Source organism: Lewinella sp. W8 (assembly GCF_004375085.3).
GTDB lineage: Bacteria > Bacteroidota > Bacteroidia > Chitinophagales > Saprospiraceae > Neolewinella.
The window spans coordinates 1-56,261 of sequence record NZ_SNAQ03000019.1; the positions used below are offsets into that span (position 1 = coordinate 1).

Genomic DNA, 56,261 nt, shown 5'->3' on the forward strand with positions numbered 1-56,261 from the left:
GACAATTTCAAGCCGCTCTTCTTTGGTAAATTGTTTCCTCATTTTCGACATCTCATCGAGTTGATTGGTTAAAAATAGTAACCAAGTCAATCAGAAGTAGCTGTCTACTATTGTGGGGAGCTCCAGGCGGAAGGGTGCTTTCCATTCCGTCCTTCAATTATTCCATCCTTCAATCCTTTAAAAACCTGGCACCTGCCCTCCGGGCCCAATTTGCGGCCTATTTACTGGTCGCTCCGAGCTGACTCATCAATTCCGTGGCCCGCTTTTTGGGCAGAAAGTTTTTGTCCGCCGTGGCCCAAACCTCCAGGGCAACTTCTAAACTTTCTCGGGCGGCGGCCGGGTCTTTCTTGGCCAGGACGCGGGCCAACTCCAGGTGAAAGTCGGGATTCCGCTGGTACAATTCCAGCTGTTCCCGCAACAATTTTTCGGCCCGGTCGAGCCGTCCACCCAACCGCAAAACTCGCGCCTGAGCCAATTCTCCACCCGCAATGTCGAGCCCTTCGTCCATCTGTTCGGCGACCAACTGCGCCGCGGCGGGATACTCTTCGTTGGCGACGGTTTCGTAAAGCTCAGCCATGAGTTGCATGGTCCCGCCCAGGGCCGCAAAAGTAGGTCGGCACTGGATCAGCTCCTCCATTTCCGGCGGGTTCGTGGCGTCGTAAACGGATCGGTAAATGGCCGTAAAGCACTCGTACATCCGGCCGCGCTCGGCGTCGTATTGCTTGAGTTCAGCGATCAACTCCTGAAGGCCCGTCTGATCGCTTTTCAGAATCTTCATTTTGGCCCGGTTGGCGTACTGATCCTGCAACTGGACGTTCACCGGGATCAGGGCCGAAGCAATCTCTATCCGATCCTCCATCAGTTGCTCCGCTGCCCGAATGCGGCCATCGTTGATGGCGATGTTGATCAACCAGTCCATCGCAGTGATGGAATCTCGAGTGACGCCGGTTTCGGAGAGAATGTTCTTCACCACTTCTTCGGCTCCGCCAAAGTTTCCGGCACCGTATTCCAGGGAAGCCAGCTTAAACTGAAGCTGATAATCGAAGGGGTCGAGGGTCATCAGTTCCTTGAGGAGCGCTCTGGCCTCGTCGGGCTTGTTCCATTTTTGGTATAAATCGATGTATTTGCTCTTATTCCCTTCCCGGGTGGGAAAGTCCTCCGAGAGCTCATCCAGGGTAGCCTTGGCCGCCTCAAAGTCTCCCTTCTCTACGTACAGAGCGTACAATCGGTTCAGGGCATTTTCGCGATCAGAAATCGCCGCGGCCTCCTGCATCAATACGATGGCGCTATCCACGCCGTATTCTCGCTGGTAGTAGGCACTTAGGGCCGCGTAAGGACGGTATTCGTAGGGAAAAAGCTTACGCTGCACCTCCATCAAATCGTACAGGGCCTCAAACTTCCCCTCCAGGTTGTAGAGTACCGACTTATAGTAAAACTGATCGCGGTCCGGTAAAACTTCAGCGAGCTTGATGGCGCGACGGACCAGGACTAACGCGCTGTCCCGTTGCCCCATCCCGTAGGTTTTATCTCCCGCCTGAAAGTGGCAGTCGGCGCAGGTGGGGTCGATGGTCAGGGCACGCACGAAGGCCGCCCGGGAGGGTGGCAACGCCCCCGGGTTTTCGATGAATTTCTTGCGACCTTCCACGTAGGCTTTTAGCGCTTCTGGAACGTCGGTCAACAGGCTGGAGGCCGGCAGATCCGTCGTGAATTCATCTACGGCGATGGGATCGGGCAGTTGTTGGATGATGCTCTCCTTGAGCAGGTCGACCGTCGCGTAGGGTGAAGCAGCCTCGGCGGACAGGTCATAGACCTTCTTGCCATCGCGGGTGCGGTAGATGCTGCCGGATACGGAAAACAGCCCCTCCTTTTCCTTAAAGGCTCCGCTGATGAAGTAGTCCGAACGGACCCGTTGGGCGATCCCACGTTGGGTGCTTTGATTCAGGCGGGTGAAGTACGCCAACTCGAACAATCCGTAGTATCCCTGCAGGGTCAGGCCGTCGTACACGTAATATTCCGGACGTTGTTCCAGGTCCCGCATCAACAGGTTGGAAAGGCCCAGTTCCCAGAAGTCCTGCTCCGCGTTTCCGGTGTTGTTCTCGAAGGGGAAGATGGCCAGCTTCTTGATGGCACTGGCCTGGGGGACGCTGCGGACATTCCCCTCCAGGTCGCGGGCCGTGGCGGCAATGTCAACCACGACCTCGACTTCTTGCTGACCACCGTTGAACAGGAAAACGGCGAGCCCGAGGGCCACCAACAGGTTCGCCCCCACGAATAACTGACTTCCCTTACTGATTTTTCCCTCGCCACCCCGCACGTACAACAAGACGGCCACCGCCGGCACCGCCACCAGCCAGAGCACCAGGTATTTATCCACCAGGCTACCCGATAGCTCGTAACGGTTGACCACGAACTCCAAAAATTGCAGTAATCCGAACCCGACCGCCAGGTAGGTACCCAGGAGCTGGGGGACTTTCCGCTCCCACAAACGGGACAGTAAATTTGAAGATGGTGTGGTTGACATAGGGATTCATTAGTGGTTGAGATGGAGGGAACCGATGGCTTATTCAATAACAACGCGGAATCCCATCGCCTTCATGCCTCCTTTGGCGTCGGCACTGGGATCCACAAAATCGTAGGCGCCGTAGCCGTAGCTTCCTCCCTCCTGCGCGTACTCCGCAACGTTACCGCCTAGGTCGTATACGTTCGCCTTGCCCACCTTCGTGGGGGCAAAACTACCGGCCGCTTTGAACAGGGTCGTTTTGACCTCTTCCATTTTCGTGCGGAATTCCGGAACCTCATCCACCGTAATGGCGTAACCCGCCCAGTAGTTCAGGGTATTTTCCTTGGGTCCGGTCGTACGGGCCTTTTTGTGCAGGGCCGCTGCCTCTTTGGCGTTGGGCAGTCGGGCGGTTTTTCCCAGTTGCTTGCTCAGCCAGTCGAGGTACATTTTTGCCTGAGGACGGGTCACCCGCGCGGGGTGGTTGCCCGCGTTGGTTCCGTAGCGGTGTTCACGGTCGTAGGCGGCATACTGGGCGTTGGTGACCTCGAACCGACCGAGGGCAATGGTGTCCTTGCCCAGGCTTACCACCTCCGGCACCAGTTTACCTTTCGCCTGCACGCCAAATAAATCTCCCACCCGGGCCAGCGTATCCTTCGCCAGCACCATGGCCAGCGGGCTATCCTTCTTGAAGGCCCGGTTCTTGGTGTCGGGCTTTCCGAACAGGTAGGTGTCAATCCACCGCAGCTCTTCGTTCATCTTTCGCTGCTGGTGGGTGATCTTGCCCAGACCGTGGGGCTGGCCGGGAAACCAGAGGAAGCGTACCGGCGCTTTTTCGATTTGCTGCAGCGCCCGGTAGTACTCCCATCCCTGGTCCCGGGGAACCGCCCGGTCTTCACTGCCGTGGAAAATGATGGTGGGCGTCGTCACCCGTTCCAGCTCAAAGAGCGGTGATTTGAGGATGTAATTTTCGTTGTAGGTCTTGCCGCCAATGTTGTCCCAGGGAGCCCCGCCAAAGTAACTTTGGTCGAAAGAAACCCCGAAGCGACAGGTGCCGTAATCACTCGTCCAGTTGACGTCACCGGCCCCCGGACAGGCAACCTTGAACACCTCCGGATACCGGACGGTGAGCATCGTGGTCAGGATGGCGCCGTTGGACCACCCCATCGTACCGATGGAATCCCGGTGCACCATCCCCCGCTCGATGAGCCAGTTTACCCCGTTCATGATGTCTTCCATCTCGGGGTCGTAGTAGTTCTTTTTGATGCTTTCCACGAAGGCTTGTCCGTGGTTGGAGCTACCGTGGTAATTGGGTTTCAACACGAAGGAGCCGCGCTGCGCCAGCATCTGGGGGTAGGTACTCCACCGCTCGCTCCAGCGATCTAGGTCCACCCCGGAAGGCCCGCCGTGGATGCTCAGCATCAGCGGGTAGGCCCGTCCTTCCTCGTAGTCTTCGGGGTAGTAGAGGATGCCGGTGACCATCTCGTCGTTCCAGCCTTTCCATTCCACGACTTCACTCTTTGTGATGCGCTTCTTTTTCAGCTTGGTGTTGAGCTGTACCACTTCTTCTCCTTCAGAGAAGGTAGCTCCGTCGAACTTCGCCACGTAAAACCTGGGTAACTGGCTGGAAACGGAGTGTTCAAAGATCACCCGCTGGTGGTCGTCGCTGACGGCCAGCAGGCTGACGTGATCCTTTTTATCGCCAAGGGCCAGTTCGGTTTTGGTCCAGCCGGAGGCCGTTTTCCGGTAGTAGGCTTCCCGGCGGGTCGCCCGGTTGGCGAGGCTGGCGTAGAACCCGTCGCCCATGACCGTCATGCCGCCCCCGACGCCCAGCGCCCAGTCCAGGTCCACTTTGTCGATGGAGTAATCGTTGAGGTCCAGATAGTAGACCTCGCTCATGCCCGCACCGTCCCACTCGGGGTCGCTGGAGCTGACGGCCATGAAGTACAGTCCGGCGTTATCGTCGGTGAACTGCAGCCCCCGGGGCGTCTGGTAACCCACCAGGATTTGCCGGGTGTCGCCCGACTTCATGTCCCGCACGAAGTAGGTCGTCTTGGGCTGGGCGTCGGCGGCCTGGTGGGGGCTACCCGCCAGCCAGTAGGCCATCATACTGCCATCCTTCGACAGCGTGTAACCGCTAACGGGCTTTTCGTCTTTGGTGATTCGACTCACCTTTTTGGTCTTGAGGTCCAACTGATACAGGCGGTTGATGCGCCAGCTGGCGGTATCCTCAACGACCACTACGTTGTCCTTTTTCTTTTCCAGCTCCTGCTGCACCAGGTCCTTACCCTCGTAGCTGACGAAGGCCAGGGTCGTACTGTCAATCCAGCGGGGACTGCTGATCCCGTTTTTGAATTCGTGCACCTGTTCGGGCTCGCCGCCGTACAGACTCATGCGCCAGAGCTTGTTGCCCTTTTCCCGGGAGCTGAGAAAGTAGACGTATTCCCCGTCCTTGCTGAAAAAAGCGGAGTAGGTGCTTTCATCACCCTGCGTCAGTCGGTGGGTGCGAAACTTGCCGTCCTTCTTTTCCGTAAGCCTGGTCAGGTAAAGGTCCGAGACAAAGCGATCCTTCTTCGTAACCGCACGCCGCTTGCTCCACAGCACCATCTCACCGTCGGGGGAAAACTGTACGGAACGCATGTATTCCGTATTGAGGATATCGTCGACCGTCCAGTCGGTAGCTTTTTCGCTCTGGGCGAGGACGCAGGTGCAAAGCAGGCTCAGCAGGGAGCAAAGCAAGAATTGACGCATGGTATTTTGGGTATTTCAGCCCGCAAAATAACAAGGATTGTCGGTATGAAATCCCAATTGGGCCACTAAGCCACTTCACCTGAAGGGTGAGCAAAAAAACAGGTCACCAATTGTGAACCTGCGGGCAGCTTACTTTTTTCCCATCGGTCAATAGGATAAAACACAGTACTTTTAAAATCCCCGCTAAACTCCAAAAGAAGCGATGATCACTTTCTTTCAATCGGCAAAGCGCTACTTACTCGCCACGCTGTTCTTGTTGTCCCCATTTTTTGCGCCCCTCTTTGCTCAGGACGTGGAGGCGGCCGCCCTGGCCGTGGAGCGCCTGCTGGATCAAAACGGCACCACCGATATCTACCAGTTCGTGGACAAGTTTATGACCACCGGGGCGGATTCCGCAACGGTCAGGAAAATTCGCGCGCTGCAGGCTGACTTAAAGGGACTGCGGGACGGCATCGGCCTTGATCTGGATGATGATGGGGCAATTCTGTCCCTATTTGCCAACGGAGTAGAAAAAAGATTGAGGATTCTATACGATTTCTCCCAGGATGTAGTCACGGATCTATTCATCATGGCACCGGAAGAAAAACTGGTATTTGATCCGGATCATCCGGAGGAAATCCTGGGGTTTCTGAAGGAACAGGACATGGCGGGAGTAATCTTCATCCGCCAAAACGGAAAGATTATTCTGGAAGCTCCCTTTGGGATGGCTAATCGGGCGTTGAATCAGCCCAACGGACTTGAGACAATTTTTGCCATTGGATCGCGCCCCATCGACTTTACCACCGCCGCGATATTGCTCCTGGATCAGCGCAGCCAGTTGTCCCTGGACGATCCCATTGACCAGCACCTCGATCAGGTTCCCGCGGATAAAAAAACAATGACGCTGCGTCACCTGATGTCCGGCACCTCCGGCCTACCGGATTTCTTTGATCTGGAACAGGATTGGGATCCAGACCTTCAGTGGGTTGACCGGGAGGAAGCCGTTCGCCGAATGATGGCCCAAAAATTACGCTTCCCTCCCGGTGAGGGTCGGGCCCATTCTCACGGCGCTTTCGGCCTGCTGGCCGCCATCATTGAGCTGACCACCGGAAAAACCTACCTCGAATTTCTCCAGGAGAATTTTTTCACACCAGCGGAAATGCAGCGGACGGGAGAATACGGAGACCAACAAACCTTTACGATTACGGATTTTGCCGAGGGTGGAGGACCTCAACTGGTGGGCTTACCCAATATTCCACCCAACTGGGGGCCAACTTCCTGGCTCATCAAGGGTAGCGGAGGGATGTATTCAACCCTGGGTGACCTGCGTAAATTTTATGCACTGATCCGAAATGGCGACATCTTTGACGAAGAACACCAACGCTACTTTCAAGGAACATCGGTCAATGTTGATGGTTCCATGCGGGGGTTTGAGCTATTCAGCACCTATTATCCTCCCCACGGAGAAGTATTCCTCTTTCTCAATGCTCCCGGAGATCGAAACGTTCGCCGGAAAATTTTCCGGGCATTAGAGCAATTGATGAACTAGTTTATTTACTCACTCAACACCTGCTTATCGGAAAAGCTGGATGAATTGAGTGATATAAACTCAATTTTCGGGCTGTTTCATGTGTTTGTTTTCCGCCTTTCTCTTTCCAAAAGTGGCCTTTTGGGAACTCGCCCGGCATTTACTCTTCCTCCCAGTTCCTTAGTACCTCCCGAAGCGTACGGTGTTTTTGTCGGGCCGCACGGGCGTAGTGCTTCGCACAAAACCATTCTTTTCCGCGGGGGTGACCAACAACACCTCGTTCCCGGAAGCGTTCGTTGTAGGCCCGGTCCTCGTCGGTGAGCGCGAAGGTGAGTAAGCCAGATTCCTTTCCGGGAGCAAATCGTTCGCGGCAAACGGCGCAGATGGGTGGTCGCATATTCAGTACGGTTTTGGCTTGGTGAGATCCGGCCTTCCAGCCCAATACACTACACCAAAAATAAAGGTAGGCCACAATTCCCAAAGGCATTTACGGGAGTTAACACCCTACCCAAAGCCTTCCGGATTTCTGGTAAATTGACTTACAACCCACCAATCATGATCAAAAAAAATCCCGCCCCGACAACAGTCAGGACAGGATCGATCGGTAGTCTGATTCAATGTGCGTCTTTGGGCAGCGCAAGAATTACGCTCCCTTTTTTTTCTTTTGGGCCTGGGTCAGCTGTTCAATCTTTTCCTTCCGGATACGATTGTTTCGGGCATCCTCCCGGGTGCCTTCCCGGGTTTCCGCTGGTTGACGCTTCAGGCGTACCGCTTTACGGATGCCGCGTCGGGGGGACTGACGGCTGATGATGGCTTTGGCGTCTTCCCGATTTATGGTTGCCGGAGTACCGGTCTGCCGGGGGGCCTTACGGGTTGAGTCGTCCACCATGACATTACGTTTTTCAACGCGGGCGGGCGCTTCCATTTTCCCCTGCGCAAAGCTGTTCTGGGGGAAAAGGATCAGTAGACAAAGGGTAAATAAACCGGGGATTAAAGCTCGCATATCGGTGATGTTATTCACCCTTTAAACGTACGCCTCCCTCAGAAGTAACGGATTTTCCTAAACCTTATGCCCACCTTAGGAAAAGTGTTAAGGACCTCGAAAAACAGTTATACCGTAAGCGCCAGCTTTCCGCTGTCCCGGCTTTCCAGGGACGAGTCACCCTCCGAAAGGAAAGCATCCACGGCGCGGGCGCATTCCCGACCTTCGGCGATGGCCCAGACGACGAGGCTTTGACCACGGCGCATGTCCCCGGCCGCAAACACTTTGGGCACGGAAGTCTGGTAGTTGTGTTCCGGGCTGGCGGCCACGTTCTTGCGGGCATCCAGGCCCACACCCAGTTTCTCCAGTAATCCCTGGTGCTGGGGGTGCAGGAATCCGGCCGCGATCAACAATAGCTGACAGGGGATTTCCCGACGGGTCTCCTCCTGCTTTACGAAAGTATTGCGGCCCACGGCGTCCTTCTGCCAGCGGATTTCCACCACCTGAATGGCCCGGAGGTTGCCTTCATCATCGCCCAGGAAAGCTTCGGTCAGCATGGCGAATTTCCGGTCACAGCCCTCTTCGTGGCTGGTGGAGGTGCGCAGGATCATGGGCCAGTTGGGCCAGCTGTGCTCGTCCCGCATGGCGGGGGGCATGGGCATGATCTCAATCTGGGTGACCGAGTTGGCCCCGTGGCGGTTGCTGGTGCCCACGCAGTCGGCACCCGTATCTCCACCACCAATCACCACCACGTCCTTACCCCGGGCGTGGATTTCTTCCAGATGGCTGAGGTCATCACCCGCCACCCGTTTGTTGTTCTGGTCGAGGAAGGACATGGCGAAGTGGATGCCCTTCAGCTCCCGGCCGGGGGCCGGGATGTCACGCGGGATGGTACTCCCGCCGGCCAGTACTACCGCATCACATTGCCTTACCAACTGCTTGGCATCTACGTTCTCGCCCACATTGGCGTTCACCTCAAAGGTGATGCCCTCCGCTTCCATGAGTTCAATCCGCCGGTCAATGACGTGCTTTTCCAGCTTGAAGTCCGGGATGCCGTAGCGGAGCAGTCCGCCAATCCGGGTGTTGCGTTCGTAGACCGTGACGGTGTGTCCGGCCTTGTTCAGTTGGGCCGCGGCCGCCAATCCGGCCGGTCCGGAGCCCACGACGGCCACCGTCTTTCCCGTTCGGCTCTGGGGAGGTTGCGGGCGGGCATATCCCCGCTTAAAGGCCTCCTCGGCGATGCTTTTTTCGATGTGCTCAATGGCCACCGGTGGCTGATTGATGCCCAGCACGCAGGCCGCCTCGCAGGGAGCCGGACAAATCCGGCCCGTAAACTCCGGGAAGTTGTTGGTCTCACTGAGGATTTCGTAGGCCAGTTGCCAGTCCTCCTGGTACACCGCATCGTTGAATTCCGGAATGATGTTGCCCAGGGGGCAGCCGCTGTGGCAAAAGGGAACGCCGCAGTCCATGCACCGACTGGCCTGCTGCCGGGTCCGGGCCTCGGCCATGGGCTCATAGAGCTCTTTCCAGTCTTGTTTACGCTCCGCTACCGCTCTTTTCTCGGGAAGCTCGCGGGTATGTTTCAGAAAACCTTGGGGATCTGCCATGGTATTATGTCTTTGTCCCTGACGGGAAGATTGAGGTAATAATTGGGGGAGGTCAAACGACCTCGGCGACCTTGACGGACACGTTGGGAAGCTCCGCCTTCTGCTCCAGCACCCGCTTGTAATCGCGGGGCATCACCTTGACGAAGTTTTTCAATTCCTCGTCCCAGTTGTTCAGCAGGTCCAACGCCGTTTTGGAGCTGGTGTAGGAGAAGTGGTTACGGACCATCTGCTGCAGCAGCTGCTGGTCGAATTCGTTCAGGGCCTCCAGATCGGCCATGTCATCGTTCAGCTTTGAGGGGAAGGTGTTGTCCGGGTCGTAGAGGTAGGCCATGCCACCCGACATCCCGGCGCCGAAGTTTTTCCCGGTTTCCCCGAGGACCACCACCAGGCCGCCCGTCATGTATTCACAGCCGTGATCACCGACGCCCTCGACCACGGTTTTCACCCCGGAATTACGCACCGCGAAGCGCTCGCCGGCCGTACCCTTGATGTAAGCCTCCCCGGACGTAGCCCCATAAAAGGCCACGTTACCGATGATGATGTTTTCGTGGGGATCGAAGGTAGAGTTACGGTCCGGCACCACGATGAGGCGGCCGCCGCTCAGTCCCTTGCCGAAGTAGTCGTTGGACTCTCCTTCCAGCAGGAACTCGATGCCCTTGGCGCCAAAGGCGCCGAAGCTCTGCCCGGCGGACCCCCGGAAACGGATTTTTATGGCGCCGTCCGGCAGTCCCTCTCCGTGGAAGCGGCGGCTGATCTCGTTAGAGAGCATGGTGCCCACCGCCCGGTCCGTATTCTTGATGGGGAAGGTCGTGGAGACAGACTCCATTTCTTCCAGCGTCTGCCGGGCCACGGCCAACAGTTTGCGGTCGAGTACGTCGGACAGGCCGTGATCCTGAATGGTCTTGTTGTAGAGGCCCACCGTTTCGTCGGCAATTTCCTTGTGCAGGATGGGGCTCAGGTTCAGGCTCTTATACTTCCAGTGCTCGGCTTCGTTGTTGGGCTTCAGGTGTTCCACCTTACCCACCATTTCGTTTACCGTCCGGAAACCGAGGTCGGCCATAATCTGGCGCATATCCTCGGCCAGGAAGCGGAAGAAGTTGATGACGTGGTCCGGATCTCCGGTAAAGCGCTTCCGCAGTTCGGGGTTCTGGGTGGCGATACCCACCGGACAGGTGTTCACGTGGCACTTGCGCATCATGATGCAGCCCTCCACCACCAGGGCCGCCGTGGCCACCCCGTACTCTTCGGCCCCCAGTAAGGTCGCAATCACCAGGTCCCGGCCGGTCCGGATTTGCCCGTCGGTCTGAACGACTACGCGATCCCGGAGCTTGTTGCGCACTAGGGTCTGATGGGTTTCGGCCAGGCCGAGTTCCCAGGGCAGTCCGGCGTGGCGGATACTGCTCAGCGGACTGGCGCCCGTACCCCCGTCGTGACCGGATATGAGGATCGCGTCCGCCTTGGCTTTCGCTACCCCACTGGCGATGATGCCAACTCCAGCCTTGGATACCAACTTGACGTTGATCCGGGCTTTCCGGTTAGCGTTCTTCAGGTCAAAGATCAGCTGCGCCAGATCCTCGATGGAATAGATGTCGTGGTGGGGCGGCGGGGAAATGAGCCCCACGCCCGGGGTGGAGTGCCGTACCCGGCCGATCCAGTCGTCCACTTTGTGGCCGGGGAGCTGTCCACCCTCACCGGGCTTGGCCCCCTGGGCCATTTTAATCTGAATCTCGTCGGCGTTGGTCAGGTAGTGGCTCGTCACGCCAAACCGTCCGGAGGCCACCTGCTTGATGGAGGAACGGAGGTTGTTACCGTGCTCATCAAGCTGGTAACGTACTTCGTCTTCCCCACCTTCACCGGAGTTGGATTTGGCGCCGATCTTGTTCATCGCAATAGCCAGGGTGGTATGGGCCTCCCAGCTGATGGAGCCGAAAGACATGGCCCCGGTGGCGAACCGCTTCATGATGTTCTCGGCGGGCTCCACCTCCTCAATGGGGATGGGATCTCCCTTGCGGAAGGCCAACAGTCCACGGAGGGTAAGCGCCCGCTCGGTTTGCTCGTTGATTTCCCGCTTGTATTTCTCGTAGGCCTCGGGATCATTCTTCCGGGCCGCCAATTGGAGATAGTGGATGCTTTTGGGGTTGAAAGTATGGGCTTCACCCCGGCGTTTCCATTGATAGACGCCACCGACCTCCAGTCTCCGCTTGGCTACCGGCTTAGCGGGGAAGGCCAGACCGTGACGCACCAGTACTTCCCGGGCAATACCGTCGTAACCGATGCCCTCGATGCGACTGATGGAGCCACGGAAACATTCATCGACCACCTTACGGTTCAGACCCAGCACCTCAAAAATCTGCGCGCCCTGGTAAGACTGCAGGGTGGAGATGCCAATTTTAGACATGATTTTGAGCAGGCCTTTCCCAACCGCCTTACGGTAGATTTTCAGCACCTGTTTGAGATCATGCTCTTCCTCGTCAAAGACGCCACGGGCGTGCAAATCCGCCAGGGCGGCGTAGGTCAGATAAGGGTTCACGGCGCTGGCACCGTATCCGATCAGCGTAGCGAAGTGGTGGGTTTCCCGCACGTCGCCGGCTTCGATGACCAGACTGGTTTTGGCCCGCAAGCCCAGTTCCACCAGGTGGTGGTGTACCGCACCGGTAGCCAGCAAGCTGGGGACCGGGGCGTTGAAGCTATCCGCAGTACGGTCGCTCAGCACGAGGATGTTGTAGCCACTGCGGACCAGGCTCTCGGCCTGGGCCTTGATGTGGACGATGGCGGCACTCAGCCGGCCACTCTGCCCGTCGGCCGGGAAGACGCAGTTAATGACCCCGGAGCGGAAGTCCTGGTGGTGAATCTGCTTGATTCTGGCCACGTCGTCGTTGGTAAGCACCGGACTATCCAGATGGATGTTCTTGGCGTTTTCCGGACCGAACTCCGTGATGTTACTCGAGCTGCCCAGCATGGCAAAAAGGGACATGACACTCCGCTCCCGAATGGGGTCAATGGGAGGGTTGGTAACCTGAGCAAACAGTTGTTTAAAGTAGTTGGCCAGATGCTGACTCTGCAGACTCAGGGCCGCCAGCGGAGTATCGGCGCCCATTGAACCGATGGGGTCCTTCTGCGCCTTGATCATCGGCTCGAGCAGGAAATTTAGGTCCTCCTTGGTGTAGCCGAACAGCTGCAGCCGCTCGAAGAGGGTCTTGTCGTCCATCCGGGGGTCCGTCTTACGGCGAAGGGGCAATTCCTCCAGGTTGGTCCGCTGCTCGTCCAGCCATTCCCGGTAGGGAAGGCGCTGGCAGATGATTTCTTTAAGCTCTTCGTCACCGATTACCCGGTGTTCTTCCAGGTCGGCCACGAGAATCCGTCCCGGCTGGAGGCGGCCTTTTTGCACCACCTTTGCCTGATCCACCGGCAGGGCGCCCGCCTCACTGGCGACGATCAGTACATTGTCATCGGTCAGGCACCAGCGGCTGGGGCGCAGACCATTACGGTCCAGCGTGGCCCCCACCAGAATGCCGTCCGTAAAACAGATGGAAGCGGGACCGTCCCAGGGTTCCATCAGGGCCTTGGTGTATTCGTAGAAAGCCTTTTTGTAGTCGGGCATCTGTTCGTCGTGCTGCCAGGCTTCGGGAATCATCATCATCAGCGCGTGGGGGATGCTGATGCCGGTCATGGTGAGAAACTCCAGCACGTTGTCGAAATTGGCCGAATCCGACAGCCCGCTGCCGCAGACCGGGTAGATCATGTCCAGTTCCTCCTCGGTGAAGTTCGCCGATTCGCGGATGAGGCTTTCCTTGCTCTTCCACCAGTTCACGTTCCCCTGAATGGTATTGATTTCCCCGTTGTGGGCAATCATCCGGAAGGGCTGGGCCAGTTTCCACTTCGGTACGGTGTTGGTGGAAAAGCGGCTGTGCACCAGAGCGATGGCGGAAGTAAAATCCTGACTCTGCAGATCGGTGAAGTAACCCGGTAGCTGCCAGGTGGTGAGCTGCCCCTTATATACTATGGTCTTGTAGCTGAAGCTGGCGATGTAGAACTGGTCGCGGGTCTCGGGGTAGGTGCGGTGAATGTTGTGGGTGGCGAATTTGCGCAACACGTATAACTTCCGCTCCAGTTCCTGGGGCTCCATGTCCTTTCTCGGCTTGACGAACACCTGTTCAAAGCGTGGTTCTACGTTCCGACTGGTGGGGCCAACCTCCTCGTGGTCGGTGGGTACCTTCCGGTAGTGAATGAGGTCAAAACCGAGGTCGTGCGCGTAATCCTCGAACAGGAACCGGCACCGCTGAATCAGCTCCTTTTCGGCGGGTAGCAGCAGCATCCCTACCCCATACTTTCCCTTGTCGGGAAGCTCCTTACCCTTCTCCTTCAGTTTACGGGAAAAGAATTCATGGGGCACCTGAACCAGAATTCCCGCACCGTCACCGCTGTTGGGTTCGCAGCCGCAGGCCCCGCGGTGCTCCATATTCATGAGCATCTTCAGGGCATCCGTGACCAGGCTGTGGGAGGGAATGCCGTTCAAATTAGCAATGAATCCGGTACCACAGGCATCGGATTCCAGATGGGGAGAGTAAAGCCCGGAATCCCGGGGAGTATCGGCAACGTGACGCATAGCTCAAATCTTTCGGTTTCGAAGTAGCCTTCGACTAACTTTTGATTTGGCTTTACTTGGTTAAATTTCAAAAAGAGCAGTGGTTAGCTGTCCATCAACAATCGGGCGAACCCTCAAGATAGTTTATGAAGTGACCAAAACCCCCGAATCAACGAGGGAGAATCGCGCATTTTCACGACGGCCAACGACTTTATAGTACGGAAACCCCAGGTCGACCGCTGAACATAATTCCAATTAAAGCAATATTATCAATTTATTATTTTGAAATAATACGCATCCGCAAAATTTAAACTTTAGTCGATCCACCTCTTTGAAAATCCTTCCCCTGTTCCCCAAAAAAATCCGGCGGGACATGTTTAGGGATGAGAACCTTCCCGCCCGGCACACGCGCGGTTTCAAGTGCCATGGTAAAGGACCTACCTGACCGATTACCGCCAAATTCTTGGGCAACGGGGTGCAGGTGCCGACCTTTGCTCACCGAAGCCAGGGCACGTAGGAATCCGCACGAACGACAGCTTTCTCCGCTGCACCGACATTATCTCTTCACGATTCGTTGACGAAACACCTCCCGCCGATCATTTTCCCAGACGAGGAGGTAGACCCCGGCGGGTAAGCCCGCCACGGATAAGCTGCCTCCCGAAGCAACTTCCTTTTCGGCCACGATACGTCCCCGAAGGTCCAGTAGTTTACAGTTGCGCAGCCGGAGATTAGTGGGAAAATTGAGGTGGTCGGTCACCGGGTTCGGGTAGATTTTCAGGTCGCTCTCCCGGGGAGTTTGGGTGGAGGTGGTAACGCCGTAAGTGAACGGTTGCCGGACCGTATCGCCCAGCAAGATGGCCTCCATTACGTAGTCTCCGGCGACGGCTCCCGCCCCCAGGTTACGTCGGAACCACCACCAGGAGCCATTGAAGTTCTGCTCAAATACCTGGATCCACCGCTGAACCTGGCTTCCGTCGGGGCCCAGCATGCGGTAAGTGACGATGTCCCCCACAATCTGATCCTTGAAGTATGCCCCCACAATCACCTGGTCACCAAGGTCGTAGGCATCCGTGATGTTTTCTCTTTCCTGGCTTCCCGGGCAGTCATGGACGGGCGGTGCAGCGTGGAGTAAAACGGCATTGATGGTCGGCTCCTGGTAGGCTTGTTGTTCCCGCCAGCGCAGGAGGCCGGAGTCCACGTCATTACAGTTCCCCCCGTAGGGATCGATGATCTCTCCGGTACTGGTCTGAAATTCCAGGTGAAGGTGCGGCCCATCGGAACGGCCGGAACTTGCCACCACCCCGATGTAGTCGCCGGTTTCCAGTCGCTGGCCGACCGCCTTTTGGGTAAGGCTGTTGCGCTTCAGGTGGCCGTACCAGGCCACCGTACCGTTATCGTGCCGCACGTAGACGGCGTTCCAGCGCTGATTACTCCAGGCGCAGTTTTCGTCGGGCTGGCCGTCGTCTTTCCCTATGATCACCCCCGGGGCGGCGGCCACGACTTCCACTGCGTCCAGATCCTTGAGGTAATAAGGGAAGGGCCAGGTGAAAAAGTCCGTCCCGTTGTGGCCGTCGTAGGAGCGTTGCCGGCAGGTGTAATCCAGAATCCCCGATTCGTCGTTAAGGTCCACAAAGTTCGAAATACCGTAGTAGTTGGGCCAGTCAATTCCCACCAGTCGCAGGGGCCATTCCAGCGTTTGGTTGAGCTTCTGATCTTCGGCGGGAATCTTTCCTTCACGCCGCAGTTGTTGCAGGGTGACCGTCAATTGTTCCTGAATGACGGCCCGATCCGCGGCGGGCAAACAAGCTTCTCGCGCCTCCTGCTGGCGGGCACCGCCGCCATCGGGTACCGTTTGGCTCATCAAGAGCAATGGAGAGAAAAGGAAAGTTAGGAGTAACGGGGTAAGAAAGATTTTCATGGCGGGTAGGTGTAATGATTAAGGGGGTAGAGGCGACTATTTGGCCTCTAAAATACACCGAAACCCCAGATGATTCAATCCACTGTCCGCCGGCGTATACTGCCGTTGACGGAGATTGAACCCCGTGCAATAGCTGACGCTACAAAGAAAGGAGCCTCCCCGGATGACGTATTCTCCCGTTTCCGGTCGTTTGGTGGTGGTCCACTCCCAGACGTTGCCGGAGATGTCGTAGAGTCCGTTCGGGGCCGGCGGGAAACTTCTGACCGGTGCGATTCCCGGGAAGCCGTCCAGCACTTCATCTTCGTAGGGAAAGGGGCCCTGCCACCAGTTGCCGGGAAACTTACCGTCCACGATCATGCGATTGCCCCAGGGGAATTCGCTTTCCTGGCCGCCCTGACTGGCGGCCCACAACCATTCCTCCTCCGTTGGCAGGCGCTTGCCCGCCCAGCTAGCGTAGGCTTCCGCATCGCGGAAGCTGACCTGGGTGACGGGCTCCAATGAATCCGCCGCCGGGGCGTTCGGCCCCAGGGGGTACCTCCAGGTTGCAGAATCCACCGGTAGCCAGCCCAGGCTATCGGTTGAAAAAACGCCGGACCAGCCAAATTCTTCCGCTTCGGTCACGTAACCGGTCGCCCCGACAAAGGCCGCAAAATCAGCCGTGGTCACTTCGTGTGCGTCCATCAGGAAGCCCGCCCGCCCGTTGGCCTCGCCCGCGATCCAGACCATTCCCTCGGGGATTTCCTGCGGGGCATCCTCCTCCTGGCTCGAACAGGAATACATCGCACCTGCGGTCACGCCCAAAAACAGAAAAAATACGAGTGCTTTGCCTACATTCATGGCGTAAAGAAAACAAGCTTCGGTGAATGCTAACCACTGGCCGCCGTTAAATCTCCGAAAACGATGATCCGTCTCCCCGCCGAATGGGAACCCCAGGCATACGTACTCATGTCCTTTCCCCGACGGGATGGCGACTGGGCCGATCAGCTCGAACGGGCTTCCGAAAAAATGGTGGCCGCCGCCAACGCCATTGCCGCCGTGTGCCCGGTGATCATGATCGTCGGCGATACGGAACACTTTAATCCGTACGCGGAGAAGCTTGATGCAGAGGTCCGGGAACTGCCCACCGACGATTGCTGGGCCCGGGACTTTGGGCCCCTGACCGTCTTCGAAGGCGACCAACGGCCCACCATGCTTGATTTCACCTTCAACGGATGGGGCGGCAAGTTTTCGGCCCGTAACGACAATCTGATCACCCAACGGCTCCACCGGGAGCGCTTTCGGGACCTTCGTTTACGGACCATCGACTTTGTCCTAGAGGGTGGCGGAATCGAATCGGACGGGGCGGGCACCATCATGACGACCAGTCACTGCCTGCAGTCTCCGGGGCGGCACCCCGAAATGAGTAAAGCGGAACTCACCGAAAAGCTGCGGGCCTACCTGGGCTGCGACCGCGTGCTGTGGCTGGATCACGGCGAACTAGACGGAGACGACACGGACGCCCACATCGATACGCTGGCCCGCTTCCTTTCAGAAGATGCCATCGCCTACGTTCGCTGCGACGATCCGGACGACCCCCATTTTCCGGCCTTCCAGCGCATGGAAGAACAGCTGAAGACTTTCCGCACCCCGGGCGGGACACCGTACCGACTCATTCCCCTACCCTGGCCACCGGCAATCCACAGTGAAGAAGATGGCCACCGGCTGCCGGCCTCCTACGCCAATTTCCTGATCAGCAACGGGATCATCTTTGTGCCAGCGTACTTTCTGGACGAGTCTTCTGATTCACCGGGTAAGCTTCAGGACAAACGGGCCGCCGAAGTCCTGCGGGAAGCTACCGGATACAGGGTGGAGATGGTGGACTGTCGTTCCTTTATTGAGCAGCACGGTGCCCTGCACTGTCTGACCATGCAGATTCCTGAATTCAAGCCATAACCATCAAGCCCCATGCAGACCAGACCGCAAACGTATGATGCCATCGTAGTGGGCTCCGGCATCAGTGGCGGCTGGGCCGCCAAGGAACTGTGCGAAGGAGGATTAAAGGTATTGCTCCTTGACCGTGGACGGCACGTGGAGCACCGGAAGGATTACCCCACGGCGGAAAAAGATCCCTGGCATTTTCCCCTGAAGGGTTACCTGACGGCCGAAGAACGCTTACAGCATCCCGGCCATCCGGCGGCAAAAAAAGACCGCCTTCATTTCGTGGCCAGTGAAGTGGAACATCCCTACGAACAGGAACGCCCCTTTCGCTGGCTGCGCGGGTACCAACTGGGTGGCCGTTCCCTGATCTGGGGGCGGCATTCCTACCGCTGGAGCGACCTCGATTTTCGGGCCAACCAGGAAGATGGGCACGGGGTGGACTGGCCGATCCGGTACCGGGACCTGGAAAAATGGTACGGCTACGTCGAGCGTTTCGCGGGGATCAGTGGCGATCGTCGGGGGCTCCCTCAATTGCCGGACGGAGAATTCCTTCCGCCCTTTCCCCTGAACTGTGCCGAGCAGTGGGTCAGTGACCGCATTCAGGAGCGATGGCCGGAGCGGATGATCATTCCCGGGCGGGTGGCGAACGCCACCACGGCCCTCCCCGGCAGGATGCCCTGCCAGGTGAGAAATCGCTGCGATCGGGGTTGCCCCTACGGCGGATATTTCAGCACCCAGTCCTCCACCCTCCCCGCCGCGATGGCTACCGGTAACCTGACCGTCCGTACGGACAGCATTGTATCCGAAGTGGCGTACGATCCCGACCGGGAGCGGGCGACGGGCGTGCGGGTCATCGACCGGCTCACGAAGGAAGAACACCAGTACCGGGCGCGGATTATTTTCCTCAATGCGTCTACCATAGGTACCACCGCCATCCTGCTCAACAGCCGGTCGGCCCGCTTCCCCGACGGGCTTGGTAACGACAGCGGAGAACTGGGCCACAACCTCATGGATCACATCATGGGCGGAGGTGCCGGCGGCCGGGTGCCGGGGATGGAGGATCAGTACTACCGGGGGCGCAAACCCAACGGTATCTATTTCCCCCGCTTTCGCAACGTCAGTCCGGCCACCCGCACCGATAAGTTCCTGCGGGGGTACGGATACCAGGGAGGTGCCGGACGATCCGGCTGGCAGCGGGGGCAATCGAGCTTTGCCTTCGGAGCGGAATTCAAAACCTCCCTCCTGGAGCCCGGTTCCTGGGGTATCGGCATCGGAGGATTCGGAGAATGCCTACCCCATCACGACAACCGGATGTACCTCCACCCCGAGAAAAAGGATGCGTGGGGAATGCCGCTGGTCGTATTCGACGCCCGCTTCCGCGACAACGAGCTGGCCATGTGCCGGGATATGGCCGAAACCGCCGCCGAAATGCTGGAAGCTGCGGGTGTAGAGGACGTCAGTATGAACCACAACCCCAGCAGGTTCGGGTCGAGTATCCACGAAATGGGGACAGCCAGAATGGGCCGTGACCCAGAAACTTCGGTGCTCAACGCCTTCAATCAGATCCACGCCGTACCGAACGTCTTCGTCACCGACGGTGCCTGTATGACCTCTTCCGCATGTCAGAATCCCTCCCTGACCTACATGGCCCTCACGGCCCGGGCGGCAGCCTACGCCCGCGAACAACTCAAGCAAGGAAAGCTCTGATCATGGACCGAAGAAAAGCCATCCAGATTATGGGATACTCGGTGGCCTCCGCCACCCTCCTGGGTTGGGGAACCGCCTGCCGGGAAAGCGCCGCCACGGAGGTGTGGCGGCCCGACTTTCACACCGAAGCGGAGGGGGATTTTCTCGCGCAACTCGGGGAAGCCTTTCTGCCCGCCACCGACATTCCGGGAGCCCGGGCGGTCGGTGCTCACCGGTTCGTTGATCGTTTCGTAGATCAGGTTTTTGATTCTTCCGCCCAGCGGGAATGGCGGGTCGGCTTGCACCGGTTACAGGAAAATTGGCGGGAGAACCTCCAGCACGATGCCGTGGCCCTCTTACGGCAAATGCTGGACCTTCCCGAAGACGAACAGCGGGAGATCAAACAGCTTATGGAACAAACCCCACCTCCCGGATCATCGGCGGAGGACCGACATTATGCCTACCGGACCCTCTTTAAGTGCAAGGAACTCATCATGCTGGGGTATTTTGCCTCGAAACCGATTGGGGAAGATGTCCTTGCCTTTTTACCCACGCCAGGTGGATATGATCCCTGTATCCCCTACGAGGAGGTAGGTAAGGCCTGGTCACTTTGATTACGCACCACGAGAATATGAAGAAAACTAGAAGAACATTTCTGGGGTTGTTGCCCCTTTCCCTGGGGACCGCCGGGCTGCTGACGCGCTGCACCGATGAACCGGCAGCCGCCACCCCACCTCCCGTCAAAAAGCCCGTCGTCATCTCCACTTGGCAGCACGGCCAGGCCGCTAATGCGGCCGCCTGGGAGGTCCTCAACCGGGGCGGTAACGCGCTGGACGCCGTGGAGGCCGGCGTCCGGGTGACCGAGGCGGACCCGAAGGTCCGCACCGTTGGGCGGGGGGCTTACCCCGACCGGAACGGAATCATTACCCTGGACGCCTCCATTATGGGGCCCAGTGGAGACTGCGGCAGCGTAGCCGCCGTGGAGGGGATCCTGCACCCCATTTCCCTGGCCCGCATCGTGATGGAGCGCACCCCCCACGTGATGATCGTGGGCCAGGGTGCACAGGACCTGGCGGTCGCCGAAGGCATGGAAGTGACCGATCTATCGACCGAGAAAAGCAAACAGGACTACGAAAAATGGAAGGTGGAAAACCCCGGCTATCTGCCACCGATCAACGTCGAAAACCACGATACCATCGGGCTGCTGGCCCTGGACGAGAACGGTGATTTGGCGGGCGCCTGCACCACGAGCGGAGCGGCCTACAAGTTTCACGGCCGGGTGGGCGATAGCCCCATCATCGGAGCCGGCCTCTACGTGGATAATGCCGTGGGCGCGGCCACGGCCACCGGCTGGGGAGAAGCCGTGATCCGGGCCTGCGGGTGTTTCCTGGTGGTGGAGTTCATGCGGCAGGGACACCCTCCGGAAGACGCCTGCCGGCTGGCCTGCGAAAGGGTGATCGAAAAGAATCCCGACTGGCGGGATATTCAGGTGGGCTTCATCGCCCTGGATAAATACGGCCGGACGGGTGCCTACTGCATCCAGCCCGGTTTTGACTATGCCCTGCAAGACCAGGACACCCCCAACACCATGCACAAACCCCCAAGTAGAATCTGATGTCGGACGTTACCTTCGAAGTATGCCTGCAATCCGTCGACGACGCCGTGGCGGCGCAGCGCGGTGGTGCCCAACGGGTGGAACTCTGTGCGGCCCTGGTGGAGGGGGGCATCACGCCCAGTCCGGCCAGCATCTCCCAGTGTCGTGACGCCGTGGATATCGACATTATGGTCATGATCCGGCCGCGGGGAGGAGATTTCGACTACACCGAACGGGAGCTGGAACAAATGCACCAGGACATTGAATTTTGCCAGCGCGTTGGGGTCACCGGAGTGGTATTTGGCCTGCTGACGCCGGAGGGAGACGTGGCGCAAGCGCAGGTGCAAAGCCTGCGGGAAACAGCCGGGGATCTTGCGGTAACCTTTCACCGGGCCTTTGACGTTTGCCGGAATCCCCTATCCGCCCTGGAAACCCTGATTGATCTCGGGGTTGACCGGATCCTGACCAGCGGACAGGCCGCCACCGTACCGGAGGGCCTGGCCCTACTGAAAACGCTGCACCAGCGCGCCGCCGGCCGCATCGGAATCCTTCCGGGATGTGGCATCACCCCCGAAAACGTCGCCCGGGTCCTGCGCGAAACTGGTGTCCGGGAATTTCACGCCACGGCCTTCGCCCCCCTCGAAAGCCGGATGCAGCACCGCAACGCCAAGGTCTACATGGGCATTCCCGGGCTACCGGAATACGAACGCATGGTGACCGCAACCGCGGAGGTGGAGCACTTCTTCCGGGCGCTCACCACCACCTGAAGGCGGGAGTAGTCCTGCACTTTCGGTGAGGCCCAAAAAGCAGCAATCCCGGCCGAGGGATGGGCCAGGATTGCGAGGTTTATGAACATGAGAGAAAAATAGTTTACGCTAAATCCAAGGGAATTATTGAGTATGAAGTCTTGTTCGTACGGCAGCGGCCTGGTTCCGAAAAACCATTGCCGTAACCCTGCCCCGAAGGGCAGTACGAAACCAGTTTAAAAATGAGGAAGGCTTATTGAACACGAGAGAGAAGCTTATGGGGTGGTACCCATAAGAAGCCGCGTTACCCCCGGGAGGAGGTCAAATTTAGGGAGAATGTAGGTCTGTCCTTTTTTGAGAAACGCTTGAAACTTCCGAAGAATACCACAATAAATCTTCGTTAAAGATATTAAAGAAATTTTTTTTCGTGCAATTTATGCAAGAATAAAATTTCACTTTTTGGGTAATGACCCAAATTTAACCAGCCTTTGTCGTTCGCGGAGCGGAATCCCAGCCCAAATACCACCGTACATAACCGTGCCCCAACTATGCGTATAGTTGGGGCACGGCCCTCACAAAAATGGGAGGAATGTAGCAGGACCGGCCGAGGCCGGGAAATTTCTGCCCTAGCGGGTAAAGGTCATCGCCTGGTCCAGCTGACTAACTTTGAGGTTCTTTGCGATGATGATCCGGTCCTTGTTCAGCAGGTACAGTTCCGGAGTATTGTCCACGTAATACGTCTTGAAGATTGAGCGATTGGACGGGTCGTAGACATTGGTGAACTGCCCCATGTTATACTGACGGATGAAGTTCTTCCACTTCGCGTCCTCCGTATCCAGGGCGATGGCGTATACGTCCACCTGATTTTTGTGTTGTTGGTACCACTGTACCAGCCTCGGGGTTTCTTCCTGGCAGTGATCACAATCCGGGTTGAACATGTACACCAGGATGAAGTCGGCATCCAAATCATAGAGCGTACGGGACTGCCCCTTATCGTCGGTCACCGTAATGTTGGGTCCGGGGAGGCCGACCAGGCTCTGGGCCATCTGACTGGCACGGTCCTGCAGTCCGTAAACCGTCATGCTGTCCGCCCAGAAGGCGCGTTCCCGGGTGAAGTAGTTGGTGATCATGTGCACGTGGATGGCGTCCGCGTCCATCACCGTTGATTGCCCGGGCTCGTAGTTCAGGGTGATCCAGTTGGCAAAGAACTTATAGTAATCGGGGTGGTTCAGCACCTTATTCATCAGGAAATCGGCCGATTTCTTGATGGAGTCGGCATTTTGGGGCGTCAGCTCCGTGATGTAGCGCTTCAGCTTATTGATGATCACCGGAGTAGCCAGCAGGCGGTTATCCGCAAAATTGACGCCGTCCCAGAAGTCGTAGCGATAGGCGGCTACCTGGGCTGCTTCGTCTATCTGCCCGTTCGCTCCGCGGATTTCCTTCAGGGTAGGATTTTGTCCACCCCGCTTAAAGCTGGTAAACAGAGAGTTCGGCGCCTTGGCAAAGAGACTTTCCAGGTATTCCTGGCGTTGGGCCACGAGTTGGTCGCGCTCCGCCTTGAAGTTGTTGTATTCCGGAGTGCCCGCCGAAAGTGAACGGAGCGCCTGCCCGACCCGGCGGAAGTCGTCCTGCTGGGACGCTTCGAAACGCAGGGCGTCGTACAGCAGAGCGTTGTCTTCACTGCCTTCTACCTGCATGGAACCCAGAATATCTCCGCCCTGGGCGGTCATGGTAAACTGCTGGTCGGCATCGATGAGCATTTGGACCGTAGTACCGTCCGCGAAGTAGGCAAAGTAATGCCCGGGGCGGTAGGGCTGATTGCGGGTAAAGACCAGCATATTTCCCTGCACGACGCCGGAATCCGCCCGGAATTGCTGATCGGCGTACTGCCCGATGAGCAGGGCACCGGCCGGATTAGTGCCAGCAATGTTCAACTTGATGTTGGGCAACTCCAAATCGCGATCCTCCTGGGCACTCACCGGAGCAGCTACCCCGGCGGCGGAAGTTGCGTCGTTCCCGTTACAGGAGAATAAAAGCAAAGTAAACAGGCTGAAGACAAGTGTACGCATGGTATTTTTTTTGCGGAGGCAAAAATAGTAAGCATATCCGGCAAGCGGGCCGGGGCGCTATCGGTGCACGGTAATTTTCCGGGCCGTCGTCCGTCCGTCCACGGTAAAAAGAGCCACCAGCACCCCCCGGTAGTCGGGGTACGGGAAGAGCTGGTTGGTGCGGCCGGTCAGGTTCCCCAGGTTACGACCGGACAGGTCGAAGAAATTCACCCTCACTTCCCGGTCACGGTCGTCCCGGACGGTAGCGCCATCCGGCGTAAGGAGTAGGTCAAGGGTTTCCTCCACGACTGGTGTGGAGGTGGACAGATCCAGACCCGGGTCGATGGCGTAGAGCTCACGGCCCGTGTCGGGGTTTAGGTTACTGATGTAGTAGATCAGGTCTCCCTGCACGCCCACAAAGATGATGGAGGTGAGGTTGAGTGATCGTTCCACCGCTTCGTAGAACTCGACGGTTTCGCCGGTTTCCAGATCGTAATAGTAAAGGATGGGCTGAAAACCATTGGAGGTACCACTGGCAAAGAAGACGTACCGATTGGTGGCGATGATGTTGGACGGGAAGGGATCTTCCAGCTCTTCGATGATCCGGGTTCCCTCCGGGGTTCCGTCCGTGATGCCCATCAGGTCATCCTGGAAGGACCCGCCATTCACCTGCCAGATCAGCTGATCGCCCAGGGAAAGATTGGTGATGGTCTGGCCGGCCGCCAGGGCCGTAGTGGACCCGTCGTAAATTTTCGTCGGGTTATCGTCACCGGTGAAGGCGTAGTAGCCGTCTCCGGACACCATACCGATCGTCAGGGAGTCATTCATCGGTAGCCAGGAGGCAATAAAGATGTTATCGTCGGCCGTGACCGTAACCAGGGTATCGGCGGCGGGGCGGTAGACGTAGATACCGGTCTGAGCACGACCGGGCCGGCTGTTAACGAGACTGAAAATCAATCCGTCCCGCACGTTTTGCAAGCCAAACCAGGTGTAGGAACCGTCCTGCTCGGGGGTTGCGGCCAGGCGCCGGATGGTATCCGTGGCGGCAAAGAGGCTGATCGAATCGGCGAAGGACTCGGCGTAGAGGAAGGCTACACCGTCTTCGTAGGTCGTGAAGTAATCGTAACGATAATTGAAGGGAGCCGAGAAGCGAGCGGGGCCACCGATCCGTTCGTGCTCGCTGCCGTTCGTCCGGTAGAGTTCAAGGTCGTAGGTAAAGTAGAGGTATCCATTCTCCGCCAGGATCATTTCGTCAACGTTCCGGGTCGCATTGGTGGTATCGGGGTCAAAGACGAGTTCCGTGCCCGCTTCGGTGCCGTCCGTTCGCCAGATGGCGCCGCCATTGATGGTATCAAAGGCCGTGAAGTAAACCCATCCGTCCTTTTCGGTAAAGGACCCGATGTCGGAGGATTCCGTGCCCGGATTGATGTCCTTGACCAGGCTGAGGGATCCGTCGCGGAGGATACAGAGCTCGGCGCCGGTCTGTCCGTCATCGGCCAGCAGCAGAAAACCGCCGTCAAGCTCAACGGTGGTGAAGTCAAACCGGCTGAAGGCATCTTCGGGGCCGGGATTATAATCTCCCAGGGCCACGGGGGTTTGGCCGTAGGTTATAACGGATAGTAGTAGTAGAAGAGTTACGGTGAGGTGTAGGGTCCTTTTCATCACGATGGTTTGGGGGGGAATCAAGCAAGATAGCGGCTTGAAAATGAGGACGCAAAGGTAAAGAATGTACCAATCTTGAAGTAGGCCTTAACCAAAATCACAAAGGGCCGTTTCTCTTGCGAGAAACGACCCTTTTTAGAGCGGATTAGGCGGTCAAGTTCGAACAATCGCAACGGACATGGAACTGTACTGGAATTACGTTGACCGCTTTAATCTCGCCGTGTAATGGGGAATAGAAATCCACGCCACGGCCGTCAAACTGTCAACTGGTCTGAGCACACGCAAGCCCGCTTCAGCCAAGAGCTTTGCGAGAAGCATCACCAGAACCTTACCTACTGTCTTTCCATCTTCGACAGTCACCCGCACCCTATCGCAATCAATCTCCGGGGGATCGTCCCCGGGGTGACTGACGAACTGGTGAACATGAAAAAATTTATCTGCGGCCATGCCTACCGCATCGAGGGGTACGCAGGAATAAACGGTTTGGCCGGGCCCTACTTGCTCCGGCTCCGTCAGGTTGCCGAACACGTCAAGGCCAACTACCCGCCAGCAAAGCGAGAAAACGAAATACATCTGGTTTCAGGGCAAGGTCTGTCTGCGGTCTGAGTGTAGCCGTTGCAGCCTTGCCTTATTTCAAAAAACGCACCATGGAATACGCCTTTTTCATCGCCGTCGGAATCCTCCTCTACCTGATTTTCCAGGGTCCGGGGAACGATGGGCAGTCCGGAGGCCCTGGTGGATCAATGGTTTAAATTTTACGAAATGACTGTTGTATTTACTGGGGTACACTTTAAGCCGGGGAAGAAGGCTCTTGATAGCTCAACGCTTTCCGGCTCCGTAGTTGACGATATAATCAAGCTGCTCCCCCCGGGATGGGAGTTTAAAAAAGTCAATCTGTACCAATGCGAATATCTCCCATCCGGAGAAGAAGCGGAAGAGCAAGAAAGATGGTTTTTTAATCAGGTCGAAAGGTTTTATGAGAAGACCGGGGGCTTGATCGTTTATGCTTTTTGCGGAAGAATGGTCGAGCAAAGACTCAAAAAATGGTTGGTTCCAGGCACCTATGTTCCGCATCCGGCTTCAATTGTCTACCAAAAGTCAAGGCTCGACTTTATCAGCCATTGCGCTGACATTATTTCCGATCGTGCCCAAGCTCAGGCCGATCTAGTCGAATATATCAATCGTCCGCTATGACCAAGTTCACCGAAAAAGACCTCCTCCTCAAAGGCTTGGTCCCGGACGGCTCCGGCGGCTATGCCAAAAAGCGGAAGGAGAAGAACAGCCAAGCTATCCAGAGCAACCGGGAAGCAGTCCGGGCGCACATGGCCGGGGAGACCTTGCCAAAGGCTCCCGCCAAGAAAAAAAACCAAGGCGAAAGCAAAATTCAGGTTCGGTGCGTGGCTTGGTTTCAGGCTCAGTACAGAGTGAAGTACCCAAAACACTTAATTGCGATCCGGAACGGGGGAAGAGAGACCGGAGACGCCAAGCAGCGGGCAATAAAGGGAGCCAGGAACAAAGCCGAAGGCGTAGTCCCAGGAGCAAGTGATCTTCTTCTTGCGGTGCCTTCCGGTGAGTACCCCGGACTCTGGATAGAGCTTAAAAGGCCCGGACAGTATTTGCGGAAAAACCAACGGGAGTTTCAAGAGCAAATGCGGCGCGTTGGATATGCAGCCACCGATGCCAAAACCGAAGAAGAATTTCAGGCGATTGTCCGGCAATACCTGGAAGAAGGCAGTCTTCTTGACATCAAAGCCTACCGGAAGAGCAGAATAAAGAAAAGCCGGGGCAATGTTTGACTACCGGGAGGTCTATCAGCTTCATGCCCGCTTTTCATCCAGGGGCCGTTCCCGACGGAAGAGTCTCATGGTAAAGAAAAGGATTGCCCTGAAGGTTCCCTTTGCTGAGGCCTTCGAGAAACGCCTTCACAAGAAGTACGACGAATACAGAATTTGGGACATAAGAAAAGCCCCCTCCCCTGGTCTTTTCAAGAACATCTACAAAATCGGGATTAGCTCGGATACCGACCGGCGGGTCGAAGAGATCAACGACGATCCGAAGTCCGGACGGACCGAATACTTCCTACTCTACCCAAGTCAGGCGGCAAGCATCCGTATTCAAATCCGCACCTATTGGCTGGCTTTTTGGCTGCTTCAGATAGGTATATTATGCGCCGTTTCATTATATGTTTTATCTTTACCTCCGTTGACGGTCGACTTTCATTTCATTCTTTTTATCGTGCAAGATGGCTCCGCACAGTCTCGACCGTTTTACAAATCTGTCTTTGGTAGACACCATTAAGACAATCTTCGAAACCTTCCAGGCGACCGACGCAACCGGGGAAGACTTCGAGGCCTACTTTTGGGATGTTCGGTGGGTGGCGATTATCCGGGTGCTCTCCCGGCAATCGCTCGAAAAGAAAATACTATTCATCGTTCTGTACATCGGTCAAGCAAAGCAAGACCGAACGCTTCATCAATCCGTGCGGGATTTCTCCGACTGGTTTGACACCAATTTAGGAAAGACTGATTATGGCAACCAAAGGAAGCACTACCGCCGGATGATGGATGAAGTTTGGTCGGAGGAGCATAAGGTAAACCTATCATGCCCTTTGTCGCAAGACCTTATCCGGCTGCGGGAGCCGGCGAATCTTCCGGACGATAAGAGCTAAAGATTTCGTCGACAATCTCCAGGGCTTTTTCGCTAGACACCCGCTCTTTAGGAGCATTTTTCAAAGCATTTGACTGGAGTAGGTTCCGGATCAGGTCACAATAATCTGAAGGCACTAATACCACAGAAATCCCCATCCGTTCCAACATGACTGTGACGTCATCCAGTTTGTCCAGCTTTCGACGGAAGTCTCTTGGTCGATTATTGTAAGGGCTTTCCGGGATTACGTCCTTGTAGGAAAACTTCTTATTTGCACTGGGGTATCCCACTAGTTCTTTGAGGTCTTGACGATTCATTGCAGAAATTTATTTCATTAATTTCAGTAAAAGTACAACAATCTTATTAGAGTATTTGTTTTGTATGGGAATAGAGCATGAAAAACCGATTGCTCAAAAATTCCTTAGCAATGACAGTAATCCGTAACGAAGTCGAGGTCCAGTTGAAGCCTGTTTTTTACGTTGACAGGAAAGACCTGAAGATCAACAAATACCAAGTCTACGACTTCAATATCGCGGAATCGTGGGTGATTGGCCGGAGAGGGAGGCAGCGAACCTACTTGCCCGAAAACATTAGCATAAGAGCCACGAGGGAGGACGCGGAGAAAGCGATAGCCGCAGCGATGGAGATAGAAGTCGAAAAAATGGAAAGACGCCTCCAAGAAATGCAAGATTGGCTCCAGGCCAATGATTGGCCTTTGGATGTCCTGAAGATCAATCTCAAGGACAAAAGGGCAACGCAAGAGATATAAATCAGAAAGCCCCCTTCCGAAACTTGTTCGGTTGGGGGCCTTTCCTTAGCAATAGAATCCAAACGCTCCTTTTGCCGGATAAGTTTACTAAAAGACCAAAAATTCCACTACTTCATCATTTACCTTGCGTCTGCGGGGTGGAGAAGCGTGTTATCTCGCCGGGATAACTACCCCGGAGATCGCAGGTTCGAATCCTGCTCCCGCTACTCGTTCTCTTTTGATCCCTCAACAAGGGATTGCCTTGCCCTAAGCTGCTGCCTTTGCCTTGCAAAGGTGTTCGCCCGGGGCATTATTGTTTCTGCCTATGCCGGGAAAGATTAAAATCGACATGGACCTTGTAGACCGTCTCCTCGAACAAGGGGCGGACGCTTTTCAAATCGCTAAGGTTTGCGGGGTTCATGCCGACACCATCAGGAACCGGATTAAATCGATTCATAAAAAGAATTTCCAGGATTACAGGGCGGAAAAGCTCAGAAAGATAGACTGGAATGAGTTCGAGAAGCTTATGACTGCGGGGTCTTCGGTCAGGGAGGCATCGGCATTTTTCGGGTTCAATGAGGGCTATTTCTACGCCCGGGTGAAGGAGCATTATGGCGTTTCGAAAACTTCGGAAGTAAAAGAGAGATTCCAGGCTAAAGGCAATGCTGAAATCAGGCTCAAGCAGTACGAACTAGGGCAAGGTGAAAAGCATCCGGCAATGTTGATTTGGCTGGGCAAGAATCGCCTCGGTCAATCCGATAAGCAGGAAACGAAGGTAGAAGCTCAGGTCGGTATTCAATCAATCAACTTCAGCAAACCCACAAATTCAGAAGAGGAAGAATGAGCCAGCCACCGCAAGGCAAGGTTATGGATTTTCAGGTTCAGTCTTCCGCTCAGGAACAGGCTTGGGCCTATCTTTTCGATAAGACTACCCGGTCTATTGGCTTCGGTGGTGGTGGCGGTGGAGGAAAGTCTTTCAACGGTGCCGCCTGGGTGTGGATGATGTGCAACCGTTATCCCGGGGTTCGGTACTTCTTCGGCCGTAAGGAGTTAAAGCGACTGAAGCAATCTACCCTGGTCAGCTATTACGAGTTTTGCGACGCCTACGGGGTGCCGGAATTCCAGCGGGGCCGGTTCAATGAGAACAGCAGTACGATATTTTTCCAGAACGGTTCCGAAATCGTTTTGCTTGACCTGAAGTACAAACCCTCCGATCCGCTCGGGGGCTCCTTCGGTTCACTACTCTTTACCGGGGGATTCATCGACGAAAGCTATGAAATCCCCTACACCTACATTGAAGTCCTTTACTCCCGTATTGGCCGATGGAAGAATGAGGAGTACCAGATCACACCCAAAATCCTGGAGGCATCCAACCCGGATAAAGGGCATTTTTACAAACGATTTTATGTCCCTTTCCGGGAAGGCAAGGAAACGAAGGACGCCAAGTTTGTCCCGGCCCTGGCAATCGACCGGCTCAAGAGGCCTAAGTATTTCCGCAAGTTCCGCAAGCTCCACTCCTCCGACATAAACACCGGGGCGGGCATCTACGTCGAAAACCTCCTCCGGCTGGGTAAGCAGATGCAGGAGCGGCTTTTGTGGGGAAACTTCGAGTACGACGACGACCCCCTCGCGTTGATCGAGTACGACGACATTCAGAGCTTTTTCGACTCCCGCCATTTGGTCCCTGCCGGTCAGCGGTATTTGACGGCAGACGTCGCACTCCGCGGCTCCGACCTTTTCGTAATTACTGTATGGGAGGGCTCCGTCGTGATCCATCTGGAGTTCATGGAGAAGTCCGGGGGCCGGGAAGTTCTGGATAAGATCAAGGAGCTACAACGCCGCTTCAAGGTGAAGGAGCGAAACATCACTTACGATTCCGACGGCGTCGGCGGGTTTGTCGGGGGGAAAGGCGGCTTCCTTCCGCACTCCCGCCCGTTTGTGAACGGCGGCTCCCCTATGAAGTACAAAGGTCAGGTCGAAAACTACCAAAACCTGAAAACGCAATGCCTTTACCACTTTGCCCAGGAAGTGACCGACGGGACAATCGGCTTTGCTGCGGACATATCCCCGGGCACCCGGGAACTGATTGAAGAGGAAATGCAGCAAATCAAAAGGTTGTCCCTCGATGAAGAAGGGCGACTCCGCCTCAAGCGAAAGGACGACATACGAAGAGACATTGGCCGGTCTCCTGACTTTACCGACGCCCTGGCAATGAGAATGGTTTTCAAATTTATCGGCCGCAAAAAACTGGAATACGCATGACCATCGAAGAAGCAAAGGAGGAAATCCGGTTGGCAATCTTGGAGGAGGACACCTTCAAGCACCTGGATACCGTCCGCGAAATGTCTGTGTGGCTTAATCGAATGGTATCCGGTAAGGATCAGGAAGATTGGGTCCGCAATGTTCGCCCCGACGAAACCGACCGGGAGAAGGAGCACCGAATCCGGGTTTACAAGCCGGTCACGAAGTCCTGCATCAATCCCGTCCGTTCTTTCTACCGGAAGATTTACCGCGTGGACGGCATCCGGTCAGTAATTGGTGAGGAGGAAGAGGAGGCAGTCCGGGAAGCCATTGACAACTTCCACGGCGGAGAGTCCCTTTTCGAGTACATCAAGAAGCGGCAACCGATTATGGAGTTTTCCGACCCCAACGGGTATTTGGTAGTTGGTGTTGACGTTGAACGGGACGCTGTGGCCGTCCGGGGAATGTCTGTCTTCCCTATCGAAGTGCCAAGCTCCGAGATTGTCCGCAAGCAGGAAGTCAACGGTCTTACCCAATGGATCATCCGGGCCCAAGTCCTGAGCCGGGAAGAAGACAGGGAGGTAAAGGTCTTCACGCTGTACGGCCCCGGCATTGTCCTGGTTTACGAGGAAATGGAAGAGGGGCAAGTCCCCGAAGAAGGGCAAGAGATTGACTTCGTCGACGGTGAAAACTCAGAGACCTACATCGTGACGGCCGTTGAAAACAATCTGGTCACGGAATTTCCCGGCATCCGCTGGGGGGCATACCTCCATGAGTCTGGTGAGTATTGCGTCTCCGCCATTGATCCGGCCTCCGACACCCTGGACGAACTGGTCTACAAAAAAGCCATTTACGACGTGGCCTTTGACAACCACGTCCGCCCCCACCGTTACGAGTACGACGATCCGTGCGATTACGAAAGTGAAAAAGGAAGCTGTCAAGGACGAGGTTATCTGAACCCCTACGAGGTCAAGAACCGGGAACACAAGCACATTTGTCCGGAGTGTAAGGGGACAGGATCAAAGAAGCGGACCGAGTCCAATGTTACCAAATTGGTAATGCCTGACTACGACGCCGCGGGCGAAATCTTCCCGCTGGAGAAACTGTATCATTACGAAATGCCTGACCTGGATACCGTCCGGGAGATCAAAGGTGAAATTGAGGACTTGAAGCGGTCTATCCCTGTTTCCATCTTCTCCGCCCAGGCAGAGAATACCCCGGTTGTCTCAAAGACAGCAACAGAGAACTTGATCGAGGCCGACCAGATCAACAACCGGGTTTTCCCGGTAGCTCAACAAGCCTCCCGGATATGGGTGAAGGTGGTCCGGATTACGGGGATGTATATGAACCGGGAAGTAGAACCGAGCCATTCCTTCCCCGAAAACCTGAAGCTCGAAAGCCTTTCTCAGCTTATCGCCCGCCTTGCATCCGCCAAGGACGCCGGGGCCACCCAAGAGGCAATCTTCGCCTTTCAATGCGAGATCACGGAGAAGACACACGCCGGGAACATGGCCTCCGTTGAAAATATGAAGGCCTTTGAGCGGCATCGACCTTGGCGGTCACTCCCCGAGGGCATGATCGAGGCAATTCGCAGAGAGCGGGGCCCGGAGGACTACGACCGGAAGCTCCTGGAGAACTTCGACACGGTCAAAACCGAAATCCTGGAAGAGCGGCCCAACTTCTACGAGATTGATTTTGCCCAGCAAAAGCGATTGATCCGGGCCAAGCTCGACCAACTAGAAATTATCCGGGCGACTGATTCAGAACCACAACAACCATTTACCGATGAACTGGAAGAAGGCGAGGAGGGCGAGAGCCGCACTAATCCGGAGGCTGGACCGCCAACTCGCGGAGGAAGTCCTCAAGGCGGAGAAGTCCCTCAACCTGCGGCTGGGGTCTCAACTGGCGGGGCTGAAGGTGGACAGTAGCGGCAACCTACGGCCGACGGCTGGGAACGTTGCTTTTGCCAATGCCCTAAACCAGCTATTCGACGAATTCACACGGGAGCAACGATCTTCCGGAGTGGTGAGGTTCATTGTGGACGCCGTGAAGAAGGTACTCGGGGCAAATCGCCGGTACTTCAACCAAGTACGGAAGGGCGGGCCACACGAAGAAGCCGCCAACCGGGTATTGGCTGGGCTTGGGTATGTTCGGGGGAAGATCAAAAAGGGATCGTGGCTCGACGAGGTTAGCCGGATGAATTCCGTCCGCTCGGCCTTGCTCAGCCGGATTCAGTCCGCGATCATCGGTGCTGCCTCCTTTGCCCTCCTCCTAGAAGGTCTCAAAGAAATGTTTTCCCGGGGACTCCTCCGCCGGTTCTTTCAGCGGAACGCCAGCGAGGTTTTTGTCCGCTCAGACCGGGCAACGCAGAACTACTACTCCCGCCGGCTCGGGCTTATTCACGCCCTTTACGCGGGAACGATCAAGAACAACACCCGGGCTTTCTGTCGGGCTCGGGTTCAGGGAGTCTATACCCGGGACGAAATCACCAAATGGCAGGATCAGGAGTGGCAAGGGAAGATCCCCGGTGCCGACGTGAAAGTCGTACTCGGGGGCTACAACTGCCGCCACCACCTTAGCTGGATCACTCCGGAGATTGCTGAAGCCCTTGGTCCGATCAACACTTACCGCGAATGACCACCTTCGAAGACACATACCAATTCTTTGTTGTGGTTGGCAACAATGAACGCCGGGTGAACCCCCTGGCGGCGGATATTGTCTTCGACGACGTGCCCGACGGCAAGGTTGACTACCGCCGGGAGCTAAACACGAACCTCACCTTTGTCGAAGAGGACTTCCAGTTCTTTTGGGCGGCGTATCAGTCCGTTGGGATTTGCTCTCGCCATGAACTGCGGATTTACCACGAATCCGTCCTCCGCTTCGAGTGCATCCTCGCAGCAAGTTCAGCCAATTGGACTTCCCGGGACGGTGCCGTCACCTTTACCCCGATCAACGTAGAAGACAACGATTGTCTGGAGGAGAACCTACGGACGGAAAAGAACATTTTCAACTTCCCGGCATTAGGCCCGCTCCGGGTGCTTATTGGGGAGCCTTCCCAGGTCGTTACGTGTACCCGGACCACGTCCGGCAATTTCCCTGAGTCACTTATCCACCTTGCTTCCGATCCCCCAACGGGATGCCTCCCGGATAATATTGGGTGGACAGTTACCCGCCGGACGCTGGATAAGACCGTCGAGACGGACATTTTCGGACAAACTACGGTAACGGTCGTAGATACGGCAGAATTCCAGCGGGAAGAGTTCACTTCCAACCTCCAGCCTCCCGGGGAGGGATGGGTCCAGCTCGGGGGCGGTCTGTGGGCCCGCCAACTGTTCACCGGGGCGGTGCAAGATAGCCGGGTAGATATTTCCGTTGGCAATCCCTACACCTACCAGGAGCAACGAGTCTTCAGCATCTTCGGCCAGGACGAAGCGAACCTCCCGGACAACGGGGTTTTACTGGTGGACATTTTGGAAGGGCTTGTGGCCGACTGCGGGCTCGACATAGTCAGCAACTTTCTCGGGATCAATCCGGCTCCGCCCTACGTCAACAATACGGCTTACCGGGCGGCGAAGAATTACAAAGAGGTGGTGATCTTCCAGAAGACCGATATTCTCCTCGCTGACGCCGCCGAAAACGCCACCAAAGGGGAAATCAGCCTGGAAGACTTCTTCGAATTCCTGGAGGGGCTGCAAATTTATCGCAGGGTCCGGGGCAATACCCTTCGCCTGGAGCACATAAGCTGGTTTGAGGTCAACGGTCTGGACGTCTCCGCACACCCGGACATTGAAGACTGCACCGACTTTACCAACAACCCTGAAGACTTCCCCCGCCGGGAGGAGTTCGAATGGATGGATCAGCAACGAGACCTCGACTTCGACGGGGTTCCGATTGTGTACGATCGTTATTGCGCCACCGGCGATCCTCGCCCGATCAAGGTCTCCAAGGTCAGCACGAACATAGCCGATATGCAAGCCAACCCCGACCGCTACGCGAATCAGGGTTTTGCCGCGGTTGCCACCACCATCTACCAGGGCGAACGGTACATCCTCCAAGGGCCCCCGATCAATGGGCCGACAGCACTCCTCAACGCCCCCTTTGCGTGGTCCGTCATTCAACGCGACCTGTACCAGAACAACCGGCCGCTGCCCGAGGGCACCATGAACAATCAGTTCACGGAATTCGAAACGGTGGAGCCCTACAAAGAACAGGAGCCGTTGGTCCTGTCCATGACCATCCCGGAATACTTTGCATTTGATCCCAGCCGCCGGGTAAACTCGCAGCTTGGTTGGGGCAAGGTCTCGAAGTGTTCTTTCTCTTCATTTGCGGCCCGCCTGTCGCTCAACCTGAAGCACGATGAATAACCCTATCAACCCGTTTACTTCAATGCCCCTCTTCGAGCGTCCGGAGGAGCAAAGCAGATACCGGAACTTCGGTCAGGCTCTCGCGTGTCCGGTAAATGAAATTCCGTCCCTTCAGGCGACGTTCCCGGCTCCTATGGCGGCAACGATTAAGGGCTTCCTGATGAAAGACGACGGCCGGGTCGTGCTCTTCCTGGAGTCCGGTTACTTCAACTTCATCAATTTGGGGGCGACTTATCAGGTGACGTTTGGCGGGCAAAACTTCCCCCAGGCAGAACCGGGCTTTTATCAGTTCGTGTTGAACCTGGACGGGAAGAATTACTACTCCGATTGGTTTGAGCTTGTGGAATCCCCGGACGCGGCCAACATTCAGTTTACCATGAACGGGGCGGCTATCCAGGCGACCGCCTTCCTCTCCGCCGGAGTCTCTTCTCAGTCATGGGAAGCGTTCAACCCCACAACGGAGACTTGGGACTTGGTCAGCAGTTCAGCCAGCTACACCGTGAACACCGGCACCTACTCGCAAGACGTAGTCCCCTTGCGATACCGGGCCGTCTCCCCCGTCTACACGCACCAGCGGTTTGTCAATTACTTCCAGATGGGCGGGACACCCTACTTTGCCGAAGTCCCGGGAAGTGCCGCACCCCCTCCCTCTTCCGACCTGTATCGGATAGAATACTGGAGCAACGACAATCGATTCGGAGTCACCTTCTCGACCGGCTTCCGGCAGAAACTCCTACTCCGGGGAACCTTCGGGGCCCCGCAGATTGACCGCTCCGAAGTGGTGGACCAAACGAAGAAAGGCGAAATCCGGCAGCGGGCAAGCGTCGTGAAGCCCCGGCAGCAACTAGTTTGCGTAGGCCTTCCAGATCACTACGTCCCCGTCCTCGAGGTTATCAGGGACCACGATCACGTACTGATTACCCGGATAGTCGACGGGATTCAATTCTCAGTCTCAGAAGTGGAGTTCGACCACTCCGAAGGCGGCGATCCGCTTACCGTCAACGGAACCCTTTCGTTCGTCAATAACATTTTCGTCAAACCAGGACAGCCGAAGCAATGACAATGAAAGAAAGGGCCGCACAACTCCGCAAGGCCAGGGCGGAAATGAGAAAAACTTTGGTTGACGATGCTATCGCCTCCGGCTTCAACCTTTCCGCCTTGGTGAAGGCGAGAGTTCAACGCCGCGGGGAAGATTACCAGGGCAAGGACTTCCCGCCATACACCGACGATTACGCAGAGCGTGGCCGGCGGGACTTGGGCTACCAGGATGAATACTTCGACTTTACCCGCACCGGGGAGGCCTGGAAGTCCGTCGGGGTGTTCGTCAAGGCCAAAGACGACGACAGCGTCACGGTATCTATCCGGTCTGACTCCCCTTCCAATCAGGTGAAGTTTGCTGGGGCTGTCCGCAAGCGGGGGAACATTCTCAGGTCTTCGGAGCAAGAGCGGTCCCTCGTTCTCAAAGATTTCGCTAACCGGCGTCGTGAACGCTTCCAAAAGCTGATGAATGAACAGTAGCTTATTGATAACCAAGATTATCACCTACGAGGAAGACCCCGACAAGGAAAGGCAAGCAGAACTGTGCGACACGGTTCCCGACCGGGAAGACCAAATGGTCGACTGCGTGATTGATTTAGCCGAAGTCTCCGCCGCTTATCGATGCCGGGTCAAATACGGCGGCTCCCTGATAAACGGAACTTCCGTCTACCTCAAAAACGGGGAGTGCTTCAGCGTCCTTGCACAATTCCCGGAAGTCTTAAAATTATTGAAGAATGATAGAATTGGCATTATCAGCCGCAGCCCAAAGAATAACTGAAATCCCTTGGGTGGAGCGATACGGCGGCATTTCCCGCCCGGTTAAAATCCCGTTGCAAGGGGCTCAGGATGTTCCGATTTATCGGACCTACCCTATCCGGCAAGGCATATCCGATTCAGAGTGCTACCAGCAAAACGGCTACCTGGAGCTTGTCCCCGACGAACGCTACCTGAACCTTACCTACATGGAGGTCTTGCGGCCCATGGCTGAAGTCACCGGGCAGACCTACGGGAATTTCCAGTTCCGTGGCCGAGTCCGGTTGGTGTTTTGGCTCAACCTCCCGAAGATGGGCGTCCACATTGATAACATCGTCGGTTACGCTGGAATCGCTGCCCGGGACATTATCGCCGCCCTGAGCGGAGACGGTCCAGACAATGCCGGTGGCCGGTATATGTACTCCAATTTCTCGGTATTGACTTCGGATATGTCCGTTTTCTCCCGCTACGACTACGGGCCGGACGCGGACGCCCTGATGTTGTACCCCTTCGACTTCGGGGCCGTTGACTTCGACGTCGATTACCTATTCTCTCAAAACTGCGTCTCCCCGCTTGCCGTGGGAGCCCCGATAGAATGTGTCCAGGAATGGAAGTTCTCAGCACCCACCTAACCGAAGCCCTGGTCTTCGCTTCGGCTGCTTACGCCTACTCCCAGGTGGTTGAGCCGGACGAATTACTCGGGTTTTGGGGAAAGATCATCAACAAGATCGTTCACGGTCACGAACACCCGCCGGACCCTGACGATTTACCACCCTTTCGGTGGATCATTTACAAGTACACATTTTGCCCGTTTTGCATTGCGGGAGCTACTAGCTTGCTTTATGCCCTTTGGCATTTCTTCTTCTTCGGATCAGTTGAGGAAATCGCAGTAGTTCCCCTGGCAATGACGGCCGTAAGAATTATTGAAGGATGGACAACGTAAAACCAAACGAGTTCTCCCCGCTGAGGGAGGCAAAGCCGCTCCCCGAGGGAGACACATTCACCGCCAACGGAAATACCTACCGTTGGATTCCAGTCGACAAAATCGGTATTTCCCGGTGGTCGATCATTGCCAACCTCCTGGACTTACTTTACTCAGGGTTTGATTCTTTCGAGTCTATCCGGCAATACATGGTGGAGACCCAAAAAGAAATCATGCCCATGCCGGACCCGGAGGTCAAGCTCTATGTCTTCCGGCGGCTGCAAACCTACCTCGACAACATCGTCCGGAAGAGCCAGGACCGCTACCACCTGAGCCTACACATTTGCACCCTTATTTGTCTCAAGGAAGGCGACGACATACGGGACTACGACCAAGACCGGGCAAACGCCTACATTTCCGATTGGGCTGCTGAAGGATATTCCCATGTGTCTTTTTTCGCCATAGCCGGAGGATTGTCGGAAGAGTTTGCGACAGACTTCCGGCAGACCCAAAAAAGACTACTGGAAGAGGAAAAGACTCTCCGGGCCGCTACCGCTGGGAAATAAAGAACGTCGACGGAGTAGGCAAGCCCGTTGCCGTGGATCAATGGGTGGAACGTCGGCAAAACGTCCTGAGAAGTATCGAGATAGTGGCCGGCTTCACCAACTTCACGTCTACCGAAGCCATGGACCTTCCGGTATGGGACTTTTACGCGCTGCTCTTCGAGGCTCAGGACAGGGCCGCAAAAGCAAAACAAAAGACGAAGTCAACCAAAAGGTAGCAGTTCCGCGTTTCAGGGTAAACAAATCCTTAGTAATGCGATTCCTTGCCCTTGCTTTCCTCCTCTCTCTCGCCTTTTCCTGCTCCTCTCCCGCTCCTGAAGCTCCAGACGTCCGAACGGAATTTCTCCTCGCCAATGCGGAGATTTACAAGACCTTCGACGCCATGGAGTCCGGGGAGCTTTCCGAAGCCCAGGGAAGTGCCAAGCTCCGAGAACTTTCCTCCAAAATAGACCAAATGGCCCGGGAGTTCTCCGGAGTCGATACCATCCTCGAAAAGTGGTCCGGGCAATACCTCTTGATGGAAGAGAACCGATACCGGATTAACGCGGCCAGGAAGAATAAATAATAAAGCAAATTAGCGGAACCCAGGGCCAAATAGTGCCGGGGTAATTGAAGTCCAATGCTATTGTAGAAAATAGCGACGCGGCAAGCAAACCGCCATGGGCTTTCTGGAGTTTATCTTTCATTTTTTTTGCTGTTTGTGAACCGTCAAGGATTGCTTGACAGTTGGAATAAATATGCGACTGCGGCAGCACGTCAGCTCCCCGTAAGCGTAAGGGAGAAACTGCTATGCTTGCTCAGGCCGTTCGTGTCAACTGTGCCACCGCAGCGCATAATTTTGGACCGTCAAACGTGGTCCTTGCAAGATAAATACTCTTCTTCGGTGACTTCGATTGCTGAGTGAAGGACGAAGTTGTGAAAATCCGGATCGTCCTCGCCTTCTTTCTGAATCTTCAGCCAGTAATCCGCGGGGGACAAATCGGTGAAGTCATTCCAAATATCCCTTGCCCCACTTGCTTTGTTTATCGCTGAATAAGTGATAAAGTAGTATTTCTTCATTGCGTTCGATTATCCAGGTTATTTGAAGAAGTTTCTTCCAGGTCAACCCCTCTTTTTTTGGCTGTTCCCTTTATGTACTCCGCCAACTCAAAATTCTCTTTTTTCACGGCGTCGTCAAGATGGAATTTCAAGAAATGATTTGGCGTTCGATCAACCGCCCCTTTATACCATTCCAGGTTTTGAAGATACTCTTCGTGAGTTTCTTCCGGGAGGTTATTTAGCCAATCATTTATTAACCGAGCGTACACGTTAAATTGTTTATCGGAAGTTAGATCAACCCCTTTTGAGCGGCCTCTTCCCAGGTTTCCGTGTCGGAAGATAGCCGGATGAAGATTGCGAAAAGTTTGACGAGTTCTTCTTCTTTTCTTGACGCCTTATGGTCCAAGGCTATGAGCCCATGCCTCGCCGCATTTACAATAGTGACGAAGCAGTCTAACCCCGGATCAAAGTCTTCGTGTGCTTTCGCTACGACTTCAGCCAGGATTGCAGCCTGAGACACGCCCCGGGACTTTGCCATGTCCACAATCTTCGCGTGGGTCTCCGGCGGGAGCCGGTAGGTTTGCTGTTTCTTGCTCATGGTGTTATTAGTTTGTTTCGACGGTCCAATCGCCCTGGTAATCTAATTCACCGTGGCCACTACTGACCCGAAAGCCGTTGTTTACAATATACTCCGCATCTTCACAGAGCACTAATACTGCCCCTTGCGGGATGTTCAGGATTTTAGCCAGTTCCCGCACCGTGATAAGTTCGGTCTTTTGGCGGTCCTTTACGAGATTTTTGAGGCAGCGGACCTTCCGCTTCCACGTTTCGAGGGGCATTGCTTTGACGTATGTGTATCCGTCGATTGGCTTGCTCAGGTTCTCCATCCACACCCCGGGAAGGAAGGCCTCTTCAGGCCAGGAATGATTTTTGGTTGCCGTGATCCATGGCAAGTCATTGACTATCCCCTCCCTCCAGAAAACAGCCACAGGGCAATTGAATAGACAATGCCACCGCAATATGACACGGTCTTTGGGCGGTTCGCTATAATTCCAGTTCATAACTATTTCTTTTTGAGTGATTCCACAATTAGCAAAGAAAGCATTTCAGGGGAGACCTCTTCCCCGGGGGTGACGTCGTGGGCCCGCAGAACCTTGCGCGTGAACGACCATTTGGCGCGAAATCCGTTGTGGTTGAGGTCCGTGTACACTATCTCCTTTTGAGGGGCGCAGCCGGAAAGGAGGAAGGCAATAACGATACACCATATCGCGGAAACTATCACAGCCTGAAAAATTGATCCTGCGATAAATCCTTTGCGGAGACCGACTTCTTCTCCGTGGTCATAAGCCCGTTGCTCGTTGTCGTTGTAGTATTCGTCGTAGTCCAGTAAATCATTCATCGTTGGTTTCTTTATCCGCCGGGGCGGGGCGGTTATTTAAACTCAGGCTCGCACATGGCTTCCGATACGTTAAGGCCGTAAAAAGGGTACGACCCTAAAACCCGAACGGTAACTTTTTCCAGCTTGTAACAATGGCGCTTTTTTGAATATTCGGCCTTTCGGTTGAACCGATCCAACATGAAGCCCGCACACTCAAAAAGGTCTACATCTTCACCTTCTTCTGCGTAGTTGTGCTTCATTAGGTCTGCCTTGGAGTAAAATTCTTCTCCATATTCGCCGCCATTTGTGGCATAGTATAGTTTGTATTTTGTAGGCATCACTTATTCTTTATCCCCTTGCGGGGTATTAATGTTGTGCTTTTCCAGTACCTCTCCGAGTTCTAAAGCGAACCAAGGCCCTTCAGTCCCAGGCGGGCACCAATCAGGGTTCGGAGTCTTGATCTTAATTGCTTTCAACTGGATAACGAACCAAGGACGGTGCCAGCCATATCCGTTTATAAACGTGACCGTCTTCTTCTTGAATCGGTTGTAATCCTTGCCGGGGATTACTGTAAATCCCAGCAAATCTCTTCCGGTGAATCGCTTGATGTACCGCTGATTTAGGGCCCGATATTCATCCTTTTTGATCCCGGCCAAAATCATATCAAAAAACTCTTTTTTGATCGGCAGGAAGATGGTGTCATTCATTGGGCTATTCCTTTACGCTGTTTTGCCAAAAGAAGTAAGCCCGCATCTTCAGATAACAGGTGTCCGTGCTTACGACGCGATTGTCGGCAGCGGTGTAAACCTCCCATTTGCCACGCATTAAGACCAGCTTCCCATTGTTTAAAGCCCCTATCCGGTACGGAGTCTGAGAAAGATCGTAGTCGCAATGCGACTTCACTTTCGACCTGGAGTAGATTTTGTCCGAAAATGAATTGACGTAGAAGAAGTGATCCGCTGCGAGGTATAATCCTACAAAGATTAAGGCAGCGACCAGGAAGTTTTTTATAGTCTCCATGGTGTTTTCAGTTTTGAGGGGTGTAGGGCTCTTTCTTTTGTCCGGTCAAGTCAGACATAGATATATCATCCAGAGCTAGAGACACCAAAAGGTTCCGGCCGCGCTCTATCCCCTCGTTGTAGATTTTGTCATACTGCTCCCGAACAGCCTTATCAATGGATGGCTGTATTTCGGCTTCTCTTTGCTCAAGGGACTTGATTTTGTCTCGGATGTTGAAGGCAAAATCCCGGACAGCGTAATACACTTTTCCCGGAACGACAAACCAATCATCAGAGGTAAGGGCCGATCCATTAAAGTCTTTTTCGTGGCGAATACTTTTAGCGTTCGGATTGTGTACAGACCTGAAAAGCGAACGCACAAATCGGTCCAATTCGTCGTTGTGGAAGAAGTACCAAGTCATACGAAACGAAACGTATTCCATAGCCTCGACAACCTGGACGGATTTACCCTTTTCCATCGTTTTCATGCAATCAGGACAAAGAAGGTTTTTTCTCCGTCTTGGGGCTTCTGCCCCCAACCTGTTGCAGCCTTGGCATGGTTCCTTGCCGCTATACATTCCACGCATAATTATTGTTTCTCAGGGTTATCGCTATTGGTTTTGTCCAGGTCGACGGCAATTAGTCCGCGTTCCTTGGCTAACTCTCGGGCTCCATTGTGGGCGTGAAAAGACGTGATGTAGACGCCTTCGTCTGTCCATTTGCCACCTTCGAATACTTCCAGGAGGAAGCCGCCGGGATATTCACCGACCACGTACTCCAGGCGTTTGTTGGTGCTCTTCTTGGTGTAGCAAGCAGCGGAGCAAGTGCCAGTTGCTAAGACCGCCGATTCTTTGCCGTAGGCTCGGGCAACTTGTTTGGGGTCGAAATCTTCTTTGCAGTAGTTACAGGTCATTATTTTTCATTTTGAGGGCGGAGCTTTCGCCCCGCCCGTTGTTTTGCTGAGTCTTAGGCCCACAGTTTTTTAGCGGTCTCCAGCTTCTTCGCCATTTCCTTTTTGTGATTGTTGGCATACGTTAGGGAAAAGCTATGTCGGCGTTCACGCTTCGGGGTAGCCTTGATCCTGGCGTGTTCCTTTTCGGCCTCCTCCAGTTTGTAGGCGAAATACTCCAGGCTCTCAGGCATCGACAAATCAATCTTATCGGTAAGGCTTTCCCAATACTCTGCCCGGGAAGCGTACTCTTCGGCTTGCTTGGTGTATTCGACAGACTTCGCCATGCGTTTGTGATTCCGCTCGATCAAAGCACGGTGGCGTTTTTCTGAGTGGTGTCCTACTTTGATCGGTTCGGCCAACACCAGGAAGTCCGCTCCCTCCTGAGCCGCCTTCCAACGTTCAGTTGATTTGGCGTTGGCATTGCCGGCGGCGTTGTTCAGTCGTTCAGCCTTTCGGCGGGCGCGTTCCCGCGAATCGAATCCGTCGGCCCGGGTGATGGAATAGAGGAATTTGTCGTCTCTCGTTTTGCCCAGGAAGTTGTGGACGATGCACTCGTTTTCTTTGCCGTACTTGGTCGTGACGATGATCTCTTCGCCTTTTTCGTGTTGCTCTTCACAAAGAGCAACGAAGACGTTAGGACAGTATTTTTTGTAAGTATTCATTGCTAAGGATTGATTGATTTAGTTAGGGCATGATCTTCACCATGTCCATATTGTAGTTGCTCAGGTTGTCTTTGGCCCAGGCTTCGCCTTCCTCCAGGGAACCGAAATACTTCCGGACTTCGCGGAAGTCGTGATCTTTGGAAAGGTAGTCGACGTAAGCCTTGGGCTCGTAAGTCCAAACGACTTCAAAATCTTCGTTCGTTATTGTTACGCCTTGGATATTTGCTTCCGCGAATCTCTTGCCGTCTTCTTTGAGAAGATGAAGTTGTCCTTCGTTCGCTCCTCTCCAGAAGTCGGGAGTTCCGCCAATGTTCTTTAGGTATCTCAGGTGATCGCCAAGCGAACCTTGGTCAAATTCCTTTCCAGATAGAAAAAGTAGGTAGTCCATTGCTAAGGATTGATTTTGTGATTAAATGGGCCCCATGCAGAATCCGTCTTCATCGTATGCTTCGATGATAGACTTGCCTTTTTCGTTGGAACGGACCTTGTAGCTCCAGGCCTCTTCGGGACTATCTTCATACGCTAACTTTTCGTCCGCGTTGATTTGGTCGGCTACCGCTTTAGCGGCCTCGGGGGTGGGGTAAACAGTATGTCGGTGCATGATTTTTATTTTTATTGATTGCATTTGTTTGCTTTCGCCTTTGCGAGTCTTTCGACCTGTTTTGCGTTCCATACCTGAGCAGACTTCCATGTAGGGTAAGCGGTTACACATCTTTCGTGCCCAAATTCGTTGTAAACACCAGTAAGACAGGCGTGGGGGTGCCAGCTTTTAAAGTCTTCGGGACCAACCTCTTTGCGGCGAACGTGGTGGGTTGTGCGAAAGCCTGTTAATACGTCTCGATCCTCCAGATAGTAGGTCTTGCGAAAGCCTCCTCCACACGTCAGGTACAAATTGTTTGCATCTAAAAGGGATTGAGTTTTTTTGCTGAGTTTCATTGCTAAGGGGATTGATTGATTAAAGGCCTACCAGTTACAGACCAAATTTTGGTTTCTCAATCCTGGTCTGTAATCGCCAAAACTAAAAACCTGCCTAGTCGGTCCATTGTAAAATGCTTGCGTATATACGCGGGAGTGGTACATAACCTTTCCTTCCTCGAAGCAGAAAAATTCCACTTCAGTCATTTGGGCGGAAAAGTCTTGCGACCATTTTTGCCACCAGTTTTCGAATGACTTCCTAGAAAGATAGTCGGAGCACATTTGCTCTCCACCTTGTTTCCATTTGAGCACATATCCATTTGCCAACATAGCGTGTCTTATTTGATTGCCTTACAAATGTAGGGCTAAATTCTATTTTATGCAATCTTTTCGGAATGTTTTTAGAATTTTAGAAATCTATTTTACTTTTCTGTGACAATTGCTTGTTGACCAAAAGACTGTATTCCAGCGGTTTATTGCGGATAAATTGCGGAATGATTATTGAAGAGGTAGTAAAATTTGTCACGGACAATACGGGGCTGGCTTCGTCTGCGGATGAACTGGACAGGGTCAATAATTTGTTAGACGGGGTTCGGGATAAGGCTACGAAAGCGTTCGACGAAGCTCGGGGGGCAATTCGTTCCTACAATGAAGAGGCGAAAAAGAACGTCAGAGAAACGGCAAGGGCGGAAACTCAGGCGAAAAGGTGGAACAGGTCTTTGCAGGGGGTGAAGGCGTCTATTGCGGATCAGGTGAAGAGCTTCAGGATATTAGGCGTGGAGGTCGGCCAATACCAGGAGGCAATTTCTTTGGCGCGTTCCGGATCGGCCTCGTTTCGTCAGGGACTCACCCAGGCGGGCGTTGCTGCGGGGAATGTCCGCAAGGTCATGCTTGCCCTCAACTTGTCGTTGGGGCTTATCGGTGTGGCTATCGTTGCGGTTGTTGCTGCCCTTTCCATCTTCATTGCTGCCTCCCGTCGGTCTCAGCGGATCGCGGACGCCTTCGCGGACGCTGGAGCCGCCCTTAGTGCCACCCTAGACGTTTTGCTCGACCGGGTTGCGGCTGTCGGGGAGGCGTTGTTTGATTTTGTTCGCGGGAAAGCCGGGGTTATCACTACCCTGGAGCGGTTCGGAGAAGCCACGTCAGGAGTTACTGCCGAAATCGTGAAGGAAGCCCAGGCAGCGGCACAATTGGCCCGGGAGCTTAGGGCCGTTGATCGTCAGCTTCGAGACCTGGAAGTCACGCAGGCCGCCTACTCTACCCGGCTCAGGGAATTGGAGCGAATCGCTGGGGATGGAACGAAAGGGGTCCGCAATCAAATTGCCGCAGAGCGGGAGCGGGCCGACATTGTTATAGGCGGACTCGAAGAGGAAATCCGGCTGAGGCGTCAAGGGGTGGCCGCAGCATTGAACGGGACGACCGAAGTGACGGAAAGCACCTTGGCGCAGATAGACGCCATTAAGCAATTCGGGGTTGGGCTCAACGCGACCTTTGCCAACACCCGGGCAACCGACGCCACCCGGGAGGAGGTAGCGGAGCTTGTCAAGGAATTGATCGACCTGGAGGACGCTTTGGCCGCAGAGCAATTCGCCAACGAGGACAACATCCGGGGCATCCGGAAAGCCGCCTTTGAGGAGTACAAGAAGCAACAGGAGGAGGCCCTTCGCCTGGAGCAAGCGGTCAACGAAGCCCGGGAAAACGTACTGGAGCAACTTCGGGAAGCTCAGGAAGGAGACTTCACCGGCGAACAGGCAATTGAGCGGGACCGGAGACTCGCAGCCGTCCGGATCAACGAACTGGAAAAGGTCACGCGGGAGGTATTCAAGCAAGCCGGTGAGCAATTCAATTTGGAAGAGGCCTTTATCAACTTGCGCCTGGAGGCGGAAGCCAAAGCCAACCGGGAATTACAGAAGCTCCGCTTTGAGGAGCAGCAGGACGCTATTGACGCGGCCCGGGAGCGGGCGGAGGCCGAAATCGATTTGCTCACTATCTCCGGAGACGAAGAGCTTTCCCTCGCGGAATTCAAGGCGCAACAGCGGGCGCAACTCCAGCGGGATTCTCTCCGGGAGCTTCGCAAGATCACGGAGGAAGAGTTCGGCCCGGACAGCCTGGAAGTGCTCCGGATCGACTTGCAAATCCAGGATGCAGAGCAAGCCGCTACCGACGCCGTGATCGGGGGAGCGGAACGCCGCCGGCAAGAACTGATTGAGTCCAACGACTTACAGCGGCAACTTGCCAACGCCCGGATTGACCTACTCGAAGAAAGCGGAGAAAAGGAATTGTCCTTGGAGCAATTCAAGGCCCGGGAGAAATTGGGCATTGAGCGGGACTTCCTGGAAAAGAAGCTCGAAATCCTTGCTAGTGACCCGGCAGCAGACAGCGCACAACTCGAATTACTCCGCCTTCAGATTCAGCAACTCGACCAGCAGATCGAAGCCATTGGAGATACCGACCTTTCCCCGCTAGAAAGGATCAAGCAAGGGATCATCAATGCACTCAACATTGACGAGCAAACCCTCAAACTTTTAGGGCAGCAGATCAGCGGGATTTTCAACAATGTGGCCGAAGGAATTGCGGCAAATATTGACCGACAAATAGCGGAGTACGACCGGCTACTCGAAGAACTGGAGGATCAAATTTCAGAGACCGAGGGCCTACTCGAAGAACAACTACAACGCCGGGAGGAGGGCTTTTCCAACAATGTGGAGGTATACGAAGAGCAATTGGCTCAAGAGACCGCCGCCCGGGACAAAGCACTCAAAGAACGGGCAGAGCTTGAGAAGAGGGCCGCACGTCAGCAGTTGATCGTTGACGCGGCAACCCAGGCAAGTGCCCTCGCCGTGGCTGCGTCCCAATTGATTGCAGCGGAGGCAAGCAAAGGTCTTATCGGTATCGTGATCGCTGCCGGGGCCCTGGCTACCGCTTTCAGCCTGTTCACCAGATACAAGGCAGCGGCAGCGGCAGCGACCGCCGACATTCCCACCTTTGAGAAAGGCTTTAATCTGGAGTACGGCTACCAGGAAGGACCAAGCCACCGCCAGGGAGGTATCAAATTAAAGGATCAGTTTGACCGATGGTATGAAATCCAGGGCGGAGAATTCGTGACCAACGTGGACAGCACCCGGAAGTATCAGCCCGCATTGGAGGCAATGAATACCGGGGCCATGGACAACATGACGGACCTTGAGGCCTTGCGTCTTCTCGGGCGGGACACGTCCGTACCCCAAGTCTCTTCCGTGACGGCCGGGAAGTCAAGCTCCCGGGACTACGGGCAGCTTGAGGAAATCGTCAGCAAGAACGTCGGAAAGGTCGTTGACGCCGTCGGAGCCAACACTTCAGAACAGGTGCTCCCGGACGGCCGGATCGTGCGGAGGACTGAGACGAAAACGCGGCGGACAACTACAATTATTTCGACTTTTTACTAAAAGACTTTATTCCTATTATTCTGGAATTTAGCTTGCGAACCGATACTATTACCGTAGCCAAAACTTAACGAAATGACCGACGCGGAAGCCTTCAAAAAACTCCAAGTAAAGCCCGGGCATAGTCTGTACCGCAGCAAGTCCAAAAAGGACGCCGACGGTGAACCGCTGTATTCTGTCATTTCTGACCGTGTGGCTGCGCGTGGCCTGGCTGAAGATTGGGAGAAGGTAAACGCTCCTGTTGAGGCCCCGAAGACGGTGAAGACGGCTCCTAAGAAGACCGGCACCAAAAAGACTGCCGCGAAGAGTCAGGAGCCGGAGCCCGTCGAGGAAGTCCAGGAGGTAGAAGAAGAAGCCGAAGCTCCCGCCGCTGAGGAAACCGAGGAGGTCCAGGAGGAAGCCAAACCCGCTGCCAAGACTACGCGGGGGCGGGCCAAGAAAACCGCTAAGTAATGGCGACCAAATACCAGCCTATCCAGAAGTCGACAGGCAAGCCCGTTGGGGCTCCTTTGACGGAGAAGCAGAAGGAGGCGCACCAGGAGGACGTGAACACCCGGGGAAAGTATCGCTACGAGGCTTTACCTGACAAGAACCCCAAGCCCCCCGAATCAGTAAAGAAGACTCTCGAAAAGACGGGAGACAAAGAATAACATCCCCTATACAATGGAGGAACTTATCGAGGCGGTGGTCGGCCTCACCACAACAGACCCTGGGCAATTTATCACCGGCCTAAAGGGTGAAGACGGACGGTTATCTGAAGATGCGGTCGAGAAGGTCAAAGGTGTCCTTGTCGAGCACATCAAGTCCGTTGGGAAACAACAACTTGGCCGGGGTGTGAAAACCAAGGCCCGGGAGTTGGAAAACCTTGTCCGGGAAAAGCTCGGGAACGGTTACGACCTTGATCCTTCACTCCAGGAATCGCAGCTTATCGAAGCCCTCGCAACCGCCTGGAATTCTGAACGCGAAAAGCTATCAGCCGGAGCGAAGAAGATCGAAGGGGAAGGGCTCACGTTGGAAAAGCTACTGGAGCGCGAAGACGTCCGCGAAAGAGTGGCTTCCAAAGTAAAGACCGCCACCCAAACTTTAGAGCAGAAATTAGCTCAACTCGAAGAGGGCTACAAGTCCAAACTTCAAGAGTTGATCCATAAGAACCGCTCTTCCCAGCTTGCCGCCGCTATCGACCAAATAGCCAGTAAGTTCAGTTTTTCCGTTGACGTTGACGGGGATAAGTCCCTTTCTGAGCGTCGCCGCAATCTCCTTCGCAACCTTATCGGGGTTGAGGAGGTAGCTGAGGCAGAAGACGGGAAGCTCTACCCGGTAGACAAGGAAGGTAACGCCATGTACCACCCGGAGACCATGCAGAAAATGACGTTGGTAGACCTCGTAAGAAGTCGCAACCCCTTCGGAGAATCCGAATTCCCCAAGGGTGCAAAATCAACGCCGAAGCCTAAGAATGGCAAGCCGGTAGCAGGGGCGAAGTATTACTTCGAAAATGCTGAGGCCTACATGGACGCCCGGAGCAAAACTTCCGACCTGACTAAACGCCGCGAAATGGCGGAAGCGTGGTCGGCCCAACAACAGCAAGAAAGCTAACAGGTAACAGTCCGGTAAGAACCTATTCCTCCCCTGAAGTGATCCGCTTCGGGCTGGAATCTTCATTCTAACTGATACCAACAAAATGGCTTTTACCGCATCAGATTTACCCAATGTTCTCGCCCGGATGGACACCATCTTGACCGGAGAACACGCGGGGCTTGCCGAGCGGAATTTTCCCGTTCCTGCCCTGGCCGCGCTCACGGCCCGTCAAAACGTGAGCGAACTCGCCCAAACCTACCAGGGGGGCTCCTGTGTGTCTATTGACGCATGGTTCTACGAAATCGGACGCCACACCAACGCGACCGACGTGAACCCCGTTACTCAAGGCTGTGACCTTGTCGACGGAGTAGAAGGCGGAACCCGGAAGAAGACTTTCGACATTTCCCGCCTCGACCTCGCCACCCACGTCATTAAGGGCCCCAAGTGTGCCAATGCTTCAACCGTCACCGAAGAGACCGCCGTAGGCCTCCTGAAGTGTATGGCTGACATCCGTAAGAAGGCGCAGAAGAAGTATTACACGCTGTTCGATACGAACGCCCAAGCCGATCAATGGGGAGGTGACGCCACCTTCGCCGCGTCCGCTGCCGGCGGTAACCGTCTCCGGGTTGACGAGAACAAGTGGGACTTCGAGCTTCTGCTCCGCATGGACTCCCTGGCCGTCAACAACCTTTTCCCGGAGGAATACCTCATCATCGACGGTAACAACCTCTACCACAACGGAGAGTTGGCCCGCTACAAGCGTCTGAACGACAACGAGCGGGATCAAGGTGCCGTCTTCGGAGACGCCCGGATTTTCCACGACCGTCGGACCCTGGACGCCTTCATCGGTGCTCCTTCCACGTTCCTGGTCAATCCCAGCAACTTCATTTTCCACAACGAGGTAGAGTTCCCCAACGTGCCTACCCCGAGCCGCGCCAACCCCAACCGCGTCCGCTACTTCGTAGACGATCCGGTATGGCGTTGGAACTACGACGGCCAGCTTCGCCCGGTGCGCTACCATGTCGAAATGGAGTACACCTGTGACAGCCGGAACAGCCGTGGTGCCGAGGTCGAAAAAATCCTGATGAACGTCTCCCTGGTCGGAGTGCTCGACATTGGTCCCGTCGGCATGAACAACCCGGTCGACTCCGCCGTCGCGCCTACCGCTTCCATTACGGGAGCCATGGCCATCCGCAAAGAGGACGCCGCATAATCATGGAGTGCCTGGAGCAATTGGTCGGCCTCACCGCAAGTGCTTGCGAGTGCTTGAACGCTGAAGAAGGATTTGATCCTTCCGAAAGCGTGACGGGAATGACTCTTACCGACGAGGTAGGAGGCTTCCCGTTGTTGGACCGAGTGACTGCTTCCATTGATTGCAACGACCCGGGCAACATTATCGACAAACTGAAAGCCGCCCGCTCTGAGGGAGCCCGACAGTTTGTTCTTGATGTTGCCCGGGCAACTCGCAAACGCTACCACGCCGCAAACCAGTTCAACGGATCAGTAGGGCGCAAGAAGGTAAAGTCTACCTATGTGCTTCCTTCCGGAATGGATGCCGCAGGACTTGAGCTTCGCTTCCCTCTTCGCAAGGGGCAAAGTTTTGTCCTGGACGCTGTCTACACCCTTTTCCCTTCCGCTGGTGACTTTTCCTTGACAGTCTGGAGTAACGACCCAACGTTCACGACCAAGACTATCGAGGTCACTAACTCAGTTGCCGGTCAGCCTCACAAGACCGACTTGTCTTCAGGTCAAATTGTATTGCCTTGGTTTTCCCGGGCAATGGTCGGAGAGCCTTACATCGTCTACCGGATTTTCCGCTCCGATGGTGCCAACCCCTCGAAAAATGAAATCACTTGCTGCGGGTTCGTCCCCGAGCACGAAAAGCACTTTTCGGCAAAGGGGTTCAACTCTTCAGCAGCGAAGGCAACATCCGAATTCGATTGCATCGGCAGCAGTTCCTACGCCATGGGGCTTTCCCTGGAGGGGTTCACGACTTGCGATGTAACCGGCTGGCTTTGCGAGACGAAGCAAATCGGAGAATACGACTTGCAAGACGCCATTGGTCAGGCAATCAGGTACGCCGGTGCAATCAATCTGGCAAATACCGTACTGCACTCCTCAAAAATCAATGCTTACACCCTGCTCGGGCAAGAAGGTATCTACCGGCTCAGGTCTTCCTACCGGAAGAGCTACGGCGAAATGGTGGAATGGATCGGGGCCAACGTCCCGGCCACCGCTCTGGACTGCCTGGGATGCAGGAGGAAAGTAATTCAGTCTACCGTAAAATCATTAAACTAAATGTCCTTCCTAAACGAATTCACGACGGTATGCGGAAACGCTTGCACGACTGGAATTACCTTTCCTGCCGCCGTCGAAAATCCCGACTGTGTACCCGAACTTCTCAAGTCCCAAATTGGCGACTTGGTGATCGTTCCCGAGGGCGCAACGGACCCCTTTGGGGCTTCCTGGACGGGCGAAGGGGCCACCATCGCCTACACCGCGGACTCCATTGACAACACCGCCATTGACAACACGAAGTCCCGCCGATTCCGGGGGATTGGTAGCCTGAGCGAAAAGGAGACCACTTTCGTCCCGGGCCCCTACGATATGCAGATTCCGCAGCGGACGGTAACGAACCTGGAGTTTACCATCCAGAACGTCGCTACCGAGAACCGGGCTTTCTGGCGGGCCATGGAGTGTTCCCCGACCAACTTTACCGCCTACCTGGGCACGGAGACCAAGTTCTTCGGCAAGAGTGGCGGGGTGAAGCTCAAGAACGTCGTGGTGCAGATGCCACTTGGTGCCGGTCCTGACGACTTCGAGCAGATCATCCTGCGGGCAGAAATCGAGACCAACCGGGTAAGCCTGGAGCGGGCCGAGAACAACCCCTTCAACTAATCCGGGGTGAACCAATACCTGAGACTTAGAACGAGCGACTTTCCGGAGCTTTCGGAAAATCCTTACTGCCTTAGCGATAGGGCCGGTTCTAGGTCTCAGGTCTCGGATATTTTCCTTGTCCCGCGCCTTGCCGACCCGCCTTCAGATTGGCGCAGCTTGTCCGCCTGGAGGTCTATCGCTGACAACTCAGCAGCCGGCGGAATACGCCACCTTGTCGTAGTTGGCGGAGTGTCAGTTCCCGAGAAGACCGACGGGAGCAACATACGCCTTCGCGGGCGCAACGTTACCCGCCGGTCCTACACCCTCACGGCCGAAGTGATCGACGTGACGGACGACAACTACGAGTTAGCGCACCGCTTTCAGAATGGCCTAAACGGATTTCGCTTTTGGTACGCGACAATTTCCGGAAGAATGGTCGGCGGTCCTTATGGGATCGCTCCTTCATCCACCGACGCAGATTTGCCGCTTTCCTCCGACGCTGGAGGAGTCGAAAAAATAGACTTCATCCTCCGATGGAGGGCAGAAGGAGACCCCTACCGGGGAAACGAAGTTGAGGCCTCGCTTGCCTCGAAAATTATCGGAGCCGACGGGGGAAGCTCAGTCGGTGACGGCCCGACCGGACTAGAGGACGTTTTGGGCTACCAGACTTCAGGAATGGCCTACGTATTCGGGGCCGATGAAAACAACATTTGGGGCAGACCCTAAACCAACGCCATGTCTTACAGCGGACCGATCAACATTATTGACCCAGCGACTTTCGAGGCGGTTACAGACCCGACCGGCAAGTCTTTCTTTTTGGTCGACGCTAAGAAGATCAGCTTTGCGGCATTGGTCGCCGCACTTGGTATCGACGGTTCCGAAACGGTGGTCGAAGGAGTGCAGGGCAAGATAAATGTTACCGGCAGCGGCACGACCGCCGATCCTTACATTTTAGACCTTGCTTTCGGTGCGCCCGACGGATCAGAAACGAAAGTACAAGGGACGGCTTCGCAAATCGAGGTAAACGGCTCCGGGACTACCGCAGACCCCTACACTATTTCCCTTCATCCTTCTTTTGGTTCTCCGATCAAGATTTACAACTCCTTGGGGGATTTTCCCGCGGGAGATACCGGAGTAATCTACATTGCGGCAGATACAGAGAAGATATACCGCTGGGATGCAAATGGACAGGGAGCATACAAAGAGCTTTCCCCTTCTACTTCCTCCGGCGGAGGCGGTGGGCGAAGCTCAGTAAACCTTTCAGGAGACGGGGCTACGGCCATTGTCGGCTACGAAGGGACGGCAGCACCTACTATCGGGGGTAGTCAGGGGAATATGATTATCAACGAGCCCGCAGACTGCCGGATCGTTTCGGTTTTCATTGATGCACCGACGGGTTCAGGAGCCACCAGCGGCAACAATTTCGCATTAACGATAGCAAGCTCCAACGGCCGGAATCACTTCGGCGCAGACCGGGTAATTGAACGTTCATCGGGAATAGTTATCGGAACCTCAAATGAATACAATATCGCAATGAGTCAGGTCGGCGTATCAGCCGGCCAAGTGCAGTATTCCTACAACAACATTGCCGGTCTTGGGAACGGCTTCAAAATCGCTATTTCCCCATGCGGATAATCGTCGCAATCATATTGCTATTGCTTCCGGTTTCCGTTTTCGCGCAACGGGAGGAGTCAGAAGCAGCTATCGGGACTGCCCGCAATTTCACGGCTCAGGGCGGGGCCCTGTTCGCTGGTGCGTTGGGGGATTGGAACGACATTTTCAACACCGGGTACAACCCTACCCAAGTACAGACCGACGACCTGTTCCTCGATGCAGCCGGACGGATGTATCGGGTGGCCGTCATTTCGGGCTCGACCTTCTTCGAAGTAAGCGTGACTTTGGAAAGCCTGGAATCCGTCCCGGTTCTCCCGGTGGGAAGAGGGGTGGTGTGGCGACCAATGGGAAACAAGCTAATCCCCCCGCTTCCAGACAATAACGGCGAAATCACATCCTACCTCCAGTCGCTTATCCTGGTACATAACTTCCGGAGAACAGCGCAAACCGCCGGGGGGCAAGTCGACCAGATCACCACCTTGGCGGACACGGCAACAATCATGGAGCCCGCCGAAGGGCACATCCTGATTAAAGCAGACTCTACGATTGCTGCCTTTTACGATGCCGACCTCGGGAAGTGGCTCTTCTTGACCGGGGGAGGGGGCGGCGGTGGCGGCGACGATTGGGGGGCTCAGACGGTAGACACAGACGCCACACTCACCGGCGACGGAACCCCGGGGGCCACCCTTGGGGTGAATACAGCCACCATTGCAACCCGTCAGCACGTAGAAACGGAAATCCTCGCAAACGGCCTTCGGCAGATCACCTACACGGCGACCGGCGGGGAAAGCACGGTAGTAATACCATTCCAGATTGACAATACCAAGCCCATGGTCTTCAACCGGAACGGGGTTGGTCTATCCATTGGAAGCGGTAAAAATGTCACGCTTTCAGGAACCACTTTCACCATCAACTTACAGCCCCTCGACGCGGGCGAAGAAATCAAAATTTTGCTTTATGAAAACTAAGTTTTTCGGGGCGTTGCTTTTCGCCCTCTTACTCTCCTTTTCGGCGGACGCTCAGTTCATCCGGTATCACCAGTTGCTTACCCTCCCTAATGGATCTATTTTGATCGGCCAGGGCGGACAGAACACGCCGGTAGAGCTGGACGCCGCTTTGGTCCCGATTGATCCGATTACCGGAGTAAGTGCTACGGATGTCCAGGGGGCCCTTGCGGAACTCCAGGGGGACATTAACGCCAGCGGCGACGGCTGGGGTGCCGACGTGGTGCAGTCCGATAACACCCTGAGCGGAGATGGTACGGCCGGTACTCCTTTGGGCGTAAACTCTGCCAACCTCAATACTTCGGAATTTAACAACGACGCGGGATTCATTACGAACGCCAACGATGCCGACGCCGACCCCGCCAACGAATTGCAGACGATCAGCAAGGCGGGGAGCACCGTCACCCTGAGCGACGGCGGAGGCAGCTTTACCGACGAAGTGAATGACGCCGACGCCGACGCCTCCAACGAATTGAATATCGCCAGCCGACCGGCCAACGACAACGATGTCACCCTGAGTAACGGGGGCGGCACATTCTCGGTCATCGGGGACTACTACAACGATGAAGTAAGTATCACCGGTGGGGCGTCTACCGTCACCCTTCCCGCAACTCCAGACCTGACCGGAACGGATTGGCACTTCACCAGGAACGGAGTGGTTTACAGGGCCAGCACCACCGACGGGAACGAGTATTTCTACATCAACGGAACCACGTTGCAGCCCAGCACAGGACAGCCCGCTTTGGCTGACGGCGAAGTGATCGGCTACCGCTTCCCCCGCTAATTGATTTTCACTTACTGATACCAAACAACGGCCCATGCGTGCCCTAATTCTTTTCGTCCTGCTCTTGTTTTTGTCGCTGATGCTGCCAGCGCAAAAAATCCGGCTGCACCAGTTAGAGAAACTTCCCGTAGAGTTTCACGCCCCCGGCACCCTGTATGTCATTGGGGATGTTGTCAAGACTTCGGACGGTCTGCTTTATCGTGCTACCGCGTCAACCACCACGACGCCCCCGGGCGCAGATTGGGAAGGATTTGACGTCGGGGGAGC

At 55.3% G+C, this 56,261-nt stretch carries 59 protein-coding genes and 1 tRNA gene (1 of these 60 running past the window's edge); 36 read left to right on the forward strand and 24 right to left on the reverse strand.

Features of this window, described 5'->3' with window-relative positions; all coding sequences use genetic code 11:
- Positions 1-217 precede the first annotated feature (217 nt).
- Together E1J53_RS18585 and E1J53_RS18590 are read right to left on the reverse strand one after the other, a co-directional pair.
- Positions 218-2,521, reverse strand: a complete 2,304-nt coding sequence (locus E1J53_RS18585; protein WP_134274279.1) for a tetratricopeptide repeat protein — start codon at positions 2,519-2,521, stop codon at positions 218-220.
- Positions 2,522-2,560: 39 nt separating this feature from the next.
- On the reverse strand, positions 2,561-5,248 hold the full coding sequence (locus E1J53_RS18590; protein ID WP_134274278.1) for a prolyl oligopeptidase family serine peptidase: 2,688 nt from the start codon (positions 5,246-5,248) through the stop codon (positions 2,561-2,563).
- 202 nt (positions 5,249-5,450) lie between these two features.
- On the opposite strand from E1J53_RS18590, the gene E1J53_RS18595 reads away from it, so the two are divergent.
- Positions 5,451-6,776: a serine hydrolase gene (locus E1J53_RS18595; protein ID WP_134274277.1), complete on the forward strand. Its 1,326-nt coding sequence runs from the start codon at positions 5,451-5,453 to the stop codon at positions 6,774-6,776.
- 139 nt (positions 6,777-6,915) lie between these two features.
- On the opposite strand, the gene E1J53_RS18600 is transcribed toward E1J53_RS18595, so the two are convergent.
- The 6 genes from E1J53_RS18600 to E1J53_RS18625 form a co-directional block, all read right to left on the reverse strand.
- A complete protein-coding gene (locus tag E1J53_RS18600) occupies positions 6,916-7,152 on the reverse strand; it encodes a hypothetical protein (protein ID WP_134274276.1) in 237 nt (78 codons plus the stop codon).
- Between the two features lie 246 nt (positions 7,153-7,398).
- Positions 7,399-7,758 carry a hypothetical protein gene (locus tag E1J53_RS18605; protein ID WP_134274275.1) on the reverse strand — a complete coding sequence of 120 codons (360 nt, stop codon included), beginning with the start codon at positions 7,756-7,758 and terminating at the stop codon, positions 7,399-7,401.
- 107 nt (positions 7,759-7,865) lie between these two features.
- A complete protein-coding gene (locus E1J53_RS18610; RefSeq protein WP_134274274.1) occupies positions 7,866-9,344 on the reverse strand; it encodes a glutamate synthase subunit beta in 1,479 nt (492 codons plus the stop codon).
- A gap of 52 nt (positions 9,345-9,396) precedes the next feature.
- Positions 9,397-13,950 (reverse strand): glutamate synthase large subunit, encoded by a 4,554-nt coding sequence (gltB, locus tag E1J53_RS18615; RefSeq protein WP_134274273.1) that lies wholly within the window; start codon positions 13,948-13,950, stop codon positions 9,397-9,399.
- Between the two features lie 535 nt (positions 13,951-14,485).
- Positions 14,486-15,847 (reverse strand): peptidoglycan DD-metalloendopeptidase family protein, encoded by a 1,362-nt coding sequence (locus tag E1J53_RS18620; protein WP_134274272.1) that lies wholly within the window; start codon positions 15,845-15,847, stop codon positions 14,486-14,488.
- A 36-nt stretch (positions 15,848-15,883) separates the two neighbouring features.
- Positions 15,884-16,684, reverse strand: a complete 801-nt coding sequence (locus E1J53_RS18625) for an SUMF1/EgtB/PvdO family nonheme iron enzyme (RefSeq protein WP_134274271.1) — start codon at positions 16,682-16,684, stop codon at positions 15,884-15,886.
- Positions 16,685-16,747: 63 nt separating this feature from the next.
- Here E1J53_RS18625 and E1J53_RS18630 point away from each other — a divergent pair, with 63 nt between their 5' ends.
- Genes E1J53_RS18630 through E1J53_RS18650 form a run of 5 tightly spaced genes read left to right on the forward strand, consistent with a single transcriptional unit; the run spans position 16,748 to position 21,811 of the window.
- Positions 16,748-17,779, forward strand: a complete 1,032-nt coding sequence (locus tag E1J53_RS18630; RefSeq protein WP_134274270.1) for an agmatine/peptidylarginine deiminase — start codon at positions 16,748-16,750, stop codon at positions 17,777-17,779.
- Between the two features lie 12 nt (positions 17,780-17,791).
- Complete coding sequence (locus E1J53_RS18635) at positions 17,792-19,471, forward strand: GMC oxidoreductase (RefSeq protein WP_134274269.1); 1,680 nt, start codon at positions 17,792-17,794, stop codon at positions 19,469-19,471.
- Between the two features lie 2 nt (positions 19,472-19,473).
- Positions 19,474-20,064, forward strand: coding sequence for a gluconate 2-dehydrogenase subunit 3 family protein (locus E1J53_RS18640; protein ID WP_173021558.1), 591 nt, complete (start codon positions 19,474-19,476; stop codon positions 20,062-20,064).
- A gap of 17 nt (positions 20,065-20,081) precedes the next feature.
- Entirely contained in the window at positions 20,082-21,065 is a 984-nt protein-coding gene (locus tag E1J53_RS18645; RefSeq protein ID WP_134274267.1) for an isoaspartyl peptidase/L-asparaginase family protein, read from the forward strand.
- A complete protein-coding gene (locus E1J53_RS18650; RefSeq protein WP_134274266.1) occupies positions 21,065-21,811 on the forward strand; it encodes a copper homeostasis protein CutC in 747 nt (248 codons plus the stop codon). Before E1J53_RS18645 ends, E1J53_RS18650 begins: the two co-directional genes overlap by 1 nt.
- Positions 21,812-22,416: 605 nt before the next feature.
- Here E1J53_RS18650 and E1J53_RS18655 read toward each other — a convergent pair.
- The 3 genes from E1J53_RS18655 to E1J53_RS18665 form a co-directional block, all read right to left on the reverse strand.
- Positions 22,417-23,859, reverse strand: coding sequence for a thioredoxin-like domain-containing protein (locus tag E1J53_RS18655; RefSeq protein WP_134274265.1), 1,443 nt, complete (start codon positions 23,857-23,859; stop codon positions 22,417-22,419).
- Positions 23,860-23,916: 57 nt separating this feature from the next.
- Positions 23,917-25,500: a hypothetical protein gene (locus E1J53_RS18660; RefSeq protein ID WP_134274264.1), complete on the reverse strand. Its 1,584-nt coding sequence runs from the start codon at positions 25,498-25,500 to the stop codon at positions 23,917-23,919.
- 195 nt (positions 25,501-25,695) lie between these two features.
- The gene (locus tag E1J53_RS18665) at positions 25,696-26,073 is read right to left on the reverse strand and encodes a hypothetical protein (RefSeq protein ID WP_134274263.1); all 378 of its coding nucleotides are present in this window, start codon (positions 26,071-26,073) and stop codon (positions 25,696-25,698) included.
- Positions 26,074-26,262: 189 nt separating this feature from the next.
- Here E1J53_RS18665 and E1J53_RS18670 point away from each other — a divergent pair, with 189 nt between their 5' ends.
- From E1J53_RS18670 to E1J53_RS18680, 3 genes are read left to right on the forward strand one after another with little or no spacing between them, the layout of a single operon-like run.
- Positions 26,263-26,694, forward strand: a complete 432-nt coding sequence (locus E1J53_RS18670) for a hypothetical protein (RefSeq protein WP_134274262.1) — start codon at positions 26,263-26,265, stop codon at positions 26,692-26,694.
- Positions 26,691-27,296, forward strand: a complete 606-nt coding sequence (locus tag E1J53_RS18675; protein WP_134274261.1) for a VRR-NUC domain-containing protein — start codon at positions 26,691-26,693, stop codon at positions 27,294-27,296. Before E1J53_RS18670 ends, E1J53_RS18675 begins: the two co-directional genes overlap by 4 nt.
- On the forward strand, positions 27,289-27,798 hold the full coding sequence (locus tag E1J53_RS18680; RefSeq protein ID WP_134274260.1) for a GIY-YIG nuclease family protein: 510 nt from the start codon (positions 27,289-27,291) through the stop codon (positions 27,796-27,798). Before E1J53_RS18675 ends, E1J53_RS18680 begins: the two co-directional genes overlap by 8 nt.
- A gap of 323 nt (positions 27,799-28,121) precedes the next feature.
- Here E1J53_RS18680 and E1J53_RS18685 read toward each other — a convergent pair whose 3' ends face one another.
- On the reverse strand, positions 28,122-28,463 hold the full coding sequence (locus E1J53_RS18685; RefSeq protein WP_134274259.1) for a hypothetical protein: 342 nt from the start codon (positions 28,461-28,463) through the stop codon (positions 28,122-28,124).
- Positions 28,464-28,573: 110 nt separating this feature from the next.
- On the opposite strand from E1J53_RS18685, the gene E1J53_RS18690 reads away from it, so the two are divergent.
- From E1J53_RS18690 to E1J53_RS18755, 14 genes are all read left to right on the forward strand, one after another.
- On the forward strand, positions 28,574-28,915 hold the full coding sequence (locus E1J53_RS18690; RefSeq protein ID WP_134274258.1) for a hypothetical protein: 342 nt from the start codon (positions 28,574-28,576) through the stop codon (positions 28,913-28,915).
- 132 nt (positions 28,916-29,047) lie between these two features.
- Positions 29,048-29,121: transfer RNA gene (locus tag E1J53_RS18695), tRNA-Val, on the forward strand.
- Positions 29,122-29,243: 122 nt separating this feature from the next.
- Positions 29,244-29,738 carry a hypothetical protein gene (locus E1J53_RS18700; protein ID WP_134274257.1) on the forward strand — a complete coding sequence of 165 codons (495 nt, stop codon included), beginning with the start codon at positions 29,244-29,246 and terminating at the stop codon, positions 29,736-29,738.
- A gap of 23 nt (positions 29,739-29,761) precedes the next feature.
- Positions 29,762-31,156, forward strand: coding sequence for a hypothetical protein (locus E1J53_RS18705; RefSeq protein WP_134274256.1), 1,395 nt, complete (start codon positions 29,762-29,764; stop codon positions 31,154-31,156).
- The gene (locus E1J53_RS18710) at positions 31,153-33,063 is read left to right on the forward strand and encodes a hypothetical protein (RefSeq protein WP_134274255.1); all 1,911 of its coding nucleotides are present in this window, start codon (positions 31,153-31,155) and stop codon (positions 33,061-33,063) included. Before E1J53_RS18705 ends, E1J53_RS18710 begins: the two co-directional genes overlap by 4 nt.
- Positions 33,064-33,181: 118 nt before the next feature.
- A complete protein-coding gene (locus E1J53_RS18715) occupies positions 33,182-33,772 on the forward strand; it encodes a hypothetical protein (protein ID WP_145913044.1) in 591 nt (196 codons plus the stop codon).
- Positions 33,769-35,499: a hypothetical protein gene (locus E1J53_RS18720; protein WP_134274254.1), complete on the forward strand. Its 1,731-nt coding sequence runs from the start codon at positions 33,769-33,771 to the stop codon at positions 35,497-35,499. The genes E1J53_RS18715 and E1J53_RS18720 overlap by 4 nt, the downstream gene beginning before the upstream one ends.
- A 133-nt stretch (positions 35,500-35,632) precedes the next feature.
- Positions 35,633-36,559 (forward strand): hypothetical protein, encoded by a 927-nt coding sequence (locus E1J53_RS18725; protein ID WP_134274253.1) that lies wholly within the window; start codon positions 35,633-35,635, stop codon positions 36,557-36,559.
- Between the two features lie 44 nt (positions 36,560-36,603).
- Positions 36,604-37,017, forward strand: coding sequence for a hypothetical protein (locus tag E1J53_RS18730; RefSeq protein ID WP_145913045.1), 414 nt, complete (start codon positions 36,604-36,606; stop codon positions 37,015-37,017).
- Between the two features lie 4 nt (positions 37,018-37,021).
- Positions 37,022-37,315 carry a hypothetical protein gene (locus tag E1J53_RS18735; protein ID WP_145913046.1) on the forward strand — a complete coding sequence of 98 codons (294 nt, stop codon included), beginning with the start codon at positions 37,022-37,024 and terminating at the stop codon, positions 37,313-37,315.
- Between the two features lie 10 nt (positions 37,316-37,325).
- Positions 37,326-37,922: a hypothetical protein gene (locus tag E1J53_RS18740; protein WP_134274250.1), complete on the forward strand. Its 597-nt coding sequence runs from the start codon at positions 37,326-37,328 to the stop codon at positions 37,920-37,922.
- Entirely contained in the window at positions 37,898-38,233 is a 336-nt protein-coding gene (locus E1J53_RS18745) for a hypothetical protein (RefSeq protein WP_134274249.1), read from the forward strand. Before E1J53_RS18740 ends, E1J53_RS18745 begins: the two co-directional genes overlap by 25 nt.
- Positions 38,221-38,778 (forward strand): hypothetical protein, encoded by a 558-nt coding sequence (locus tag E1J53_RS18750; protein ID WP_134274248.1) that lies wholly within the window; start codon positions 38,221-38,223, stop codon positions 38,776-38,778. Before E1J53_RS18745 ends, E1J53_RS18750 begins: the two co-directional genes overlap by 13 nt.
- A gap of 250 nt (positions 38,779-39,028) precedes the next feature.
- Positions 39,029-39,340: a hypothetical protein gene (locus E1J53_RS18755; RefSeq protein WP_134274247.1), complete on the forward strand. Its 312-nt coding sequence runs from the start codon at positions 39,029-39,031 to the stop codon at positions 39,338-39,340.
- A 281-nt stretch (positions 39,341-39,621) separates the two neighbouring features.
- Here E1J53_RS18755 and E1J53_RS18760 read toward each other — a convergent pair whose 3' ends face one another.
- Positions 39,622-39,834, reverse strand: a complete 213-nt coding sequence (locus E1J53_RS18760) for a hypothetical protein (protein ID WP_134274246.1) — start codon at positions 39,832-39,834, stop codon at positions 39,622-39,624.
- 22 nt (positions 39,835-39,856) lie between these two features.
- Between E1J53_RS18760 and E1J53_RS18765 the strand changes: the two genes are divergently transcribed.
- Positions 39,857-40,087, forward strand: coding sequence for a hypothetical protein (locus E1J53_RS18765; RefSeq protein WP_134274245.1), 231 nt, complete (start codon positions 39,857-39,859; stop codon positions 40,085-40,087).
- A 15-nt stretch (positions 40,088-40,102) separates the two neighbouring features.
- On the opposite strand, the gene E1J53_RS18770 is transcribed toward E1J53_RS18765, so the two are convergent.
- The 11 genes from E1J53_RS18770 to E1J53_RS18820 form a co-directional block, all read right to left on the reverse strand.
- Positions 40,103-40,411, reverse strand: coding sequence for a hypothetical protein (locus E1J53_RS18770; RefSeq protein WP_134274244.1), 309 nt, complete (start codon positions 40,409-40,411; stop codon positions 40,103-40,105).
- 7 nt (positions 40,412-40,418) lie between these two features.
- The gene (locus E1J53_RS18775; RefSeq protein WP_134274243.1) at positions 40,419-40,874 is read right to left on the reverse strand and encodes a hypothetical protein; all 456 of its coding nucleotides are present in this window, start codon (positions 40,872-40,874) and stop codon (positions 40,419-40,421) included.
- Positions 40,875-40,876: 2 nt separating this feature from the next.
- Positions 40,877-41,212: a hypothetical protein gene (locus E1J53_RS18780; RefSeq protein WP_134274242.1), complete on the reverse strand. Its 336-nt coding sequence runs from the start codon at positions 41,210-41,212 to the stop codon at positions 40,877-40,879.
- Positions 41,213-41,244: 32 nt separating this feature from the next.
- Positions 41,245-41,529, reverse strand: a complete 285-nt coding sequence (locus tag E1J53_RS18785) for a hypothetical protein (RefSeq protein WP_134274241.1) — start codon at positions 41,527-41,529, stop codon at positions 41,245-41,247.
- Between the two features lie 3 nt (positions 41,530-41,532).
- Positions 41,533-41,898 carry an ASCH domain-containing protein gene (locus tag E1J53_RS18790; RefSeq protein WP_134274240.1) on the reverse strand — a complete coding sequence of 122 codons (366 nt, stop codon included), beginning with the start codon at positions 41,896-41,898 and terminating at the stop codon, positions 41,533-41,535.
- Between the two features lie 320 nt (positions 41,899-42,218).
- Positions 42,219-42,677 carry a hypothetical protein gene (locus E1J53_RS18795; protein ID WP_134274239.1) on the reverse strand — a complete coding sequence of 153 codons (459 nt, stop codon included), beginning with the start codon at positions 42,675-42,677 and terminating at the stop codon, positions 42,219-42,221.
- Positions 42,678-42,778: 101 nt separating this feature from the next.
- Positions 42,779-43,102 (reverse strand): hypothetical protein, encoded by a 324-nt coding sequence (locus tag E1J53_RS18800; RefSeq protein ID WP_134274238.1) that lies wholly within the window; start codon positions 43,100-43,102, stop codon positions 42,779-42,781.
- Positions 43,103-43,155: 53 nt separating this feature from the next.
- Entirely contained in the window at positions 43,156-43,803 is a 648-nt protein-coding gene (locus E1J53_RS18805) for a DUF3560 domain-containing protein (RefSeq protein ID WP_134274237.1), read from the reverse strand.
- A 22-nt stretch (positions 43,804-43,825) separates the two neighbouring features.
- Entirely contained in the window at positions 43,826-44,191 is a 366-nt protein-coding gene (locus E1J53_RS18810) for a hypothetical protein (protein WP_134274236.1), read from the reverse strand.
- Between the two features lie 21 nt (positions 44,192-44,212).
- The gene (locus E1J53_RS18815; protein ID WP_134274235.1) at positions 44,213-44,404 is read right to left on the reverse strand and encodes a hypothetical protein; all 192 of its coding nucleotides are present in this window, start codon (positions 44,402-44,404) and stop codon (positions 44,213-44,215) included.
- A gap of 11 nt (positions 44,405-44,415) precedes the next feature.
- Positions 44,416-44,739, reverse strand: a complete 324-nt coding sequence (locus E1J53_RS18820) for a hypothetical protein (protein ID WP_134274234.1) — start codon at positions 44,737-44,739, stop codon at positions 44,416-44,418.
- Between the two features lie 473 nt (positions 44,740-45,212).
- Here E1J53_RS18820 and E1J53_RS18825 point away from each other — a divergent pair, with 473 nt between their 5' ends.
- The 12 genes from E1J53_RS18825 to E1J53_RS18880 form a co-directional block, all read left to right on the forward strand.
- Positions 45,213-48,143, forward strand: a complete 2,931-nt coding sequence (locus E1J53_RS18825) for a hypothetical protein (protein ID WP_134274233.1) — start codon at positions 45,213-45,215, stop codon at positions 48,141-48,143.
- 72 nt (positions 48,144-48,215) lie between these two features.
- Positions 48,216-48,593: a hypothetical protein gene (locus E1J53_RS18830; protein ID WP_134274232.1), complete on the forward strand. Its 378-nt coding sequence runs from the start codon at positions 48,216-48,218 to the stop codon at positions 48,591-48,593.
- The gene (locus E1J53_RS18835; protein ID WP_134274231.1) at positions 48,593-48,790 is read left to right on the forward strand and encodes a hypothetical protein; all 198 of its coding nucleotides are present in this window, start codon (positions 48,593-48,595) and stop codon (positions 48,788-48,790) included. The genes E1J53_RS18830 and E1J53_RS18835 overlap by 1 nt, the downstream gene beginning before the upstream one ends.
- Positions 48,791-48,803: 13 nt before the next feature.
- Positions 48,804-49,733, forward strand: coding sequence for a hypothetical protein (locus E1J53_RS18840; RefSeq protein ID WP_134274230.1), 930 nt, complete (start codon positions 48,804-48,806; stop codon positions 49,731-49,733).
- Between the two features lie 127 nt (positions 49,734-49,860).
- Entirely contained in the window at positions 49,861-50,928 is a 1,068-nt protein-coding gene (locus E1J53_RS18845) for a hypothetical protein (RefSeq protein ID WP_173021559.1), read from the forward strand.
- A gap of 2 nt (positions 50,929-50,930) precedes the next feature.
- The gene (locus tag E1J53_RS18850; protein ID WP_134274228.1) at positions 50,931-52,013 is read left to right on the forward strand and encodes a hypothetical protein; all 1,083 of its coding nucleotides are present in this window, start codon (positions 50,931-50,933) and stop codon (positions 52,011-52,013) included.
- Positions 52,014-52,613, forward strand: coding sequence for a hypothetical protein (locus tag E1J53_RS18855; RefSeq protein ID WP_134274227.1), 600 nt, complete (start codon positions 52,014-52,016; stop codon positions 52,611-52,613).
- Positions 52,614-52,841: 228 nt separating this feature from the next.
- Complete coding sequence (locus E1J53_RS18860) at positions 52,842-53,318, forward strand: hypothetical protein (protein ID WP_134274226.1); 477 nt, start codon at positions 52,842-52,844, stop codon at positions 53,316-53,318.
- Positions 53,319-53,327: 9 nt separating this feature from the next.
- Positions 53,328-54,227, forward strand: coding sequence for a hypothetical protein (locus E1J53_RS18865; RefSeq protein ID WP_134274225.1), 900 nt, complete (start codon positions 53,328-53,330; stop codon positions 54,225-54,227).
- Positions 54,218-55,174 carry a hypothetical protein gene (locus E1J53_RS18870; RefSeq protein ID WP_134274224.1) on the forward strand — a complete coding sequence of 319 codons (957 nt, stop codon included), beginning with the start codon at positions 54,218-54,220 and terminating at the stop codon, positions 55,172-55,174. The genes E1J53_RS18865 and E1J53_RS18870 overlap by 10 nt, the downstream gene beginning before the upstream one ends.
- Positions 55,164-55,994, forward strand: a complete 831-nt coding sequence (locus E1J53_RS18875) for a hypothetical protein (RefSeq protein WP_134274223.1) — start codon at positions 55,164-55,166, stop codon at positions 55,992-55,994. The genes E1J53_RS18870 and E1J53_RS18875 overlap by 11 nt, the downstream gene beginning before the upstream one ends.
- Before the next feature lie 34 nt (positions 55,995-56,028).
- A protein-coding gene (locus E1J53_RS18880; RefSeq protein WP_134274222.1) for a hypothetical protein crosses the window boundary here: on the forward strand, positions 56,029-56,261 show its start. It continues 2,923 nt past the right edge of the window; only the first 233 of its 3,156 coding nucleotides appear in the window; the start codon lies at positions 56,029-56,031; the stop codon falls past the right edge of the window.

Excerpts from the sequence above, each read along its gene's own strand:
- E1J53_RS18585 (WP_134274279.1), bottom strand. The coding sequence starts at position 2,521 with ATGTCAACCACACCATCTTCAAATTTACTGTCCCGTTTGTGGGAGCGG.
- E1J53_RS18590 (WP_134274278.1), bottom strand. The coding sequence starts at position 5,248 with ATGCGTCAATTCTTGCTTTGCTCCCTGCTGAGCCTGCTTTGCACCTGC.
- E1J53_RS18595 (WP_134274277.1), top strand. The coding sequence starts at position 5,451 with ATGATCACTTTCTTTCAATCGGCAAAGCGCTACTTACTCGCCACGCTG.
- E1J53_RS18600 (WP_134274276.1), bottom strand. The coding sequence starts at position 7,152 with ATGCGACCACCCATCTGCGCCGTTTGCCGCGAACGATTTGCTCCCGGA.
- E1J53_RS18605 (WP_134274275.1), bottom strand. The coding sequence starts at position 7,758 with ATGCGAGCTTTAATCCCCGGTTTATTTACCCTTTGTCTACTGATCCTT.
- E1J53_RS18610 (WP_134274274.1), bottom strand. The coding sequence starts at position 9,344 with ATGGCAGATCCCCAAGGTTTTCTGAAACATACCCGCGAGCTTCCCGAG.
- gltB (WP_134274273.1), bottom strand. The coding sequence starts at position 13,950 with ATGCGTCACGTTGCCGATACTCCCCGGGATTCCGGGCTTTACTCTCCC.
- E1J53_RS18620 (WP_134274272.1), bottom strand. The coding sequence starts at position 15,847 with ATGAAAATCTTTCTTACCCCGTTACTCCTAACTTTCCTTTTCTCTCCA.
- E1J53_RS18625 (WP_134274271.1), bottom strand. The coding sequence starts at position 16,684 with ATGAATGTAGGCAAAGCACTCGTATTTTTTCTGTTTTTGGGCGTGACC.
- E1J53_RS18630 (WP_134274270.1), top strand. The coding sequence starts at position 16,748 with ATGATCCGTCTCCCCGCCGAATGGGAACCCCAGGCATACGTACTCATG.
- E1J53_RS18635 (WP_134274269.1), top strand. The coding sequence starts at position 17,792 with ATGCAGACCAGACCGCAAACGTATGATGCCATCGTAGTGGGCTCCGGC.
- E1J53_RS18640 (WP_173021558.1), top strand. The coding sequence starts at position 19,474 with ATGGACCGAAGAAAAGCCATCCAGATTATGGGATACTCGGTGGCCTCC.
- E1J53_RS18645 (WP_134274267.1), top strand. The coding sequence starts at position 20,082 with ATGAAGAAAACTAGAAGAACATTTCTGGGGTTGTTGCCCCTTTCCCTG.
- E1J53_RS18650 (WP_134274266.1), top strand. The coding sequence starts at position 21,065 with ATGTCGGACGTTACCTTCGAAGTATGCCTGCAATCCGTCGACGACGCC.
- E1J53_RS18655 (WP_134274265.1), bottom strand. The coding sequence starts at position 23,859 with ATGCGTACACTTGTCTTCAGCCTGTTTACTTTGCTTTTATTCTCCTGT.
- E1J53_RS18660 (WP_134274264.1), bottom strand. The coding sequence starts at position 25,500 with ATGAAAAGGACCCTACACCTCACCGTAACTCTTCTACTACTACTATCC.
- E1J53_RS18665 (WP_134274263.1), bottom strand. The coding sequence starts at position 26,073 with ATGTATTTCGTTTTCTCGCTTTGCTGGCGGGTAGTTGGCCTTGACGTG.
- E1J53_RS18670 (WP_134274262.1), top strand. The coding sequence starts at position 26,263 with ATGACTGTTGTATTTACTGGGGTACACTTTAAGCCGGGGAAGAAGGCT.
- E1J53_RS18675 (WP_134274261.1), top strand. The coding sequence starts at position 26,691 with ATGACCAAGTTCACCGAAAAAGACCTCCTCCTCAAAGGCTTGGTCCCG.
- E1J53_RS18680 (WP_134274260.1), top strand. The coding sequence starts at position 27,289 with ATGTTTGACTACCGGGAGGTCTATCAGCTTCATGCCCGCTTTTCATCC.
- E1J53_RS18685 (WP_134274259.1), bottom strand. The coding sequence starts at position 28,463 with ATGAATCGTCAAGACCTCAAAGAACTAGTGGGATACCCCAGTGCAAAT.
- E1J53_RS18690 (WP_134274258.1), top strand. The coding sequence starts at position 28,574 with ATGACAGTAATCCGTAACGAAGTCGAGGTCCAGTTGAAGCCTGTTTTT.
- E1J53_RS18700 (WP_134274257.1), top strand. The coding sequence starts at position 29,244 with ATGGACCTTGTAGACCGTCTCCTCGAACAAGGGGCGGACGCTTTTCAA.
- E1J53_RS18705 (WP_134274256.1), top strand. The coding sequence starts at position 29,762 with ATGGATTTTCAGGTTCAGTCTTCCGCTCAGGAACAGGCTTGGGCCTAT.
- E1J53_RS18710 (WP_134274255.1), top strand. The coding sequence starts at position 31,153 with ATGACCATCGAAGAAGCAAAGGAGGAAATCCGGTTGGCAATCTTGGAG.
- E1J53_RS18720 (WP_134274254.1), top strand. The coding sequence starts at position 33,769 with ATGACCACCTTCGAAGACACATACCAATTCTTTGTTGTGGTTGGCAAC.
- E1J53_RS18725 (WP_134274253.1), top strand. The coding sequence starts at position 35,633 with ATGGCGGCAACGATTAAGGGCTTCCTGATGAAAGACGACGGCCGGGTC.
- E1J53_RS18730 (WP_145913045.1), top strand. The coding sequence starts at position 36,604 with ATGAGAAAAACTTTGGTTGACGATGCTATCGCCTCCGGCTTCAACCTT.
- E1J53_RS18745 (WP_134274249.1), top strand. The coding sequence starts at position 37,898 with ATGGAAGTTCTCAGCACCCACCTAACCGAAGCCCTGGTCTTCGCTTCG.
- E1J53_RS18750 (WP_134274248.1), top strand. The coding sequence starts at position 38,221 with ATGGACAACGTAAAACCAAACGAGTTCTCCCCGCTGAGGGAGGCAAAG.
- E1J53_RS18755 (WP_134274247.1), top strand. The coding sequence starts at position 39,029 with ATGCGATTCCTTGCCCTTGCTTTCCTCCTCTCTCTCGCCTTTTCCTGC.
- E1J53_RS18760 (WP_134274246.1), bottom strand. The coding sequence starts at position 39,834 with ATGAAGAAATACTACTTTATCACTTATTCAGCGATAAACAAAGCAAGT.
- E1J53_RS18770 (WP_134274244.1), bottom strand. The coding sequence starts at position 40,411 with ATGAGCAAGAAACAGCAAACCTACCGGCTCCCGCCGGAGACCCACGCG.
- E1J53_RS18775 (WP_134274243.1), bottom strand. The coding sequence starts at position 40,874 with ATGAACTGGAATTATAGCGAACCGCCCAAAGACCGTGTCATATTGCGG.
- E1J53_RS18780 (WP_134274242.1), bottom strand. The coding sequence starts at position 41,212 with ATGAATGATTTACTGGACTACGACGAATACTACAACGACAACGAGCAA.
- E1J53_RS18785 (WP_134274241.1), bottom strand. The coding sequence starts at position 41,529 with ATGCCTACAAAATACAAACTATACTATGCCACAAATGGCGGCGAATAT.
- E1J53_RS18790 (WP_134274240.1), bottom strand. The coding sequence starts at position 41,898 with ATGAATGACACCATCTTCCTGCCGATCAAAAAAGAGTTTTTTGATATG.
- E1J53_RS18795 (WP_134274239.1), bottom strand. The coding sequence starts at position 42,677 with ATGAAAACGATGGAAAAGGGTAAATCCGTCCAGGTTGTCGAGGCTATG.
- E1J53_RS18800 (WP_134274238.1), bottom strand. The coding sequence starts at position 43,102 with ATGACCTGTAACTACTGCAAAGAAGATTTCGACCCCAAACAAGTTGCC.
- E1J53_RS18805 (WP_134274237.1), bottom strand. The coding sequence starts at position 43,803 with ATGAATACTTACAAAAAATACTGTCCTAACGTCTTCGTTGCTCTTTGT.
- E1J53_RS18810 (WP_134274236.1), bottom strand. The coding sequence starts at position 44,191 with ATGGACTACCTACTTTTTCTATCTGGAAAGGAATTTGACCAAGGTTCG.
- E1J53_RS18815 (WP_134274235.1), bottom strand. The coding sequence starts at position 44,404 with ATGCACCGACATACTGTTTACCCCACCCCCGAGGCCGCTAAAGCGGTA.
- E1J53_RS18820 (WP_134274234.1), bottom strand. The coding sequence starts at position 44,739 with ATGAAACTCAGCAAAAAAACTCAATCCCTTTTAGATGCAAACAATTTG.
- E1J53_RS18825 (WP_134274233.1), top strand. The coding sequence starts at position 45,213 with ATGATTATTGAAGAGGTAGTAAAATTTGTCACGGACAATACGGGGCTG.
- E1J53_RS18830 (WP_134274232.1), top strand. The coding sequence starts at position 48,216 with ATGACCGACGCGGAAGCCTTCAAAAAACTCCAAGTAAAGCCCGGGCAT.
- E1J53_RS18835 (WP_134274231.1), top strand. The coding sequence starts at position 48,593 with ATGGCGACCAAATACCAGCCTATCCAGAAGTCGACAGGCAAGCCCGTT.
- E1J53_RS18840 (WP_134274230.1), top strand. The coding sequence starts at position 48,804 with ATGGAGGAACTTATCGAGGCGGTGGTCGGCCTCACCACAACAGACCCT.
- E1J53_RS18845 (WP_173021559.1), top strand. The coding sequence starts at position 49,861 with ATGGACACCATCTTGACCGGAGAACACGCGGGGCTTGCCGAGCGGAAT.
- E1J53_RS18850 (WP_134274228.1), top strand. The coding sequence starts at position 50,931 with ATGGAGTGCCTGGAGCAATTGGTCGGCCTCACCGCAAGTGCTTGCGAG.
- E1J53_RS18855 (WP_134274227.1), top strand. The coding sequence starts at position 52,014 with ATGTCCTTCCTAAACGAATTCACGACGGTATGCGGAAACGCTTGCACG.
- E1J53_RS18865 (WP_134274225.1), top strand. The coding sequence starts at position 53,328 with ATGTCTTACAGCGGACCGATCAACATTATTGACCCAGCGACTTTCGAG.
- E1J53_RS18870 (WP_134274224.1), top strand. The coding sequence starts at position 54,218 with ATGCGGATAATCGTCGCAATCATATTGCTATTGCTTCCGGTTTCCGTT.
- E1J53_RS18875 (WP_134274223.1), top strand. The coding sequence starts at position 55,164 with ATGAAAACTAAGTTTTTCGGGGCGTTGCTTTTCGCCCTCTTACTCTCC.